The 55673-nt window shown below is 70.0% G+C and carries 53 protein-coding genes, 1 tRNA gene and 1 riboswitch (1 of these 55 running past the window's edge); of the genes, 25 read left to right on the plus strand and 29 right to left on the minus strand.

Translation table 11 applies throughout. The annotated features are described in order from the left end of the window. Positions 1-66: 66 nt before the first annotated feature. The 4 genes from glyA to ABZ297_RS19245 form a co-directional block, all read right to left on the minus strand. A complete protein-coding gene (gene glyA / locus ABZ297_RS19230; protein ID WP_355347502.1) occupies positions 67-1320 on the minus strand; it encodes a serine hydroxymethyltransferase in 1254 nt (417 codons plus the stop codon). A 25-nt stretch (positions 1321-1345) separates the two neighbouring features. Further along, a riboswitch (ZMP/ZTP riboswitch) is annotated at positions 1346-1428 on the minus strand. Between the two features lie 24 nt (positions 1429-1452). Beyond that, positions 1453-2406, minus strand: a complete 954-nt coding sequence (locus ABZ297_RS19235) for a YihY/virulence factor BrkB family protein (protein ID WP_355347505.1) — start codon at positions 2404-2406, stop codon at positions 1453-1455. Positions 2407-2466: 60 nt separating this feature from the next. Next, the gene (locus ABZ297_RS19240; RefSeq protein WP_350809328.1) at positions 2467-2841 is read right to left on the minus strand and encodes a YccF domain-containing protein; all 375 of its coding nucleotides are present in this window, start codon (positions 2839-2841) and stop codon (positions 2467-2469) included. 32 nt (positions 2842-2873) lie between these two features. Beyond that, the gene (locus ABZ297_RS19245) at positions 2874-3659 is read right to left on the minus strand and encodes a TIGR03084 family metal-binding protein (protein WP_355347655.1); all 786 of its coding nucleotides are present in this window, start codon (positions 3657-3659) and stop codon (positions 2874-2876) included. 36 nt (positions 3660-3695) lie between these two features. Here ABZ297_RS19245 and ABZ297_RS19250 point away from each other — a divergent pair, with 36 nt between their 5' ends. The 5 genes from ABZ297_RS19250 to ABZ297_RS19270 all read left to right on the plus strand — a co-directional run bounded on the left by ABZ297_RS19250 (position 3696) and on the right by ABZ297_RS19270 (position 7552). After that, complete coding sequence (locus ABZ297_RS19250) at positions 3696-3830, plus strand: hypothetical protein (RefSeq protein WP_355347508.1); 135 nt, start codon at positions 3696-3698, stop codon at positions 3828-3830. A gap of 60 nt (positions 3831-3890) precedes the next feature. Continuing rightward, positions 3891-3974 (plus strand): putative leader peptide, encoded by an 84-nt coding sequence (locus ABZ297_RS19255; protein WP_311132608.1) that lies wholly within the window; start codon positions 3891-3893, stop codon positions 3972-3974. Between the two features lie 107 nt (positions 3975-4081). Then, the gene (locus ABZ297_RS19260; protein WP_355347511.1) at positions 4082-5755 is read left to right on the plus strand and encodes a nitrite/sulfite reductase; all 1674 of its coding nucleotides are present in this window, start codon (positions 4082-4084) and stop codon (positions 5753-5755) included. 163 nt (positions 5756-5918) lie between these two features. Continuing rightward, entirely contained in the window at positions 5919-6647 is a 729-nt protein-coding gene (locus ABZ297_RS19265; RefSeq protein WP_355347514.1) for a phosphoadenylyl-sulfate reductase, read from the plus strand. Positions 6648-6781: 134 nt separating this feature from the next. Continuing rightward, positions 6782-7552 (plus strand): CbiX/SirB N-terminal domain-containing protein, encoded by a 771-nt coding sequence (locus ABZ297_RS19270; protein ID WP_355347658.1) that lies wholly within the window; start codon positions 6782-6784, stop codon positions 7550-7552. A 111-nt stretch (positions 7553-7663) separates the two neighbouring features. Here the strand turns inward: ABZ297_RS19270 and ABZ297_RS19275 are convergent, their stop codons facing one another. Beyond that, on the minus strand, positions 7664-8359 hold the full coding sequence (locus tag ABZ297_RS19275) for a hypothetical protein (protein WP_355347517.1): 696 nt from the start codon (positions 8357-8359) through the stop codon (positions 7664-7666). Between the two features lie 2 nt (positions 8360-8361). Beyond that, positions 8362-8859 carry a SigE family RNA polymerase sigma factor gene (locus ABZ297_RS19280; protein WP_355347520.1) on the minus strand — a complete coding sequence of 166 codons (498 nt, stop codon included), beginning with the start codon at positions 8857-8859 and terminating at the stop codon, positions 8362-8364. A 184-nt stretch (positions 8860-9043) separates the two neighbouring features. On the opposite strand from ABZ297_RS19280, the gene ABZ297_RS19285 reads away from it, so the two are divergent. Beyond that, positions 9044-10480, plus strand: a complete 1437-nt coding sequence (locus ABZ297_RS19285; protein ID WP_355347523.1) for an ATP-binding protein — start codon at positions 9044-9046, stop codon at positions 10478-10480. A gap of 13 nt (positions 10481-10493) precedes the next feature. On the opposite strand, the gene ABZ297_RS19290 is transcribed toward ABZ297_RS19285, so the two are convergent. Together ABZ297_RS19290 and ABZ297_RS19295 are read right to left on the minus strand one after the other, a co-directional pair. Next, positions 10494-12686, minus strand: a complete 2193-nt coding sequence (locus tag ABZ297_RS19290; protein ID WP_355347526.1) for a helicase-associated domain-containing protein — start codon at positions 12684-12686, stop codon at positions 10494-10496. Between the two features lie 42 nt (positions 12687-12728). Further along, positions 12729-13457: a DUF1707 domain-containing protein gene (locus ABZ297_RS19295; RefSeq protein ID WP_355347529.1), complete on the minus strand. Its 729-nt coding sequence runs from the start codon at positions 13455-13457 to the stop codon at positions 12729-12731. Between the two features lie 138 nt (positions 13458-13595). Here ABZ297_RS19295 and ABZ297_RS19300 point away from each other — a divergent pair, with 138 nt between their 5' ends. Beyond that, entirely contained in the window at positions 13596-14936 is a 1341-nt protein-coding gene (locus tag ABZ297_RS19300) for an ankyrin repeat domain-containing protein (protein ID WP_355347532.1), read from the plus strand. Between the two features lie 7 nt (positions 14937-14943). Here the strand turns inward: ABZ297_RS19300 and ABZ297_RS19305 are convergent, their stop codons facing one another. Then, positions 14944-15834, minus strand: a complete 891-nt coding sequence (locus tag ABZ297_RS19305; protein ID WP_355347535.1) for a maleylpyruvate isomerase family mycothiol-dependent enzyme — start codon at positions 15832-15834, stop codon at positions 14944-14946. Beyond that, the gene (locus ABZ297_RS19310; RefSeq protein ID WP_350809342.1) at positions 15834-16391 is read right to left on the minus strand and encodes a sigma-70 family RNA polymerase sigma factor; all 558 of its coding nucleotides are present in this window, start codon (positions 16389-16391) and stop codon (positions 15834-15836) included. Before ABZ297_RS19310 ends, ABZ297_RS19305 begins: the two co-directional genes overlap by 1 nt. A gap of 149 nt (positions 16392-16540) precedes the next feature. Here ABZ297_RS19310 and ABZ297_RS19315 point away from each other — a divergent pair, with 149 nt between their 5' ends. After that, the gene (locus tag ABZ297_RS19315) at positions 16541-16966 is read left to right on the plus strand and encodes an OsmC family protein (RefSeq protein ID WP_355347538.1); all 426 of its coding nucleotides are present in this window, start codon (positions 16541-16543) and stop codon (positions 16964-16966) included. A gap of 33 nt (positions 16967-16999) precedes the next feature. Next, positions 17000-19132 (plus strand): glycogen debranching protein GlgX, encoded by a 2133-nt coding sequence (gene glgX / locus ABZ297_RS19320; protein ID WP_355347541.1) that lies wholly within the window; start codon positions 17000-17002, stop codon positions 19130-19132. A gap of 8 nt (positions 19133-19140) precedes the next feature. Here the strand turns inward: glgX and ABZ297_RS19325 are convergent, their stop codons facing one another. Both ABZ297_RS19325 and ABZ297_RS19330 read right to left on the minus strand, forming a co-directional pair. Next, positions 19141-19530 (minus strand): hypothetical protein, encoded by a 390-nt coding sequence (locus ABZ297_RS19325; RefSeq protein WP_355347544.1) that lies wholly within the window; start codon positions 19528-19530, stop codon positions 19141-19143. Positions 19531-19753: 223 nt separating this feature from the next. Next, complete coding sequence (locus tag ABZ297_RS19330; RefSeq protein WP_355347547.1) at positions 19754-20587, minus strand: phosphotransferase; 834 nt, start codon at positions 20585-20587, stop codon at positions 19754-19756. A 312-nt stretch (positions 20588-20899) separates the two neighbouring features. On the opposite strand from ABZ297_RS19330, the gene ABZ297_RS19335 reads away from it, so the two are divergent. From ABZ297_RS19335 to ABZ297_RS19345, 3 genes are read left to right on the plus strand one after another with little or no spacing between them, the layout of a single operon-like run. Continuing rightward, the gene (locus ABZ297_RS19335; protein ID WP_355347550.1) at positions 20900-21625 is read left to right on the plus strand and encodes a pyrimidine reductase family protein; all 726 of its coding nucleotides are present in this window, start codon (positions 20900-20902) and stop codon (positions 21623-21625) included. Then, entirely contained in the window at positions 21618-22766 is a 1149-nt protein-coding gene (locus ABZ297_RS19340; RefSeq protein WP_355347553.1) for an ATP-dependent DNA ligase, read from the plus strand. Before ABZ297_RS19335 ends, ABZ297_RS19340 begins: the two co-directional genes overlap by 8 nt. A 27-nt stretch (positions 22767-22793) precedes the next feature. Then, positions 22794-23111: a hypothetical protein gene (locus ABZ297_RS19345; protein ID WP_355347556.1), complete on the plus strand. Its 318-nt coding sequence runs from the start codon at positions 22794-22796 to the stop codon at positions 23109-23111. Between the two features lie 117 nt (positions 23112-23228). Here ABZ297_RS19345 and ABZ297_RS19350 read toward each other — a convergent pair whose 3' ends face one another. After that, positions 23229-23936, minus strand: coding sequence for a polyphenol oxidase family protein (locus ABZ297_RS19350; RefSeq protein ID WP_355347559.1), 708 nt, complete (start codon positions 23934-23936; stop codon positions 23229-23231). A gap of 229 nt (positions 23937-24165) precedes the next feature. Between ABZ297_RS19350 and ABZ297_RS19355 the strand changes: the two genes are divergently transcribed. Genes ABZ297_RS19355 through ABZ297_RS19365 form a run of 3 tightly spaced genes read left to right on the plus strand, consistent with a single transcriptional unit; the run spans position 24166 to position 26714 of the window. Continuing rightward, positions 24166-25605, plus strand: coding sequence for an aldehyde dehydrogenase family protein (locus ABZ297_RS19355; RefSeq protein WP_355347562.1), 1440 nt, complete (start codon positions 24166-24168; stop codon positions 25603-25605). Positions 25606-25623: 18 nt separating this feature from the next. Continuing rightward, a complete protein-coding gene (locus ABZ297_RS19360; protein WP_355347565.1) occupies positions 25624-26514 on the plus strand; it encodes a tetratricopeptide repeat protein in 891 nt (296 codons plus the stop codon). A gap of 56 nt (positions 26515-26570) precedes the next feature. Next, positions 26571-26714 carry a hypothetical protein gene (locus tag ABZ297_RS19365; RefSeq protein ID WP_355347568.1) on the plus strand — a complete coding sequence of 48 codons (144 nt, stop codon included), beginning with the start codon at positions 26571-26573 and terminating at the stop codon, positions 26712-26714. Here ABZ297_RS19365 and ABZ297_RS19370 read toward each other — a convergent pair whose 3' ends face one another. Both ABZ297_RS19370 and ABZ297_RS19375 read right to left on the minus strand, forming a co-directional pair. Continuing rightward, positions 26715-27401 (minus strand): class F sortase, encoded by a 687-nt coding sequence (locus ABZ297_RS19370; RefSeq protein WP_355347571.1) that lies wholly within the window; start codon positions 27399-27401, stop codon positions 26715-26717. Continuing rightward, complete coding sequence (locus ABZ297_RS19375; RefSeq protein WP_355347574.1) at positions 27402-27851, minus strand: hypothetical protein; 450 nt, start codon at positions 27849-27851, stop codon at positions 27402-27404. Positions 27852-28149: 298 nt separating this feature from the next. Here ABZ297_RS19375 and ABZ297_RS19380 point away from each other — a divergent pair, with 298 nt between their 5' ends. Continuing rightward, entirely contained in the window at positions 28150-28521 is a 372-nt protein-coding gene (locus ABZ297_RS19380) for a hypothetical protein (protein WP_355347577.1), read from the plus strand. On the opposite strand, the gene ABZ297_RS19385 is transcribed toward ABZ297_RS19380, so the two are convergent. Beyond that, on the minus strand, positions 28518-29375 hold the full coding sequence (locus tag ABZ297_RS19385; protein ID WP_355347580.1) for a helix-turn-helix transcriptional regulator: 858 nt from the start codon (positions 29373-29375) through the stop codon (positions 28518-28520). The genes ABZ297_RS19380 and ABZ297_RS19385 overlap by 4 nt on opposite strands. A 102-nt stretch (positions 29376-29477) precedes the next feature. Here ABZ297_RS19385 and ABZ297_RS19390 point away from each other — a divergent pair, with 102 nt between their 5' ends. Further along, positions 29478-30242, plus strand: coding sequence for an SDR family oxidoreductase (locus ABZ297_RS19390; protein WP_355347583.1), 765 nt, complete (start codon positions 29478-29480; stop codon positions 30240-30242). 91 nt (positions 30243-30333) lie between these two features. After that, a complete protein-coding gene (locus ABZ297_RS19395; protein ID WP_355347585.1) occupies positions 30334-30873 on the plus strand; it encodes a sulfocyanin-like copper-binding protein in 540 nt (179 codons plus the stop codon). Between the two features lie 24 nt (positions 30874-30897). On the opposite strand, the gene ABZ297_RS19400 is transcribed toward ABZ297_RS19395, so the two are convergent. From ABZ297_RS19400 to ABZ297_RS19410, 3 genes are all read right to left on the minus strand, one after another. Further along, positions 30898-31218, minus strand: coding sequence for a DUF6300 family protein (locus ABZ297_RS19400; protein ID WP_355347588.1), 321 nt, complete (start codon positions 31216-31218; stop codon positions 30898-30900). Then, positions 31215-34757: a DNA polymerase III subunit alpha gene (dnaE, locus tag ABZ297_RS19405; protein ID WP_355347591.1), complete on the minus strand. Its 3543-nt coding sequence runs from the start codon at positions 34755-34757 to the stop codon at positions 31215-31217. Before dnaE ends, ABZ297_RS19400 begins: the two co-directional genes overlap by 4 nt. A 194-nt stretch (positions 34758-34951) precedes the next feature. Beyond that, positions 34952-35461 (minus strand): NUDIX domain-containing protein, encoded by a 510-nt coding sequence (locus tag ABZ297_RS19410; protein ID WP_355347594.1) that lies wholly within the window; start codon positions 35459-35461, stop codon positions 34952-34954. A gap of 421 nt (positions 35462-35882) precedes the next feature. On the opposite strand from ABZ297_RS19410, the gene ABZ297_RS19415 reads away from it, so the two are divergent. Together ABZ297_RS19415 and ABZ297_RS19420 are read left to right on the plus strand one after the other, a co-directional pair. Then, complete coding sequence (locus tag ABZ297_RS19415) at positions 35883-39773, plus strand: metallophosphoesterase (protein ID WP_355347596.1); 3891 nt, start codon at positions 35883-35885, stop codon at positions 39771-39773. 65 nt (positions 39774-39838) lie between these two features. Further along, positions 39839-40972, plus strand: a complete 1134-nt coding sequence (locus tag ABZ297_RS19420) for a HupE/UreJ family protein (RefSeq protein WP_355347599.1) — start codon at positions 39839-39841, stop codon at positions 40970-40972. A 25-nt stretch (positions 40973-40997) separates the two neighbouring features. On the opposite strand, the gene ABZ297_RS19425 is transcribed toward ABZ297_RS19420, so the two are convergent. Then, positions 40998-41786: a helix-turn-helix domain-containing protein gene (locus ABZ297_RS19425; RefSeq protein ID WP_355347601.1), complete on the minus strand. Its 789-nt coding sequence runs from the start codon at positions 41784-41786 to the stop codon at positions 40998-41000. Positions 41787-42152: 366 nt separating this feature from the next. Here ABZ297_RS19425 and ABZ297_RS19430 point away from each other — a divergent pair, with 366 nt between their 5' ends. Further along, positions 42153-43382 (plus strand): serine hydrolase domain-containing protein, encoded by a 1230-nt coding sequence (locus tag ABZ297_RS19430; RefSeq protein ID WP_355347661.1) that lies wholly within the window; start codon positions 42153-42155, stop codon positions 43380-43382. A gap of 59 nt (positions 43383-43441) precedes the next feature. Here ABZ297_RS19430 and ABZ297_RS19435 read toward each other — a convergent pair whose 3' ends face one another. The 4 genes from ABZ297_RS19435 to map form a co-directional block, all read right to left on the minus strand. Continuing rightward, complete coding sequence (locus ABZ297_RS19435) at positions 43442-43618, minus strand: hypothetical protein (protein ID WP_355347604.1); 177 nt, start codon at positions 43616-43618, stop codon at positions 43442-43444. Between the two features lie 68 nt (positions 43619-43686). Beyond that, positions 43687-44733 carry a CPBP family intramembrane glutamic endopeptidase gene (locus ABZ297_RS19440; RefSeq protein ID WP_355347607.1) on the minus strand — a complete coding sequence of 349 codons (1047 nt, stop codon included), beginning with the start codon at positions 44731-44733 and terminating at the stop codon, positions 43687-43689. A 172-nt stretch (positions 44734-44905) separates the two neighbouring features. Next, entirely contained in the window at positions 44906-45679 is a 774-nt protein-coding gene (locus ABZ297_RS19445; protein ID WP_355347610.1) for a TIGR03084 family metal-binding protein, read from the minus strand. A 267-nt stretch (positions 45680-45946) separates the two neighbouring features. Then, on the minus strand, positions 45947-46771 hold the full coding sequence (gene map / locus ABZ297_RS19450) for a type I methionyl aminopeptidase (RefSeq protein WP_355347613.1): 825 nt from the start codon (positions 46769-46771) through the stop codon (positions 45947-45949). 87 nt (positions 46772-46858) lie between these two features. On the opposite strand from map, the gene ABZ297_RS19455 reads away from it, so the two are divergent. Both ABZ297_RS19455 and ABZ297_RS19460 read left to right on the plus strand, forming a co-directional pair. Beyond that, complete coding sequence (locus tag ABZ297_RS19455) at positions 46859-47128, plus strand: helix-turn-helix transcriptional regulator (RefSeq protein ID WP_306872794.1); 270 nt, start codon at positions 46859-46861, stop codon at positions 47126-47128. Between the two features lie 211 nt (positions 47129-47339). Continuing rightward, positions 47340-48074 carry a glucose 1-dehydrogenase gene (locus tag ABZ297_RS19460; protein ID WP_355347617.1) on the plus strand — a complete coding sequence of 245 codons (735 nt, stop codon included), beginning with the start codon at positions 47340-47342 and terminating at the stop codon, positions 48072-48074. 464 nt (positions 48075-48538) lie between these two features. On the opposite strand, the gene ABZ297_RS19465 is transcribed toward ABZ297_RS19460, so the two are convergent. Together ABZ297_RS19465 and ligD are read right to left on the minus strand one after the other, a co-directional pair. Next, a tRNA-Met gene (locus ABZ297_RS19465) sits at positions 48539-48612 on the minus strand. Between the two features lie 1077 nt (positions 48613-49689). After that, on the minus strand, positions 49690-50709 hold the full coding sequence (ligD, locus tag ABZ297_RS19470) for a non-homologous end-joining DNA ligase (protein WP_355347620.1): 1020 nt from the start codon (positions 50707-50709) through the stop codon (positions 49690-49692). A gap of 367 nt (positions 50710-51076) precedes the next feature. Between ligD and msrB the strand changes: the two genes are divergently transcribed. Continuing rightward, complete coding sequence (msrB, locus tag ABZ297_RS19475) at positions 51077-51478, plus strand: peptide-methionine (R)-S-oxide reductase MsrB (RefSeq protein WP_355347623.1); 402 nt, start codon at positions 51077-51079, stop codon at positions 51476-51478. Positions 51479-51632: 154 nt separating this feature from the next. Here msrB and ABZ297_RS19480 read toward each other — a convergent pair whose 3' ends face one another. The 3 genes from ABZ297_RS19480 to hemG all read right to left on the minus strand — a co-directional run bounded on the left by ABZ297_RS19480 (position 51633) and on the right by hemG (position 54858). Next, positions 51633-52499: a hypothetical protein gene (locus tag ABZ297_RS19480; protein WP_355347626.1), complete on the minus strand. Its 867-nt coding sequence runs from the start codon at positions 52497-52499 to the stop codon at positions 51633-51635. Between the two features lie 249 nt (positions 52500-52748). Next, on the minus strand, positions 52749-53450 hold the full coding sequence (gene hemQ / locus ABZ297_RS19485) for a hydrogen peroxide-dependent heme synthase (RefSeq protein WP_355347629.1): 702 nt from the start codon (positions 53448-53450) through the stop codon (positions 52749-52751). A gap of 4 nt (positions 53451-53454) precedes the next feature. Next, positions 53455-54858 (minus strand): protoporphyrinogen oxidase, encoded by a 1404-nt coding sequence (hemG, locus tag ABZ297_RS19490; RefSeq protein ID WP_355347632.1) that lies wholly within the window; start codon positions 54856-54858, stop codon positions 53455-53457. 107 nt (positions 54859-54965) lie between these two features. Here hemG and ABZ297_RS19495 point away from each other — a divergent pair, with 107 nt between their 5' ends. Further along, on the plus strand, positions 54966-55673 hold the 5' portion of the coding sequence (locus ABZ297_RS19495; RefSeq protein ID WP_355347635.1) for a DUF4349 domain-containing protein. Its footprint extends 234 nt past the window's final position; 708 of the gene's 942 nt are visible here — the first part of the coding sequence; it begins with the start codon at positions 54966-54968; its stop codon lies beyond the right edge, outside the window.

Genomic DNA, 55673 nt, shown 5'->3' on the forward strand with positions numbered 1-55673 from the left:
CCCCGGACGTGCACGTCGTGCCGGTGGCGACCGTCCGCGACGGCCGCCTGCGCCCGGCAGCGGGCGCTACGACAGGCCCGGAGCCGGGAACTGCGAGGTCAGCTCGCTGACCTCATGGTGGACGCGGGAGATGACCGCCTCGGCGTCGCCCTTGGCCAGGGCGGTGACGACCTCGTCCATCCAGGCGCCGATCTGCCGCATCTCGGCCTCGCCCATGCCGCGGGAGGTGACCGACGGGGTGCCGATGCGGATGCCCGACGGGTCGAACGGCTTGCGGGTGTCGAACGGGACCGTGTTGTAGTTGGTCTCCAGGCCCGCCCGGTCGAGGGCCTGCGCGGCGGGCTTGCCGCCGATGCCCTTGGGCGTGAGGTCGAGCAGGATCAGGTGGTTGTCGGTGCCGCCCGACACCAGGTCGAAGCCGCGGCCGGCCAGCTCGTCGGCCAGCGCCTTGGCGTTGGCGACCACCTGGTGCGCGTACGCCTTGAAGTCGTCGGTGGACGCCTCGTGCAGGGCGACGGCGATGGCCGCGGTGGTGTGGTTGTGCGGGCCGCCCTGCAGGCCGGGGAAGACGGCCTTGTTCAGCGCGGCGGCGTGCTCGTCGGTGGTGGCCATGAGCATCGCGCCGCGCGGCCCGCGCAGCGTCTTGTGCGTGGTCGTGGAGATCACGTCGGCGTGGCCGACCGGCGACGGGTGCGCGCCGCCGGCGACGAGCCCGGCGATGTGCGCGATGTCGGCGGCCAGCACGGCGCCCACCTCGCGGGCGATCGACGCGAAGCCCTCGAAGTCGATCGTGCGCGGGATCGCGGTGCCGCCGCAGAAGATCAGCTTCGGCCGGTGCTCCAGAGCCACTGCGCGGACCTCGTCGAGGTCGATGCGCCCGGTGTCCTTGCGCACGCCGTAGCGGACCGGGTTGAACCACTTGCCGGTGGCCGAGACCGACCAGCCGTGCGTGAGGTGGCCGCCGAACGGCAGGCCCATGCCCATCACGGTGTCGCCGGGCTGCAGGAACGCCATGTAGATGGCGAGGTTGGCCGGCGAGCCGGAGTACGGCTGGACGTTGGCGTGGTTGACGCCGAACAGGGCCTTGGCGCGCTCGTTGGCGATGGTCTCGATCTGGTCGATGACCTGCTGACCCTCGTAGTAACGCTTGCCGGGGTAACCCTCGGAGTACTTGTTGGTCAACACGGTGCCGGTGGCCTCGAGCACGGCCTTCGACACGTAGTTCTCCGACGCGATCAACTTGACGGTGTCGGCCTGGCGGCGCTCCTCCGCCTTGATGAGCTCGGCGATCTGCGGGTCGACGCTAGCGAGAGAACTCATGACTCCCCTGTCATCGTTGACGTCCTGCGAAGACCCAGGCGCGCGGCCTTCGCCCTTTCCGCTCCCCGGTGGTCCATCCCACCCAATGCGCCAGTCGCGACCACCTAGACGATAGCGGATGAGTCAGGCGACTCACTCCCGCTTGAGCAGCGCGTTCTCCAACCGGCTCGCCCCCGGCCACAACCGGTCCACCTCCGCGTTCAGGATGGCCCCGATCAGCACCGCGAGCGCGGTGATGTAGAGCCAGAGCAGCAGCGCGATGGGCGCGGCCAGCGAGCCGTAGACCGACACGGGCGAGAACCAGGCGGCCAGCACCGCCCTGAGCACGGCGGCGCAGGCGATCCAGAGGATCAGCGCCAGGATCGCGCCGGGCAGTTCGCGGTACCACTTCGTCCGCACCGGCACGCTCACGTGGTACAGCACGGTCAGGAACAGCACCGAGCCGACGACGACGACCGGCCAGTAGAGGACGTCGATGAGGACGCCGTACTGGGCAGGCAGCGCGTCCTTGAGCAGGGTGGGGCCGATGACCAGCACGGGCATCACGATGACGCCGATCACCAGGCCCACCACGTACAGGCCGAACGACATCAGCCTGGTCCTGATGACGCCGCGCTCCTCCCCCAGCCCGTAGGCCACGGAGATGAGGTCCACGTAGACGTACAGGGCCCGCGAGCCGGACCACAGCGACAGCAGGAAGCCCAGCGAGATGATGGAGACCTTGCTCGCGTCGTCGCTGAGCACGTCGGTGATGAGCGGGCTCACCACCTTCTTGACGGCCTCCTGGGTGAACAGCACCCCCGACTGCTCGATCACCCACGCCTTGACCTCGTTGACCACGGTGGGCCCGAGCCAGGTGCCGAGTTTGGCGAGCACACCGATCAGCCCGAGCACGAACGGCGGCAGCGACAGCAGCGCGAAGAACGCCGCCTCTCCGGCCAGCCCGGTGACCCGGTACTCGACACCGGCGTTCGTGGCGCCCCGGACGATCTCCCACGCCTTGGTGTCGAGCACCCGGTTCAGCCTGGCCCGGGCGTTCGCGGCCAACCGCCGCTTCTGCCGATCGGACGCATCGGTGGACGTCATGGCACCCAACGGTATTTTCGCAGTGACTCTTCGGGACAGCTTACGTCCGTATTCCCTGCCCTAGTCGACGTCGACGATGCGCGCACCCAGCGGGAGCAGCGAGACCGGGACGAGCTTGAGGTTCGCGATCCCCATCGGGATGCCGATGATGGAGATGAACAGCGGGATGGACGTGAGCACGTGCCCGATCGCGAGCCAGATCCCGGCGACCACACACCAGATGATGTTGCCGATCAGCGAGAACACCCCGGAGTCGGGGTCTCGGACGACGGTCCTGCCGAACGGCCACAGCGCGTACGCGGCGATCCTGAAGGACGCGATGCCGAACGGAATCGTGATGATCAGGATGCAGCAGATGACACCCGCCACCGCGTAACCGAGCGCCAACCAGATCCCGGCGAAGACCAGCCAGATGACGTTCAGAATTGTCCTCATATTTACAGCATGTCACCGTTGAGGACTGAGCGTCATCCGGCATGCCCCTGAACTCTCCCTGACGCCGCCCCTGACCCGGGGGCCCGCCCGCTGCCCGGCGGCCCGGCGAAGGCCTGCGCGATCGTCAGCCAGGCCCGCGCCGTCGCGCCGACGCTCTCCAGCGCGGTGTCGTCCAGGTGCCTGCGCTGGGTGACGACCAGGCAGAAGTCGAGCATCGGCCCGCGTACCACATTGCCGGCGTCGCGGGGCCCGGCCGTCCAGAGCTCGCCGCCGGGCGTCACCAGTTCCGCCCGCACCGGCTCGGCCGGAACGGGCAGCCCGTTCACGAGGAAGCTGTAGCCCATGGCCCGGAACCCGATCATGGCCACGTGCCGCAGCCGGGCGGTCGGCTCCCGCACGACGCCGAGCCCGTCGGCGACGTCCTGCCCGTGCGCCCACGTCTCCATCAGGCGGGCGGTGACGAACGACGCGCCCGACATGTCGGGGCCGTACCAGGGCACCCGGTCGCGGGCGCCCAGCGTGGAGAACGCCTCCAGGCTGCGGACCCGCGCCGTGCCGAACCACGCGTACAGCTCGTCCGGCGGCATCCCGCGCGCCTCGGCGACGAGGTCGTCCACGGAGGTCATCCCGGGCGGCCCGCCCGGCCGGGTCACCACAGCGGTGGCGGCGTCGTCGAACCAGGCGAGATGGCTGACCTGATCGCGCACGGCCCACCCTTCGGCGGGCGTGGCCAGCTCCCACTCCTCGGGCCGCAACGGCCGCAGCAGCCCGTCGAGCGACGCCGTCTCAGCCCGCAGGTCGGCGAGCAGCTCGGCCATCAGGTCCACCGGCGCCTCCCGGCAAAACGCGAAATAATGACCAGTGTGATCTGCGAGAGCTGCAAGGACAAGCGGCACGAGGACTGCCGCGGCGGGTCCTGGTGCGACTGCCAGCACCAGGACCCGGAGCGGCCGCACGAGCCGGACGTCGACTGGCTGCGCCAGGGCTGAGAACGTCCAGACTCTGGACCTGGTCTTGGACATTCAGGACGGTCCGAGTATCTTCGATACATGCCAGCGGACCCCATGCTCGTCGGTCGACGCCACGTCGACCTTCAGCGTGTCCGCAGTGCCATCTGTTGCGACGCTCGCTAACCCCGTCTGCTTTCCACAGCTGAGCGCGTCGCACTCCTCTTTCACCCCTGCCCTCGACGATGAGGCGGGAGGACTCTTGCGCGCGCCCATGAACCGAAGGACGCGCAATGAGCACCCCTGCCAGCCGGCATCACAAGCGCCCGCGGGGCGAAGGACAGTGGGCTCTCGGTTACCGGGAGCCGCTCAACAAGAACGAGGAGAACAAGAAGAACGACGACGGGCTGAACGTCCGCCAGCGGATCATCGACATCTACGCCAAGAACGGCTTCGACTCCATCGACCCCGCCGACCTGCGCGGACGGATGCGCTGGTACGGCCTGTACACGCAGCGCAAGCCCGGCATCGACGGCGGCAAGACCGCGATCCTGGAGCCGGAGGAGCTCGACGACCGCTACTTCATGCTCCGCGTCAGGATCGACGGCGGCCAGCTCGACCTGCGGCAGCTGCGCGTGATCGCCGATCTGGCCAACGAGTACGGCCGGGGCACCGCCGACCTGACCGACCGCCAGAACGTGCAGCTGCACTGGGTGGAGATCGAGTCCGTGCCCGACATCTGGGAGCGGCTGGAGGCCGTGGGCCTGTCGACCACCGAGGCGTGCGGCGACACCCCTCGGGTGATCCTGGGCTGCCCGCTGGCCGGCATCGACGCCGAAGAGGTGCTGGACCCGTCCGAGCAGATCCGCGAGATCCACGAGCGGTTCATCGGCGACCCGGCCTACTCGAACCTGCCCCGCAAGTTCAAGTCCGCGCTCAGCGGCTGCCCGTCGCACTGCACCGTGCACGAGATCAACGACGTGGCGTTCGTCGGCGTCGTCAACGAGCAGGGCGAGAAGGGGTTCGACCTGTGGGTGGGCGGCGGGCTGTCCACCAACCCGATGCTGGGCAAGCGCATCGGCGTGTTCGTCCGTCCCGAGCAGGTCGCCGACGTCTACGGCGGCGTGATCGGGATCTTCCGTGACTACGGGTACCGGCGGCTGCGACACCGGGCGCGGATCAAGTTCCTGGTCAACGACTGGGGTGCGGAGAAGTTCCGCGACGTGCTGGAGACGGAGTATCTCAAGGAGCCGCTGCCCGACGGCCCCGCGCCCGAGCAGCCGCGCGGCAGCCGCCGCGACCACGTCGGCGTTCACCGGCAGCGGAACGGCGACTTCTACGTGGGCTTCGCGCCGAAGGTCGGCCGCCTCGACGGCGACAAGCTGCACCTGATCGCCGACATCGCCGAACGGCACGGCTCCGGCAGGGTCCGCACGACCGTCGAGCAGAAGATGGTCATCCTGGACGTCGCGCCCGACCGGGTCGACTCGCTCGTGGCCGAGCTGGAGGCCAACGACCTGCAGGTCAACCCGTCCACGTTCCGCCGGCAGACCATGGCCTGCACCGGCATCGAGTTCTGCAAGCTGGCCATCGTCGAGACCAAGGCCACCGCCTCGCACCTGATCGACGAGCTGGAGCGGCGGCTGCCCGGCTTCGACGAGCCGCTCACCATCAACGTCAACGGCTGCCCGAACTCCTGCGCGCGCATCCAGGTCGCCGACATCGGGCTCAAGGGCCAGCTCGTCGTCGACGAGAACGGCGACCAGGTCGAGGGCTTCCAGGTCCACCTGGGTGGCTCGCTCGGCGTGAACGCCGGGTTCGGGCGCAAGGTGCGCGGCCTGAAGACCACCGCCGCGGCGCTGCCCGACTACGTGGAGCGGGTCGTGACCAACTACAGCGCCCAGAAGAAGGACGGCGAGTCCTTCTCCGACTGGGTGCAGCGCGCCGACGACGCGGACCTGTCATGAGCAGCCGCGCGGTCCCTTTCCACTGCCCCTACTGCGGCGACGAGGACCTCGAGCCCTACGAGGGCGAGCTGAACGCCGCCGGATCCGCTGTGGGTGGCGGCTGGTTCTGCCGGTCCTGCTCGCGCGCCTTCAAGCTGAAGTTTCTCGGAATCGGAGTGAACATATGAGCCTCGTGGACATCGAGGTCGGACTGAGGCAGCAACGCGGCACGCTCGACCTGCAGGGCATCGTCGAGTCCGCCGCGATCTTCCTGGAGGACGCCCCGGCCCGCGAGATCATCCGGTGGGCGGCGGCGACCTTCGGCGACCGGCTCTGCCTGACCTCGTCCATGAGCGACGCGCTGCTCATCGACCTGGTCAGCAGGGTCAAGCCCGGCGTGGACGTGCTGTTCATCGACACCGGCTACCACTTCGCCGAGACCATCGGCACGCGCGACGCCGTCAGGCAGGTGTACGACGTCAACGTGATCGACGTGAAGCCGTCGCGGACGGTCGAGGAGCAGGACCGCGACCTCGGGCCGCGCCTGTTCGGCCGCAACCCCGACCTGTGCTGCTACCTGCGCAAGGTGGAGCCGCTGAACCGGGCGCTCGAGCCGTACCTGGCGTGGATCTCGGGCATCCGCCGCGACGAGTCCGCCTCCCGCGCCGGCATCAAGGTCGTCGAGTGGGACGCCAAGCGGCAGATGGTCAAGGTCAACCCGATCGCCTCCTGGACCCAGGACGACGTCGACAACTACATGGCCGACAACGGGGTGCTGATCAACCCGTTGCACTACGACAACTACCCCTCGATCGGCTGCGCGCCGTGCACGCGCCAGGTCGCCGAGGGCGAGGACCCGCGGAGCGGTCGCTGGGCGGGGCTGGGGAAGATCGAGTGCGGCATTCACCTGTGATCCCCAGCCGGCCCGTCCCGTTGGCAGACGGGACAGGCCACCTGACGGCAGGCGGGACGGACGCGACCGTCCCGCCTGCCGGCGGAGCGCGGCCGGGCGTCCCGCGCTCGTCGGCCGCGGCGGCGAGGGCCGTGATGCCGCTGGTGGCGGTGGCGCACGGGTCGCGCGATCCGCGGGCCGCCGCGACGGTGGAGGCGCTGCTGCACGAGGTGCGGCGGGCGCGCCCCGCTCTGCCGGTGCGGGTCGCCTACCTCGACCACGCCACGCCCACGCTGGCTCAGGCGCTGCACGGGCTCACGGAGGCGGTGGTGCTGCCGCTGCTGCTGACGGAGGCGTACCACAGCCGGGTGGACCTGCCGGCGGCGCTCAACGAGGCCAGGGCGCGCGACCCGCGCCTGCGCGTCCGCTACGGGACGACGCTCGGCCCGCACCCCCTGCTCCTCGCGGCGCTGGACCGGCGGCTGGCGGAGGCGGGCGTCGAGCCCGGCGACCCGGACACGGCGGTCGTGCTGGTCTCGGCCGGCTCGAGCGACGCCCGCGCGAACGCGGTGATCGCGGACCTGGCCCGGACGTGGGCCAGAGGCTCGGGGACGTCCGCCCAGCCCGAGGCGCGCGGGACCGGAGCGCGGCGTTGGTGGGCGGTGAGCGCGGCGTACGCGTCGGCCGCCGGCCCGACGCCGGAGGAGGCGGTCGCGCTGCTCCGGCAGGCGGGCGCGCCCCGCGTGGTGGTCGCGCCGTACCTGCTGGCTCCCGGCCACTTCGCCGACAAGGTCCGCCGGGACACCCTGCGAGCGGGCGCGGACGTGGTCGCCGACGTCCTCGGCCCCGCCCCCGAACTCACCCAGGTCCTGCTGCAGCGCTACACGGCGGCCGCCCGCACCACCGCGGACACCGTAGCCTCCTGACGCCGCCTCCTGACTGGGCACGGCACGGCACGGCACGGTCGCGTCGTCCGGCGCGCCGTTCACCCAGCGGGTCGTCGCGGTGATCAGGGTGAGGGACGGGCAGGTGGTCTCCTACCGCGACCACATCAACCCGCTGGTCCTCATGGAGGCGCTGGCCGGGCAGACCCAGCGGACGACCTGACCCGAGCCGGGGTCCAGCGTGACCAGCCCCCCTCGGCACCGCCGCCCCGACTCCGGTGCGACCTGGAGTGTCCACTCCGCCGGGAACGGGCTGCTCCATGCCAGCGCCTCGTCCGCCCATTCCCCGGCCCGCTCGTCGGCCCCGGCCGCCGAGGCCGGGATCACCACGGCTCTGACCTCGTTCGGCCCCGGGCGCACGGCATCGGACCCGGTCAGCAGCCCCGGAGGCACCCGCCCGGCCTCGCAGCGCCCGTGCAGCGCCAGCTCGCCGTTCAGCCAGACCAGCGCGTAGAGGTCCGAGCGGCAGCCGACCGACAGGCTCGCCTCCCGCCCGGCGGCGGTGAACGTGAACGTCTCGGCCCGGCCGCCCTGCCGGTAGACCTTCGTGACCAGCGGTTCCGCGGCTTGGGGCGGGGTGAGGGCGGCGCGCGTGACGTCCCCCTGCTGCGGGAGGACTCCGGCCGTGACCGCCAGGGCCGCGGCGGCGATCGCGCCGAGCACCGCGGTGCGGCGGCGGCGGATGCCGCGGACCCTGCGGTCCACGTCCGCCACGGTCACCCCCTTGGGGGGAGCGTCGCCGCTGTCGCGGTCGAGCATCTCGCGCAGGTCCTGCTCCGTGATGGCCATCGTCAGCTCCCCGTCTGGATCGCGGCCCTGGCCGCGGGGTCGAGCCGCAGTTTGGCCAGCGCCCGGCTGGCCTGACTGCGCACGGTCGCCACCGAGCAGCCGAGGATGTCCGCGATCGCCGCGTCGGGCAGGTCCTCGAAGTAGCGCAGCACGACCACGGCCCGCTGCCTCGCGGGCAGCGCCGCCAGGGCGGCCCTGAGCGCCTCGCGGCTGCCCAGCTCGTCCGTCCGGTCCGCCTGCGCGACGTTGGGCAGCTCGCGGGTGGGCACCTCGCCGCGCCAGCGCCGCCGCCACCAGGAGGCGTGCGTGTTGGCGAGGATCCGGTAGACGTACGGGTCGGGGTCGGCGCCGACGCGCCGCCACGCCAGCCAGGCCCTGGCCAGCGCGGTCTGCGTCAGATCCTCGGCCGTAGCCCAGTCGCGGCAGAGCAGGTACGCCGTCCTGAGCAGGCGCGACGAGCGTTGCTCGACGTAGCGCTCGAAGTCGGCTCGATCCCGCATCGGGGGTCCTCACTGTTCGGTGGTGTTCACCGACCACTACGCGCGAGGGCCGCCCGAACGTTGCATCGTCCAGAGGACGATATTCTCCCCCTTCTCGGACGTCCGCGGCTCGCCAAATCATCACGGCCGGGAAATGTAACCAGAGCATCGGTAAATGTAACCGAAGAGCGGTTACATTTACTTCGTGAGCGTTGACGTGAGCGATCTGGTCGCGAGGCTACGGGCTACCGGTGGAGACTACGCGGAGGTAGAGGTGAAGTCGGCCGCAGGTGGGTTGCCGCAGTCGCTGACCGCCACACTCAGCGCGCTGGCCAACCATCCGGGCGGCGGAACGATCATCCTGGGGCTGGACGAGGCCACAGGATTCCGGCCCGTTCCCCTACTCGATACTCAGGTGCTCAAGCAGGGGCTTGCGGTCAAGAGCCGCTCGTTCACCCCGCCCGTCCGGCTCACCATCATCGACGGCATCGTGGACGGAGCGCCCGTCGTGGTAGCCAAAGTGCACGAATGTGATCCCTCGGCCAAGCCCTGCCGGGTCACCGCGTCTGGCAAGGCCTACCTACGCGGATACGACGGCGACTTCCAGCTGTCGGCGCTGGAGGAACAGGCATTCCTGGCCGCCCGCCACCCACCTGCCTTCGACCGCGTACCGGTGATCGGCGCCTCCCATGAAGACCTCGACGAGGAACTCGTCGCCGGGTTCCTCGGCTCCGTCCGCGAACGGGATCCGCACGGACTTGGCCGCTTCACCGACGATGACGAACTGCTGCGCCGTGCGGGTGTGACTCTGGTGGATGGCACGCCCACCGTTGCGGGCCTTCTAGCCCTCGGTGTTCATCCACAGCAGTGGTTCCCGCGGTTCGTCATCCAGGCCTCGGCCGAACCCTTGCCGACTGATCCCATAGGCTCTCGCGCCCGGAACCAAGCAACGATCACCGGTTCGATACCCCGGATGCTTGACGAGGCTCTCGCTTGGGCCCGCCGCAACTTCGACGCCACCATCGTGTCCGACCCCGATGGCAGCGTCCATGACGTCCCCGCCTACCCCTACATCGCCTTCCGCGAGCTCATCGCCAACGCGCTCGTCCATCGTGACCTCGACCACTGGTCCATGGGGATGGCTGTGGAGGTGAGGCTCCGCCGAGACAGGCTGGTCGTCTCCAACCCTGGTGGGCTCTACGGAATCACGGTGGAACGACTCGGCCGCGACGCCGTCACTTCAGCACGAAATGCCAGACTCGTTGCCATCTGCCAGCATGTCCGCACGCCGGACACCCAAGCCCGGGTGATCGAAGCACTGGCCACTGGTATCCCCACCGTCACCGCCGCGTTGTCCCGCGCCGAGCTGCCCCCGGCTCACTACGTCGACGCCGGAATCCGCTTTACCGTGGTCCTGCATCGTGCCGGCATCGGCAGGCCGCGCGCCGACCTCAACGAAACCGAACTTCGGGTCTACGGCGCGCTGGCAGCGCGAGCCGCGTCCGTGGCCGAACTCGAGCACGACCTGGGCCTGTCGGCCCCTAACATCCGCAAAGCCCTGCGCGAGTTGCGCAGGCAGAGCCTCGTGGAGCAGCACGGCGGCAGAGGCCAGCCGACCAGTTACCGACGACGGCCGGAATGACTCATGGTAGTGATCAGAGGCGCCGAGCGTTCCGAGATGACGGCGCGCGCCTGACCGGGGGCTGGTCCACGACGGTGACGCCCGTCTCCGCCTCCAGGGCCGGTGCGTAGCCCGCAGCGCGCAGCGCGTCCATTGTCTCCCGCTCCGTGCTCGCGCTGATCAGCACGGTCGGAGCGATCTGCCGCAGGCCGAGCTTGCGCAGCGTCTTGGCGCGCACGAGTTCGGCCAGGAGCGTCTCGTCGTCGGAGCGGACACAACAACCGGATCTGACCACCCGCATCAGCCCGTGGGTCCGCTCGACGTCCTTGATCAGGTACTCCAGCGGCTGAGGGAGATGGCCCTGCGCCACGGCCCGCAACCGTCCGACCAGCTCTCCCGCCGTGTGACCGGCGTCGAGCGCGTGCCGCACCGAGGCGGGGCTGATCCGCCACACCACGGCGTGCCCTTCCGACTCCCGCATGCCCACGGTGTTCAGCAGGGCGGCCAGCGTCGCCTCCGGTGCGCCGCTCACCACGGCGGTCAGGTCAGCCTGGAAGCGCGCCGTGGCCTGCGGCGGCGGCAGCAGGCCGGTCAGGACGGGGCCAAGCGCCTCCGCCGGGCTACGCCACGCCTGGCCGGTGCGCAGCAGATCGAGCACGATGCCGCCGAGCGTGGTCAGCGCGCCCTGCCCGGTCACGCCGAGCAGTTCGGCCTCGCGCAGGGTGGCCTCGACCCGCTGGGCGGCGGCCTCACCCCCGGGCATCCGCATGGGACGGTGCCAGTTCGCGGCTGCCACCAGGTACTGCGGCGCGTCCGCGGCGCGATGTCCCGGGGCGGCGGCCAGCGCCTCCAGCAACGCGTAGCGCAGCCCGACGGCGTCAGGGTCGTCGGCCCCGGCCAGGGCGACCCGTGTCTGGTCCGGATCGGGCCACCACAGCGGGATGTCGCGACAGGTGGCCCAGGCCGCCAGGATCGGAACCAGCCGCTGGGCGGGGGCGTGGGACAGCCATCGGTCGTAGGTCGTGGTGGGCAGCACCACGTAGGAGGGAGCCGGAGCCTTGGTCCGGCGGCCGGCGGGCGTTTCGGCCGCTTCCGCCAGCGGACCGAGCAGGTCGGCCCGCATGCACAGGTCCAGCAGGAATCGGGTGGTCTCCTCCGGCAGTTCGACGGTCTTGGCCAGCCGTCTGGTGTCGCGGACCGCCACTCCTCCGGACTTGCGCACGGCGAGCGGCTGCCGCGCGCACTCGCTGAGCAGCCGCTCCAACTGCCAGGCCACCGCGCCCAGGGCCGCCTGGGCGGCGGGCTCGGCCCCTTCGATGGGCGGGAGGGCCGGGGGCGTGGGAGGCCGCGGATCGAATCTGGCGCGGACTTCGCCGCGGACCGCCACCGCGACCTCCATCGGTAGTTCGGCCACTCCGGGCAGGCCCGCCGGGAGCAGCAGCCCGCGGTTCGCCAGCCAGTCGGCGCCCGCATGCCCCGATCCGCCCTCGAAGAAGACGTACTTGCCGGTGCTGTTGTAACCGTTGAGGCCCGCAGGGTAGAAACAGCGGGCCTCCACCAGGGGCCCTTCATGGGCGAGCAGGTCCAGCACCTCCCGGGCCGAGGCGGGCGCCTCCTTCAGCAGCGCGCCCAACCGCGCGGGGTCGGTCAGGAAGGCCACGACGCTCCGCTCGGCGGCCTGCCTGCCCGGCGCCTTGTCCAGCCCCAGCGCGGCGGCCAGGCGGTGGACCTCCGGCGCGTTGAAGTAGCGGGCGATGAGCTGCCTGACTGGGCGGCCCAGCGCCATGCCTCCCGCCAGGTTCCGCTGGACGTAGGCGTGCGCCACCACCCGCTCGCCGTGTGGCGGCAGCAGCAGCGCTTGATCGGCCAGCCGTTCAAGAGTCGCCAGCGCGTCAGCCCGCAGGCCCGCGTCCTGGCCTGCCAGCAGGTCCACCACCTCGGCTCGGGAGACCGAGCGCTCCCACGGGTCGGGCGTCCGCCAGTGGTCGTCGGGGAAGGGACCGTGCCGCTGGGCGGCCAGCCAGGCGACCGCGCCCAGCGCCTGGATTTCCGGGAGCGTGCAGAACCCGGCCAGCCGGGCCGCCACCTGCTCCTGTCTGAGCAGGTGAGCGTAGTCCCGCAGTGACGGCTCACGGTCACGGACACGCAATGCGCCTCGATCCGCCAGTAGCGCGAGTTGCTCACCACTGCGCGTGGTGAGCCATTGCGACAGGGCGTCACTGTGCATGACCGAAAGGCTAGTGTCCCTGTCCCCCTCAGGGCTCACATGTCAGTAGCCGCGCCTCAGCTGGCGGCGCTCGTCGCGGAGCTGCTCGCGGGACTCTCGCCACCCTTCGCGGAGCTGCCTGCGCGTGTCGCGCCAGTCGTCGCCGTGGAGCTTGCGCCAGTGCTCACGCCAGGCCGCGAAGCCGCGCTGCAGCGGCTGGGCCTGCGAGTCGCCGATCACCTTGACGTCGCCCATCACGACGTACGCGCGCACCCGGATGACGGGCACGTTCATGCCGGGGGCGGCCTCCAGGACGTCCACCCGCTTGTCGCCCATGACGGCGACGCCGTCGAGGTCCACGTTGACACCGTCGGGCACGATGATCTTGACGTCGCCCATCACCGAGACGGCCGTGATGTCGACCACGTCCGTGCGGACTTCCGCCTCGCGCAGGTCGATCAGCACGTCGCCCATCACGGCGACCGCGCCGAGCTCCTGGTCGATCCGCCAGGTGCCGCGCCGCTTGGCGTCGCCCATGATGCCGACGAACCAGCGCCGCTTCCTGCCCTCGCCCGGCGCGGCGGGGAAGGCGGCGGGGGCGGGGGACGAGCCCGCCGGCAGGTCCTGGGTGAGCAGGGCCAGCTCGGCGTGGGTGGTGGCGGTGTAGGCGGCCTCGGTGCGGTCGGTCAGCTCGGCGAGCGTGAGCCTGCCCTCGACCGAGGCGACACGCAGTTGCTCGACGACGGCTTCGCGCTCTGCGTCGGAGGCCCGCAGCTCACCAGGGTCAGTCATAGTCGCAACATATCGCGTTCGGGGGTGTGACGGCTCCTCCCATGGGAGGAACAGTTGTACATCGAACATTGCACCCGGCACCGGACGCGCCCCCCAGCCTGGTCCGCGACGGGGCCGGACCAGGCTAGGGTCCGTGTCATGCATGAGGAACAGCTCTACCGGGCGGCGTTGAACGGCGAGTTGGACAAGGCAGCCGAGCTGCTCGCGGCGGGCGCCGACCCGAACCGTCCCAGCGAGGGCGAGGAAGAGGGCCTGGCGCTCTGCGCGGCCGCCGCGTGGGACCGGGTCGAGGTCGCCGAGGCGTTGCTCGCCGCCGGCGCGGACGTCAACGGCGGAGAGAGCGGCGGCTGGACCGCACTGCTCTGGGCCGCGGCCAACGGCCACGCCGACACGGCCCGGATTCTCATCGAGGCGGGCGCGGCCGTCGACGACGCCAACGACGACGGCGACACCCCGCTCTCGCTCGCGGCCAGGCGTGGCGCCCTCGGCGTCGTCCAGGAGCTGCTGCGGTCCGGGGCCGACCCCCAGAAGTACGACGGCGACGGCGACACGCCGCTCGACATCGCCAACGACTGGGTCGGCGTGCACCTGGAGAGCGCGCTGCTCGACCAGATCGCGCAGGACGACTGGGAGTACGTCGTCGGCCGCCAGTTCGCCAAGGACGGAACCGAGCTGGTCACCGTCGCCGGCCGCTCCGCCGACGGCTCGCAGAGCGAGCAGGTCCAGGCGCAGCGCGGCCACGCGGCCATCGCCACGCTCCTGGAGGACGCCGCGGGCACGCACACGCCCGTCGACCAGCTCGTGGCCCGCGCCGTGGCGCACCGCGACACCGACGAGGACGCCGAGACGTGGTGGATCGTCGCCGACACGCTGGTCAAGCGCGCCGACGACGAGACCTACGAGGCGCTGAGCGACCTGTGCCTCAGCGAGGACGCGAGGGAGCGCGAGTTCGGCGTCGACGCGATCGCCCAGTTCGGCTTCGCCGAGGACGCCAAGCCCTACCTGGAGCGCACTCTCCCGCTCTTGCAGAAGATGGCCACCACCGAGGGCAACCCGCAGGTGCTGCGCAGCGTGCTGTCGGCGCTCGGCCACCAGGGCGACCACCGCGCGCTGCCGCAGGTCCTCGACATCATCGGGCGTCCCGGCCACAAGCGGACCATGACCGACGCGATCGCGCTGGCCGACGTCCTGCCGCCGGACCACGAGGAGGGGCTGGCGCTGCTGATCGCCATGACGGAGGACGAGAGCGACGAGGTCCGCGACTGGGCGACCGCCGGGCTCGCCGGGCTCGACCTCGACACCCCCCTGGTCAGGGAGACGCTGGCGGCCCGGCTGGACGACGCCGACCTGCGCACGGTCGCCGAGGCGACGCGCGGCCTCGCGGCCAGGGGCGACGAGCGGGCTCGGCGGGGCGCCGAGCGCGTCCTGGCGGAGAGCGACGACGACTACGCCAGGGAGCTGGTGACGGCGGCCCCCTGACAGCCCGTCAGGGGCCTGACAGGGCGGGGGCGGCCGTGAGGACGTCCCTCGCCAGGTTCAGGTCGCCGTCGAGGTCGGCGGGGAAGGACGCCGGGTCGCCCCTGCCTCCCAGGAGGAAGCAGAAGTCCACCACGTCCGCGGTGATGTGGGCGGCGGCCGTGCCGGACGTGCCGTCCTCGACGCCGAGCGGGACGCGCCATTCGCCGCCGCCCGGGCCCGTCAGCGTGAGCAGGAGGGTCCGGCCGGAGGCGTCCAGGCCCGACAGGAGCATCGTCCACGGCAGCAACCGGGCGCAGAGGTCGGCCGTGAGATGGATGTGGGCGGGGATCGGCAGCGGCAGGCGGGCGCGGGCGACGGTGGCGGCGTCGTCGGTGTGGATCCACGTCTCCAGGGTCCTGGCCAGGATGTGGTCGCCGACCGGCGCGTCGAGGCCGTCCAGGTTCGCGGGTGTGCCGGCGGGCAGCTCCGCCAGGTGGCGGCAGAGCGCGTCGGCCTGGGCGCGCCAGTCGCGCCTGGTCTGCTCGGGGCTGCGGGCCCGCTCGTACGCCTGCACCTCGGCAGTGCGGCCGGGTGAGTCGGTGGACGTGAGGGCCGGGCCCAGGACGGGGGCGCCGACGGAGGCCGCGAGGAGGCCGTCCTTGGCCGCCAGGTGGGCGACCAGTTCCTGCAACGTCCAGCCTTCGACGATGACCCGCGTCCAGTCGTCGTCGACGGCCGACGCGAGCAGGGCGTCCATCGCCGCGACCCGCGCCGCGTAGGGCTCCGCCCAGGCGGCCGTCGGCGCGGCGGGTCTGCGCCTGGCCCTGGCTCCGGCCAGCAGCTGCGGGCGCAGTGACCGCTCGGGGACCGCCGGGTCCTCCATCAGCGCGTCCAGGTAGAGACGCTCGACGGGCTCCATCACACCTCTTCCTCGGCCAGCGCGTCGGCCAGGCGGCGCAGCGCCAGCCGGATCCGCGACTTGGCCGTGCCTTCCGGCACGCCCAGCTCCTCGCCGACCTGCCGGTACGTCCTGCCGCCGAAGTAGGCCAGCTCGACGGCCCGACGCAGCGCGTCCGGCAGCTCCGTCACAGCCTGGCGGACCCGGTCGGCCTCGTCGGCGGCGAGCACGACCTCCTCCAGCCTGGCGGGCTCCGGCTCGAAGAGCCGGGGGCCCAGGACGGAGACGCGCCGCCGCTCCTCCGCCCGGACGTGGTCGACCGCGCGCCGGTGCGCGATCGTGGCGAGCCAGGCCCGCAGCGTGCCCCGCTCGGGGTCGTAGGCGAGCGGCCGCTCCCAGAAGACCAGGAACACCTCCTGGGTGATGTCCTCGGCGATCACCCGGTCCCTGGTGACCCGTAAGGAGAGACCGAAGATCAGCGAGGAGAGCCGATCGTAGACCTCCCCGAGCGCGGACTCGTCGCCGCCGACCACCCGCTGGTGCAGCAGGCGGTCGTCGTACGGTGCCTCCACTGGCACCACACTCCCGTTGATCCGGACCAAGGCGGCAGGAGCGCCGCGACCCGAGCATGTCATTATTCGCCGGAAAAGTTGAGGCGGATGACCGACCCACGAGACTTTGCCGGGCGCGCGATAAGGTCGGAGGACCACTAGGTGAGGAGACTCGCATGGCCACCACTCGCACCGCCACCACGCAGTGGAAGGGCGCCCTGCTCGACGGCTCCGGCACGGTCTCGCTCGACACCTCGGGTGTCGGCACGTTCGAGGTCTCCTGGGCGTCGCGGGCCGAGCAGGCCAACGGCAAGACCTCGCCCGAGGAGCTCATCGCGGCGGCGCACTCGTCCTGCTTCTCGATGGCGCTCTCGCACGGCCTGGCCGGGGCAGGCACGCCGCCCGAGTCGCTGCAGACCAGTGCCGACGTGACCTTCCAGCCTGGCGAGGGCATCACGGGCATCGTGCTCACCGTGAAGGGCCACGTTCCCGGCATCACGGCCGAGCAGTTCCTGGAGGCCGCCGAGACCGCCAAGGCGAACTGCCCGGTCAGCAAGGCTCTGACGGGCACGACGATCACGCTCAACGCCGAACTGCTCTAGTGAGGCCGTCCTCGCGTGCGACAATCAAGTCACATGCGTGATGTCTGGCCGGGCGAGCCCTATCCACTCGGCGGCACCTGGGATGGCGTGGGCACCAGCTTCTCGGTGTTCTCCGAGGTCGCCGAGGGGGTCGAGCTGTGCCTTTTTCAGGACGACGGCTCCGAGGAGCGGGTCGATCTGCCCGAGGTCGACGGGTTCGTCTGGCATGGCTACCTGCCGGGCGTCATGCCCGGCCAGCGGTACGGCTACCGCGTCCACGGGCCGTACGACCCGCCGCGTGGGCTGCGCTGCAACCCGGCCAAGCTGCTGCTCGACCCGTACGCCAAGGCGATCGACGGGGAGCTGACCTGGAACGAGGCGCTCTTCCCGTACTACTTCACCGATCCGTCGCGGATGAACAAGGCCGACAGCGCCCGGTTCGTCCCTAAGAACGTGGTGGTCAACCCCTTCTTCGAGTGGGGGAACGACCGGCCGCCGCGCACGCCCTACCACCAGACGGTGATCTACGAGGCGCACGTGCGCGGGCTGACCATGCGCCACCCGAGCGTGCCCGAGGAGCTGCGCGGCACGTACGCGGGCGTCGGGCATCCGGCGGTCATCGACCACCTGCTGTCGCTCGGGGTGACGGCGGTCGAGCTGATGCCGGTCCACCACTACATGCCCGAGCACTTCCTGGTGGCGCGCGGCCTGACGAACTACTGGGGCTACAACACCATGGCCTACCTGGCCCCGCACGGCGCGTACTCCAGCGCCGGGTCGCGCGGCGAGCAGGTGCTGGAGTTCAAGGCGATGGTGCGGGCGCTGCACGAGGCGGGCATCGAGGTCATCCTGGACGTCGTCTACAACCACACCGCCGAGGGCGACCACATGGGCCCCACGCTGGGCTTCAGGGGCATCGACAACGCGGCCTACTACCGGCTGCACGACGGCGACCGTCGCTACTACCTCGATTACACCGGCTGCGGCAACTCGCTGAACGTCCGCTCACCGCACGCGCTCCAGCTGATCATGGACTCACTGCGGTACTGGGTGCTGGAGATGCACGTCGACGGCTTCCGCTTCGACCTGGCGTCGGCGCTGGCCAGGGAGTTGCACGACGTCGACCGGCTGAGCGCGTTCTTCGACCTGATCCAGCAGGACCCGGTGATCTCGCAGGTCAAGCTGATCGCCGAGCCGTGGGACGTCGGCCCCGGCGGCTACCAGGTCGGCAACTTCCCGCCGTTGTGGACGGAGTGGAACGGGAAGTACCGCGACATCGTGCGGGATTTCTGGCGGGGCACGCACTCCGCGCTTCCCGAGTTCGCCTCCCGCCTGACCGGGTCGGCCGACCTGTACGCCAGTTCGGGCCGCCGCCCGGTCGCCTCGATCAACTTCGTGACCTGCCACGACGGCTTCACGCTGACCGACCTGGTGTCGTACGACCGCAAGCACAACGAGGACAACGGCGAGGACAACCGCGACGGCACCGACGACAACCGGTCGTGGAACTGCGGCGCCGAGGGCCCGGTCGAGGACCCGGGCATCGTCAGGCTCCGCCACCGCCAGCGCCGCAACTTCCTGACGACGCTCTTCCTGTCGCAGGGCGTGCCGATGCTCTCGCACGGCGACGAGATGGGCCGCACGCAGCGGGGGAACAACAACGCCTACTGCCAGGACAACGAGATCGCCTGGATCGACTGGTCGATGCTCCACACGGAGCCGGACCTGCTGCAGTTCGTCCGGTCGCTGTCGCGGCTGCGCCGTGAGCACCCGGTCTTCCAGCGCCGCCGGTTCTTCCAGGGGCGACACCCGGAGGACGGCAAGCGCGACCTGGTCTGGCTCACGCCCGGGGGCAGGGAGATGACGGCGGGCGACTGGCACACCGGCTACGCCAAGTCGCTGATCGTCTACCTCAACGGCGAGGCGATCACCGAACCGGGCCCGCGCGGCGAGCGCATCGCCGACGACTCGTTCCTTCTGCTGATCAACGCCCACCACGAGGACATGACGTTCACCCTGCCGGGCGAGGAGTTCGGCGCGTCCTGGCTGCCGGTCCTCGACACCAACGACGACTCCTTCGCAGACGACCGCCTCCCCGACGAGAAGCGGCCCGCCGGTGCGCTGGTGGCGGTCACGTCACGGTCCATCCAGGTCCTGCGGCAGCCGCGCCAGGCGGTCGTCCCCTAGGAGACCCCCTAGAAGACGCTGGCGACGAGCAGCACCAGCACGAACGTGGTCACGCCCGCGACGCCGTGCAGGGCCACGGCCAGGACGGGGAAGCCGCCCGACCTGGCGTGCCGTCCGCCGCCCAGCCAGCGGGTGAACATCGCGAACCCCAGCAGCGCCGCCGCCGCCAGCACCCCGAAGGCCGTCCAGGCCAGCGCCCGCTGCCCCGTGAGCAGGTACCCCACCCAGCACGCCAGCGCAGACACCGCGAGCGCCGGGTGGGAGAAGACCAGCGTCAACGGGAAGGGCGTGACCTTGGACGCCTGCCGCCGCAGCCCTCCGCCCGACAGCCAGCGCCAGAACAGGTAGACGCCGGCCAGCGCGGTGATCATCCATGTCCCGGCAGCGACCAGCCCCACCGTTCCTCCTTGAAAGTCCTCAGGGTGCGCGCACCGCCGATGGCTCCACTGGAGTTCCCGATTCCCCGCCGCCACGTTACGCACACGCCCGGCGTACCACCGATTCCGCGAAGAAACGGAGATCGTCATCTGGCTTGATCACAGCGACGACGCCATCACGCCCGAGGCCACGATCGAGGTCCTGGAGCCGATGGTTGCCCTCCTGCGGGCAAGCCCAGCCCGGTCAGCAGCGATCGAGTGCACCTCGAACCCGGTTGAGCCCCTCCGCTCTCCAGTACTGCCTGTCGGGAAACTGGTCGTCGCGGCGCCAGCGCCAGGTCGCGAACAACGCCCACATCACGGCGCGGCACTGGTGAATCAGGTCGTGATCAGCCCCCGGATAGTACTCTCCAACCTCTTCGGGGGCATGGGCGAGGTCAAACTCGATCGGCCCACGGCAGCACGTCGCGAGGTCCACGAAGAGAGGCCCTCTCCTCGTCTTGAGCAGGTTGCCCGGATGCGGCTCGCCGTGCAACAACTGCTCGCCGGCTTCCCCGCTGCCAATCGCGGTGCTCAGGCTACTAAGCGTGTTGCTGAGGAGTTCCCGGTCGGGACCGAGCAGCGCTGGAGTCTTCTCTTGGTCGACCACCTCTCTCAGCGCGCCGGCGACTCGCTCGGTGACGTGTGGTGCCCCCAGATCGACCTGGCGCAGGGCGGCGTGGTGCCGCATAAGCGCGTCTGCATAGTGGGCCGGCGCGATCTCTGATCCCACAGGTTCGTAGTAGGTCCAGAACGAGATGGCGAAGTCATCACGCAAATAGACTCTGGGTTCGGCCCGAGGCTCAAGCTCAGCCACCGGCCCATCGACTTCGGCGAGACGGCGGGCAACCTCTACTTCGAACTCCGAGCCGGCTCGATGCGCCGAGGGTGCGACCCGAACAAGAACATCGCAAGGGACCAGGCGCAACGCGATGCGGTCCGAGTTGTTGATGACGACCGCATCGTCGACCTGAAGGCCCAGCGCAGAAGCAGTCGTCCCCGCGGTCTCGACTACGCGACGGACTTCCGATGCCTCCATACCGTCCTCCCTCAATCTTTGAGTACACGTCCGGGGACCACAACGACGTCCTCAATGTCTACGCGAAGATCATTCGTCACACATGCCAATCCACCAAAACCCAGCCAAGCCGGACCCGGACGCCCTACCGGCAGCACCACCGCGCCACACACACGCCACCCTCGATCAACGGCTCAACACCCGAGGCCAACTAGCGCTCTCAGATTGGCCACCTATCGCCCCCAGAGGCCATCTATCGTTCACAGCCTCGCTGACGCACTTCACCGGACGGGGCGGGGCAGGTTTGTCGGAGGCGTGTGCCAAGGTAGAGGAGTGCGTCGCATCCATCCCGACATCCAAGACAATCCGGACATCGAACAGGCCTACGCCTACCCTGCCGGGCGGCCCTGGCTCCGGGTCAACATGGTCTCCAGCGCCGACGGGGCCGCGTGGTTGAAAGGGCTGTCGAGAGGGCTGTCCAGCAAGGGTGACCGGCGGATCTTCGCGGTGCTGCGCGGCCTGGCCGACGTCGTGATGGCGGGCGCGGCCACCGTGCGCACCGAGGGGTACGGCCCGGTCGCGCCGCGCGAGTCGTGGAAGGTGATCCGGGCCGGGCGGCAGCCGGTGCCGCCGATCGCGGTGGTCACCCGCAGGCTCGACCTCGACCTGGGCGGCCCGCTGTTCACCGACGCCACCGCCCGCACCATCGTGGTCACCTGCGAGGGCGCCCCCGCCGACCGCCGCGCCGCCGCGGCCGAGGTCGCCGACGTCATCGTGGCCGGAGGCGACCAGGTGGATCTGAAGCTGGCCGTGCGCGAGCTGCACGAGCGGGGGCTGACCAAGGTGCTGTGCGAGGGCGGCCCGCGGATCAACGCGCAGCTCGCCGCGTCCGGCCTGATCGACGAGCTGTGCCTGACGATGAGCCCGCAACTGGTCGGCGGCGGGGCGGCGCGCATTCTGAACGGCGAGGCGGCCCAGGTGCGGCTCGGCCTCCGCCAGGTTCTTGAGGAGGAGGGGGTCCTCTTCTGCGCATACACGAGGGAGTCGAGCCATGACTGAGCCCAAACTGCCCGCCGGCGAGGCGGTTCCCGAGCCGGTGCCGAACCTGCCCGTCCGGCCGCCGGTGCCGCCGATGCTGGCCAAGGCGGTCAAGGCGATGCCCAAGCAGAACGGAACGCTGTTCTACGAGCCGAAGTGGGACGGCTTCCGCTGCATCGTCTTCCGCGACGGCGACGAGGTCTTCCTGGGCAGCCGCAACGAGCGGCCGTTCACCCGGTACTTCCCCGAGCTGGTCGAGGCCGTCAGGCGAGAGCTGCCCGAGCGCTGCGTGGTCGACGGCGAGATCGTCCTGCCGCAGGGCAGCCAGCTCGACTTCGACACGCTCCAGCAGCGGATCCATCCGGCGGCCTCGCGGGTCAAGATGCTGTCGGAGACGACCCCGGCCTCGTTCGTCGCCTTCGACCTGCTCGCGCTCGGCGACGAGTCGCTCATGGACAGGCCGTTCGCCGAGCGCCGTGCCCGGCTGGAAGGGATCTTTCCGGAGAAGGGGCAGTCCGTCCGGCTGACCCCGGTGACGACCAACGACGAGCAGGCCGCCGAGTGGTTCGAGATGTTCGAGGGCGCCGGGCTCGACGGCATCATCGTCAAACCGGGCGACCAGCCGTACATCCCCGACAAGCGGACGATGTTCAAGGTCAAGCACGAGCGCACCGCCGACGTGGTGGTCGCCGGGTACCGCGAGCACAAGACGGGCCCCATCATCGGCTCGATCCTGCTCGGCCTCTACGGCTCCGACGGCAGGCTGCACCACGTGGGGGTGGCGGCCTCGTTCCCGATGGCGCGCAGGGCCGAGTTGGTCGAGGAGCTCAAACCGTACGTCGCCGACCTCGCCGAGCACCCGTGGGGCCACTGGGCCGAGCAGGCCGCGAGCACCATCGGCCAGCCCACGGCGGGCCCGGCCACGGGCGGCCAGCGGGTGCCGGGGGCGATCTCGCGGTGGAACGCCAAGAAGGACCTGTCGTTCATCCCGCTCAGGCCCGAGCTGGTGATCGAGGTGGCGTACGACCAGATGGAGGGCGACCGCTTCCGTCACACCGCCCAGTGGCGTCGCTGGCGTCCCGACCGCACCCCCGAGTCGTGCACGTACGAGCAGTTGGAGCGGCCCATTTCGTACAACCTCGACGACATCCTTGCCCGATAGCCCTCATATGCCGCAATATCTCGGCATATGAGCACCGGTGATGAGCTGCGGGCGGCGGTGTCCGCGCGTCGCGACCTCGGCCCCGAGTTCGAAGACGCGATCGTCGACTCCTTCCTCGACAAGATGGGCAAGGAGGTCGACCGCCGGGTCGACGAGCGCCTGGTCGCCGTCAAAGGCAAGAAGCACGCCGGCAACGATGGCCAGCGCCTGGCCCTGGCCATCGTCTCGCTCGCCCTGGGCACGCTCGCAACGGTCGCGATCGTCGTCACGAACAGCCAGAGTGGAGCTCTCTTCCTGGTGTGGGCCGGGATCGCCCTGGTCAACCTGATCTTCTCGCGCCGCTAGCCAGGCACCCGGCACCGGCCGCATCGCCGGTCGGGCGGCCTGCTCGGATGCATTGCCGATCGGGCTGCCAGGTCAGACGCCTCGCCGGTCGGGTGGCCAGGTCGGATGCGTCGCCGGTCAGGCGAGCCAGATGAGGCCGGCGAAACGGCCGCCCGGCTGCTCGCGGCGGTGCGAGTACAGCTCCGGCGACTCTATCGTGCAGCGGGCGTCGTGGCGGACGTCGGTGAGGCCGGCCGCGCGAAGCTGGGCCTCGATACCTGCCCGCAGGTCGAGTGCGGGGGTGCCCCAGGAGGTTTCCGACCGGGTCTCCGGCACCTTGGACGCGACACGCTCCCGCAGGTCGGCGGGCACCTCGTAGCAGCGCCCGCACGCTCCGGGGCCGATCAGCGCCACCATCCGACCGGGTGAGGCGCCCTTGCCGGCCATGGCCTCGACCAGCGCGGTGGCGACCGCGGCCTCGGTGCCGGGCCTGCCCGAGTGGGCGGCGCCCACCAGGCGCGCGCCGGGGTCGGCGACGAGCACGGCCGGGCAGTCGGCCCCGAGCGAGGCCAGCGCCAGCCGGGGCTCGCCGGTGAAGACGCCGTCGAGCGGCGGCGCGTCGTCGCCGAACGGCTCGCTCACGTACGCGACGTCGGCGCCGTGGACCTGCCGCATGAACACCACGCCCCGCACGCCCAGCTCGGCCGCGACGCCCGCGCGGTTCGCCCGCACGGCGGCCGGGGCATCGCCGACCAGCCCGCCGAGGTTCCTGGTGCCGTAGGGCGCGACGCTGACCCCGCCGTTGCGGTCGGTGACGGCGACGTGCACTCCGGGAACCAGTTCCATGCCCTCGATCTTAGGCGCCACCGCCCCCACCGGGTCACCCACTCCACAGGGAGACGGCCGCCCCATCTCGCCCCGGGCCGCCGGCGCCCCGCTGCTTCTCAAGAGGCATCAGCCTCCCACCGCCTCCCGAGACGGAGACAAGCAGCCCACTGCCCCCGGACTTCGGGCGAGTGTCGGGCGTCAACGGCACCCCTGGCCCACTTAAGCAAGCAAGCATATGCTTGGTCACGTGCCTGACTACCGCAACCTGATCGGCGGCGAGCTCGTCCCCGCCGCCGACGGCAGGACCCTGGACTCGGTCAACCCCGCCACCGGCGAGACGTGGGCCACCATCCCGGCCGGCGGCCGGGCGGACGCCGCCGCGGCCGTCGAGGCGGCCCGCCGGGCGTTCCCCCGCTGGTCGGCCCTGCCCGCGCTGAGCCGCGCGCACTACCTGCGCAAGGTGTCGGAGCTGTTCGCCGAGCACGCCGACGAACTGGCCCGCCTGGAGACTCGCGACAACGGCCGGATCCTGCGCGACACCCTGCACAAGGACCTGCCGGGCATGACGTACCTGTGGCAGCTCGCCGCCGGTCAGTGCCTGGACGCCGTCAAGGGCGACACCGTCATCCTGGGCCCCGACGCGCTCGGCCTCACCCGGCGCGAGCCGTACGGCGTGGCCGTCTGCATCATCCCGTGGAACTCCCCCATCTCCACCTTCTCCGCCAAGGCCGCCTACGCCCTGGCGGCGGGCAACACCGTGATCGTCAAACCCGCCGAGCAGGCGAGCGCGTCGGTGCTGCGGCTCGGCGAACTGCTGGCGGACGTCTTCCCGCCCGGCGTCCTCAACATCGTCTCGGGCCTGGGCGAGGAGGTGGGGGACGCCCTCGTCCGGCACCGCGGGGTCAACAAGATCAGCCTCACCGGCTCGACGGAGACCGGCCAGGCCATCACCCGCGCCTCGGCCGACGCGCTCAAGCCGCTGACGTTCGAGCTGGGCGGCAAGTCCCCGAACATCGTCTTCCCCGACGCCGACCTGGACGCCGCCGCCCAGGGCATCACCGTGAACTCCGTCTTCACCGGCAACGCGGGGCAGGTCTGCGTGGCGGGCTCGCGCATCCTCGTCCACCGGTCCATCTGGGACGAGATGCTCGACCGCACCCAGCGGATCGCGCAGAGCCTGGTCCTCGGCGACCCGCTCGACCTGGCGACCACCATGGGGCCGATCGTGTCGGCGGCGCAGTACGACCGGGTCGCCTCGTACCTGCGGATCGCCGAGAAAGAGGGCGCCGACCTGGTGTTCGGCGGCCGGACGGGCGCCGACGTCGTGCCGGGGCTGCCCGGCGGCTACTGGGTCTCCCCCACCCTCTACACGACCACCGACAACGCGCTGCGCGTCTGCCAGGAGGAGATCTTCGGCCCCGTCGCGGTGGCGATCCCCTTCGACACGGACGAAGAGGCGCTGCGGATCGCCAACGACTCCGCGTACGGGCTCGCCGCGGGTGTCTGGACGCGCGATCTGGGACGTGCCCACCGCTTCGTCCGGGATCTGCAGAGCGGGACGGTCTGGGTGAACACCTTCCGCCAGATGCCTCCCGGGCTGCCGTTCGGCGGCGTCAAGGACAGTGGTTACGGACACGACGCGGTGCTGGAATACACCCGCGAAAAGGCAGCCATTATCCAGATTTAGTTCGATAGATTGCCCCTCATGAGCGAGGGGATCATCAACAGCACCGACGACAGGCCCGAACTGTCGGAGGCGGCGGCCCAGTCACGGGCCTCGGTGCTGCGCAGTCGGGCCGAATCGTACATCGCCCTGGCGAGGCACGACGCGGCCATCGCCGACCTTACCGAGTCGATCGCGCTGGCGCCGGACAATGCCCGAGCCTGGCGGCTGCGGGGCGAGAGCCACCGGCTGATCGACCGCCACGAGGCCGCAGTGACGGACTTCGACGAGTCGCTCAGGCTGGAGCCTGACAGCTCGTACGCGCTGGGCTCCCGCGGGCAGGCCTACGCCGCGCTCGGCCGCCTGGACGAGGCCATGGCCGACTTCGAGCACGCCCTCACGCTGTCGCCGGAGTCGCCGTGGATCCTGGAGGCCAAGGCGGACGCGCTGGCGGACCTCGGCCGCCTGGACGACGCCCTCGCGGAGCACGCCAAGATCATCGCGCTGGACGAGAGCCAGGCGTACTCGTGGCTGGCCAGGGCCGACCTGTACCAGCGCATGCAGCTGTACTCCGAGGCCATCGACGACTACACCCGGGCCATGGAGGCGGACCCGGAGTACGCCCGCGCGTTCAGCAGGCGCGGGGAGGCGCTGCGCATGATCGACCGGTACGAGGAGGCGCTGACCGACCTCAACCGCGCCCTGGAACTGGACCCGGAGAACGACCGCGCCCTGGGCAGCCGGGGGGCGGTCCTGAGCGAGCTGGGCGACAACGAGGCGGCGCTCAAGGACCTCGGCAGGGCGATCCAGCTCGACGAGGAGTACGTCTGGGCGTACCGGGTCCGCGGCGAGATCCTCCAGGAGACGGAGCGGCACGAGCAGGCCATCGCCGACTTCACCAAGGCCCTCCACCTGGAGTTCGGCGACTCCTGACCACACCAGGAACACCGGCCACCTCCGCGACAGGCGACGCCCCACCCGCGACACCGGTGCCGACACCGGCCGGACGCGAGGAACCGACTCCCCCGGCGCAGGCCGCGCCCGGGCCGGTGTCGGCATCGCCGTCGCGGGCCGGACGCGACGTGCTGAACAGCATCGCCGAGCGCGCGCTCGGGCTGCCGTGCGCCCCCTGATCAGCTCTTCGGGTAGTACGGCGCGGCCAGGTGGGCGAAGACGATCGTGTTGTCCTTGTAGCTGTGCGCCTGCCGGTCGAAGGCGCCGCCGCAGGTCACCAGGCGGAGCCCCGGGTAGGACAGGTCGCCGTACACCTTGGCGGCCGGGAAGGACCTCTTGGGGGTGTGCTCGACCCTGTCGACCACGAAGACGGCCACGGAGCGGTCCGCCCGCAGCACCTGCACCTGGTCGCCGCGCTTGACGTTCTTCAGCCCGGCGAAGACGGCGGGGCCGTTCCTGGTGTCGAGGTGGCCGGTGATCACGGCGGCACCCCGCTGTCCGGGGACGGCGCCGTAGCGGTACCAGCCGGCGAGGTTCGGCGGGTCGAACGGCGGGTTCTGGATCGCGCCCTTCGCGTCCAGGCCCAGCTCCATGAGGGGCGCCGACACGCCGATCGACGGGATGTAGACCGCGGCGGGCTTGGCGGCCCGCATCGGCGCGGCGACCTTGCTGAGCGGCACGGTGAGCGGCACGTCCAGCAAGGGGACGCCGTTGGCGGGGGCGCGTGTGACGACGGCGACCGGCTCCGCCGTGTCCTCGCCGCCGGTGAGCATGCCGCTGACGCCGAGCCCGATCAGCGCGATCCCGGCCAGCGAGACCGCGCCCGCGCCCGCCCAGATCAGCGTCTGACCTGGCGCCCGGCTCACCTACGCGCCCTTGCGACGCCGCAGCGCGACCCCGGTCAGCCCGGCTCCGGCGAGCAGCGCGGCGCCGCCCACAGTGAACGGCCACACGGCCTCGCCGGGCGCGAGCCCGCCGCCGCCGGTCTCGGGGTGCCCGTTCGGGACCCGGCGCTCGTCCTCGTCGACCGGCTTCCACGGGTGCTCGGGTTCCGCATCCCGCCGGGGCTCACCGTCGGCGGGGTCGGACGGGGGCGAGTCGTCCGGCGCGGGGGCGTTCGACCGGTGGTCGAGCGGGTTCGGGATGGGCAACGCGGGCAGCTCTGGCAGGTCGGGCAGCAGGGCCGTCGGATCCTCGCAGGGCAGGAGGGGCAGCAGGCAGGTGGCCACCGCGTTCGGTGTCCGCTCGGCGCTCTGGGCGGACGCGGTGCCGATGCCCGCCGCCATGCTCACGCCTCCCACTACGAAGGCCGCCACCGCTCCAGCCACTGCGAGACGTCGCGCTCTTGCCATAGCCAGGCTCCCGGTTCGTCTGTCACGCCCCGATCCAGGAGGAGAGCCTGGCGAATTATTGGACCATGAGTCAAGTAATGTGATCGAAGTGAAATCAGTCGCCTACGCTCCGGAGTCGCCGGGTTTGCCGGGCTCGCCGGAGCGTCCGGCGAGCCCAGCCGGGACATGGCACGTGCCAACGGCGCGGCGGCCCGGTCACTCGCCGTGCAGGGCCCTACCCAGCGGCGACCACCACACGCGCCGAGGGTGCTTTTTCTACCTAATGGTGGAACAAATCAACCCCAGGTGGGATATTTCTCTACCCGCCCGCCGCTGGAGGGCCCGCGACGGAGTTACATTCCTGGCACGCGGCCCGCACGGGCTCGCGCTGGCGAGGGACGTGTACCGCCGCACGGCCAGGCCCGTGGTGCATCCCAGGCGCGAGGGCCTGACCGTGCGGCTCGAAGCCCCGAACAAGGACGCGCCGCCCTCCCCGCGCTACGGCCCGGAGGCGGCGGTCAGACGAGGACGGAGCCGCCGTCCACGGTCATGCGCACGGGTCAGTGACTCCATGGCGCCGCAGATGCCGGCCGCCACCGCCCCCCTGATCCAGGAGTTCGCGGCCATCGCCGTCGAGCTGCAGGGGGACCTCTAGCGGGACCGGGGCTCCGGCGCGCGGACGTCGGCGGGCGGCTCGGACGCCTGCCAGCTGGCGAGCAGGCGCAGCCGCTCCTCCGACGGCGAGCCCGCCGCCACGGTGTAGGCGACGAGCAGCTGGCTCTCGCCGCCGGGCACGGCGAAGGTCTCGTAGCGGAGTTCGAGATCGCCCACGATCGGGTGCCGGATCAGCTTTCTGCCGTGGGCCTTGTCCTTGACGTCCTGGCGGGGCCACAACCGGCGGAACGGCTCGCTCTTCATCGACAGTTCGCCGACGAGCGCGGCGAGCTGCGGGTCGTCCGGGTGCCGCCCGGCGTCGAGGTGCAGGTAGGCGACGGTCTCGGCGGCGACGGCCGGCCACTCCGGATACAGCTCGCGGGCACCGGGGTGCAGGAACGTGTGCCACGCCGCGTTGTGCCTGTCCAGGGCCGAGAAACCGGTCACGGCGTCGGCGAGCGGGTTCCAGGCCAGGATGTCCATCCGGCGTCCCAGGACGAAGGCGGGCACGTCGTCCATCATCTCCAGCATCCGCAGCACCCCCGGCCGGACCTGCTGGGGCCGCTGCGCCCTGCGGGCCGTCCTGGCCGGCCGGACGAGGTTGCGCAGATGGGCGTTCTCGGTCTCGTCGAGCCGTAGCGCGCGGGCGATCGCGTCCAGGACGGCGTCGGACACGTTCGGGCTGCGGCCCTGCTCCAGACGCACGTAGTAGTCGACGCTGACCCCGGCGAGCTGGGCGAGCTCCTCGCGGCGCAGGCCGGGCACCCGCCGCCGACCGCCGGCGGGCAGGCCCACGTCTTCGGGCTGGATACGGGCGCGCCGCGAGCGGAGGAAGTCGCCAAGGTCCTGATCCATCTGTCCAGCATGCCGCATTTCTGGCTGGTCATCCTGGTACTGGCACACCTAGGGAAAGACAGTGCTCTGGGTAAGCTGCCCGGCTCGCCGCAGGGTGGAGCCATGACGTTCTACGACAACCTCAGCAACCGCACCGCCGTCGTCACCGGAGCCGCCAGCGGGATGGGCGCGGCCATCGCCACCCTGCTCGCCGGTTCCGGCGTCCGCGTCACGCTCCTGTCCCGCCGGGCGGACCGGCTCGCCGAACTCGCCGCCAAGATCACCGCAGCCGGCGGCCGGGCTCTCCCGGTGGCGGTCGACGTGACCGACGACAGCGCGGTCAAGGCCGCGGCGGACCGCGTCCACGCCGAGTACGGGCCGGTCGACCTGGTCGTAAACGGGGCCGGGGTGATGCTGCCCAACCCGGTCCTCGACGGCCGGGCCGACGAGTGGCAGCGCATGATCGACACGAACCTGACCGGCGCCCTGCGGGTCATCCGGGCGTTCGTCCCGGACCTGGTGGCGTCCGCCGAGGCGGGCCGCGCCGCCGACTTGGTCAACATCTCCTCGATCGGCGCGCACGTCGTCTTCCCGGACTACGCGGTGTACGGCGCGACGAAGGCCGCGCTGACGCAGCTGTCCGCCGTCCTGCGGGCCGAGCTCGGCCCGAGGAACGTGCGCGTGACGAACCTCGAGCCCGGCCTGACGAGCACCGAACTGGGCGATCACATCGACAACGCCGAGCTGCGCGACCAGCTGGGCCAGATGGTGTCCGGGCTCGGCTCGTTGTCAGCGGAGGAGATCGCGGACCTGGTCGGCTACGTGACGAGCCGGGCGCCGCACGTCAACCTGCGCCAGATCGTCGTGCTGCCCACGACGCAGACGTGACCCGGCCGATCGGGACTCGTACTCTGAAGAGAGAGGGACGCTCGCCGAGGGCGAGCAGGGGCACGACTTGCACGTGCGGGGGGTGAGCCTGATGCGGCTGCACAAGGTACGGCTCGCGGGAACGATGGGGGCGGCGTTGCTCACCGCGGTCGCCGTCGGTCATCCGATGGCCGCGGGAGCGACACCGGCGACGGGGGCGCAGCTCCGGCAGGAGTGCACCGCGCCACCGCTGGCGGGCCACGTGGTGGACGTGACCGCGGGCGACTCGGCGGGCCCCGGGTCGCCGCAGGGCGCGCAGATGTGGCTGAAGGTCGCGCCGGCCAAGGTTCCGGCGGGAACCGTGTCGCTGCGGGTGTCCAACAAGGGGACGCTCGCGCACGAGGTCATCGTCCTGCCGCTTCCGGCAGGGCAGGCCGTCGGGAAGCGGGCGGCGACGTCCGGCCAGCGCGTCAGCGAGGCGGGCAGCCTGGGCGAGGCGGCGCACAACTGCGCGGCAGGCGCCGGCGGGGGCATCGCGCCGGGCTCGATGAGCTGGGTGACGCTGAACCTGCCTGCTGGCCGCTTCGAACTGGTGTGCAACTTCCCCGGCCACTACACGGCGGGCATGTACGCCGAACTCGACGTCAGCTGACCGATGCGGTCGCGGCGTCCCCGGTCACAGGTCGCCGCGGTACCAGGCTTCCACCTCGGCTGCCAGCGCGTTCTCGTCGAGTTCCGGCGGTTTCGCCCGGTCGATCCAGTCGCGCAGGAGGGATGCGAGCTCGTCCAGCGTCTCGGGGCTCACCAGCTCGTGGACGGCGAAGTAGGCGACGATCGGGCCGGTGACGGGGCCGTCGGCGTCGCAGCGGGCACACAGGAGGACCTCGGCGCTGCCCTGGACCTGGTTTCCGCGGGCGGTCGTCCAGCCGTGCGGGACCCGCAGGACGGCGAGGACGTCGCCGCCGTGGCAACGCGGGCACGCCCGGTCCGAGGTCATGCCCGGCCGATCGCGGCGACGCCCAGCAGGCACTTGACGTCGCCGTAGAACGCCGGCTCCGGGTTGACCCGGAACCGTTCGAGGTTCAGCAGCAGACTCTTGCCGCCGGGGCGCCGCACCCGCAGGTGGACGGGCACCTGCCCGGGATGGGCGGCCAGGATGTGCCTGAACTCCCGGACGAGCCGCGGGTTCAGGCGGGACTCCGGCACCGAGATGACCACGGGCGGCTCGGTGGCGGTCTCGGAGGTGTCCAGAAGGGTGATCTCCTCCCCGTACACGCTCAAGCTCTCGTCGCGCACGTTGATCCGCCCCCGGACGGACAGCACCCGATCCTCGGCCAGCACCTCGCCGTGCAGGGCGTAGCTCTTGGGGAAGATCAGGCACTCCACGGCGGCGTCATGGTCTTCGAGGGTGACGATCGCCCACTGGTCGCCCTGCTTGGTGACCTTGCGTTGCAGCCCCGAGACGATCCCGCTGACCCGCACCACGCCCTCCTGCCGGCCGGAGGCGAGGAGGCCGGCGATCGTGGTGTCGCGATGGGCGTCCAGGATCCGCTCGGCGCCGTCGAGCGGGTGGCTGGAGACGTACAGGCCGAGCATCTCCCGTTCGAAGGCGAGCAGGGTGGCGCTGTCCCACTCGCCGTCCGGGATCGCGACCGAGAAGGCGCCGCGGTCGCCCGCCTCGCCGAAGAGCGAGTCCTGGCCGTGGGCCTCGTTCCGCTTGACGTCGACGACCGCGTCGATGGCCTGCTCGTGCACGGCGACCAGCGCCTTGCGGTGATGCCCCAGGCTGTCGAACGCGCCGGCCTTGGCCAGCGACTCGATGACGCGCTTGTTGCAGACGACCGACGGGACCTTGCCCAGGAAGTCGTTGAAGTCGGTGTAGGCGCCCTTCTCCTCCCGGGTGCCGGTGATCGCGTCGACGACGTTCGATCCGACGTTGCGCACCGCGCCCAGGCCGAAGCGGACGTCCGTGCCGACCGCGGCGAAGTCCAGCCGGCTCGCGTTGACGTCGGGGGGCAGCACCCTGATGCCCAGGCGGCGGCAGTCCGACAGGTAGACGGCCATCTTGTCCTTGTCGTCCCGTACCGAGGTGAGGAGCGCGGCCAGGTACTCGTGAGGGTGGTTGGCCTTGAGGTAGGCGGTCCAGTACGAGACCAGCCCGTACCCGGCGGTGTGCGACTTGTTGAAGCCGTAGCCGCTGAACGGGACCAGGACGTCCCAGACGGCCTTGATCGCCTCCTCGGAGCAGCCGCGCTCGCGCATGCCCGCCGAGAACCGGTCCCACTCGGCGTCCAGCACCTCCTTCTTCTTCTTGCCCATGGCCCTGCGCAGCATGTCGGCGGCCCCGAGGGAGTACCCGGCGAGCTGCTGGGCGATGGCCATGACCTGCTCCTGGAAGACGACCAGGTGGTAGGTGTCGCCCAGGATCGGCTCCAGCGCCTCCTCCAGTTCGGGGTGGATCGGCTCGACCGGCTGCTTGCCGGTCTTGCGCAGCGCGTAGTTGGTGTGGGCGTTCATCTCCATCGGGCCGGGCCGGTACAGCGCGTTCACCGCGGCGATGTCGGTGAACGTGGTGGGCTGCATGAGTTTCAGCAGCACCCGCATGCCGCCGCTGTCCAGCTGGAAGACCCCGAGCGTGTCACCGCGTGCCAGCAGTTCGTAGGTCGTGGTGTCGTCGAGCGGAACCTCCAGGATGTCGATGTCGACGCCCTTGTTGGCGCGGACGCCCGCGATGGCGTCGCCGATGACGGTCAGGTTGCGCAGGCCGAGGAAGTCCATCTTCAGCAGGCCCATGTCCTCGGCCTGGGTGAAGGGGAAGCCGGTGACGATCGGGCCGCCCGCCTTCGGCTTGACCAGCGGCAGCACGTCGATCAGCGGCTCGGAGGAGAGGATCACGCCCGCGGCGTGGATTCCGGTGCCCCGGGTGAGCCCTTCGACCCCGACCGCGGTGTCGATCACCTGTTTGACGTCGGGTTCCTCCTCGTACATCCGCCGCAGCTCGGCCGCCTCGCCGTACCGGGGGTGCCGCTCGTCGTGGATGGCGGCGAGCGGGATCTCCTTGCCTCCGGCCGCCGCGGGGAACGCCTTGCTGATCCGGTCGCCGAGGGCGTACGGGAAGCCCAGCACCCGGCAGGAGTCCTTGACCGCGGCCTTGGCCTTGATCGTGCCGAACGTGACGATCTGGCAGACGCGGTCGTCGCCGTACTTCCGGGTGACGTAGTCGATCATCTCGTCGCGTCGCCGGTCGTCGAAGTCGAGATCGACGTCCGGCATGGTGATGCGTTCGGGGTTGAGGAAGCGTTCGAAGATCAGCTTGTGCTCGATCGGGTCGAGTTCGGTGATGCCCGTGCAGTAGGAGACCACCGATCCGGTGGCGGATCCGCGGCCGGGGCCGAGGCCGATGCCGTTCTCCCTGGCGTACCGGCAGATGTCGGAGACCACGAGGAAGTAGCCGGGGAAGCCCATGGTGTCGATGACGGACAGCTCGTAGTCGATGCGGTCCAGGACCTCCCTGGGCGGCTCGCCCCCGTATCGGCGGCGCGCGCCCCGCAGCGCCTCCTTGCGCAGCCAGGTGGACTCGGTCTCGCCCTCGGGAACGGCGAACCGCGGCATCAGGTCCCGGTGGGAGAACACCTCGCCGTAATCACCGACCCGCTCGGCCACCAGCAGCGTGTTGTCGCACGCGCCGGGGACCTCGGCGTCCCAGAGCGCGCGCATCTCCTGCGCGGACTTGACGTAGTAGCCGCTGCCGCTGAACCGGAACCGGTCGGCGTCGGCGAGCCGCTTGCCGGTGCCGATGCACAGCAGCGCGTCGTGCGCCTGGGCCTGGGACGCTGTCACGTAGTGGGAGTCGTTGGTGGCCAGGGGCGGCAGCCCGAGCTCCTTGCCGATCTTCAGGAGTTCGTCGCGGACCCGGCTCTCGATGGCGATGCCGTGGTCCATGAGCTCGAGGAAGTAGCTCTCCTTGCCGAAGATGTCCTGATATCTGGCGGCGGCCTCGATGGCCCGGTCGTACTGGCCGAGCCGCAGCCTGGTCTGCACCTCCCCCGACGGGCAGCCGGTCGTGGCGATGATGCCCTGCCCGTGCTCGGCGAACAGCTCATCGTCCATGCGCGGATATTTCTGGACGTGCCCTTCCAGCCAGGCCCGCGACTGGAGCCGGAACAGGTTCCGCAGACCACGGGCGTCGGCCGCCCACATCGTCATGTGGGTGTAGAGCCCGCGCCCGGAGACGTCACCGCCCTCACCGGTGTCGTCGTTGGACCTGCGCAACGCGAGGTTGTCGCTCCAGAACACCGGCTGCCGGTGGTGCCGCGAGGCCGGGGCGACGTACGCCTCGACACCGATGATCGGCTTGACGCCCGCCCGGACCGCCGAGTGGTAGAACTCGTACGCCCCGTGCACGTTACCGTGGTCGCTCATCGCCACGGCCGGCATCCCCTGGCCCGACACCTCGTCCATGAGCGGGCCGACCTTAGCGGCGCCGTCGAGCATCGAATACTCGGTGTGCACATGCAGGTGGACGAACGACCTCACCGGCCTCGCGCTCCTCACGGTTGTGGACCTCTTGCGGCGCGAGCATTCGACCCCAGAGGCGGCCGCGCTGTCCAACAATCGACACACCGACCCTCACAACCACCGGTTGTGATTCGAGGCCGTGGCGGGCCGGCTCCCGGCGCACCCTTGGGGGCAGGCCGGGGTGCGGGTCGGCGTGCGGGAGATGACGTCGCCTACCCGAGCAGGGCGCGTGGCTCGCCTGATAGGTGGCCGTTCGCGGTCAGCACGTCGGCGAGCAGGCCGGGCAGCCCCGGAGGCCGCAGGGTCCGGGCGTCCTCGACCGCCGTCAGTTCGGCCAGTGACCACCACCGGTGCGCAGTGATCCCGTCCTGTTCGCCGGGTTCCAGGTGGGAGCGGCTGACCGCCCTGTCGCCGCGCGCCCGTGCCAGGAAGTACCGCTCGTGCACGTGCATGGGCTCGCCGTTCCACAGGACGTCCGCGTCGCGCGTCCACAGGCAGGGGCCCCAGTCGACGTCGGTCAGGCCGGTCTCCTCGAACAGCTCCCGGCGGGCGGCCTCGCGGAAGTCCTCGCCGTCCTCGACGCCGCCGCCTGGCGGTATCCAGAACAGCTCCTGCACGGGAGAGCCGGGGACGACGATGGCGCCGTCGTACCGGTGCTGGATCATCAGGATCCGCTCGTCGGGGTCCAGCAACACGATCCGCGCGCCCTGTCGCGTCCGCATGGAGTCAGCTCCTGCCTGTTGTCCGCCACTTCGTGATCAATGCCCCTATGAGAGCAGCCATGAAGGCAGCACGCCACCGCCTGAGACTCGCCCAACGCCGCACGCTCACCTGGTCACCCCCGCCGAGGGCCGCCGCTTCCGCCGCCAATGTTCCAGTACATGCCTATTGGTCGACGTGTGACTGCTTGTTCCTGTGTCGTGACAGATGACCAGAATGAGATCACAGTTTCTGCTCACTTCAGCCTCTGCATGGACTCCGTTCACTTGCGCGCTCCAGGGTGTCCACCCGAGAGCATGCCGCTTTATGGGCTGCTTATGCGCGTAAGAGAAGGGACTGCATCTGATGCAGCCAATGGCAGCACGAACACCACTGAGCGGCTTACGGAGCCGAGGGCGTCTCGCCGCGGCAGCCGCGGTCGCGGTGTTGCTCGCGACCGGCCTGGTAACCGCGGCGCACGCCGACCCCACCCCGGCGGCCCAGGATCGGGGACGGCCCACCGCGACGCCGACCAGTTCCCAGAGCCCTCCGTCACTCACCCCCGCCAGCGGTTCTTTCCTCGAGGGCAAGGCGAAGGTCGCGGCGGTCCCGACCGCGGCCGGTGACAGCGTCACGAAACTCGCCATCGACGACACCACGCTCAACGCCACCCGGACGGTGGGCGTCTCCAAGCTCAGGTTCGACGTCGGCTCGAACCCGACCGAGGCGCAGTACCACAGCTACATCCTGGTCAACGGGGCGTACCGGAGCGACATCGGCGACCATGTGAACGAGCGGGCGACCATGGAGATCCCGAACGAGCACCTGGTCAAGGGAGAGAACACCGTCGAGATCGTCGTCGGTACGATCCAGTCGTCATGCGGCCTCAACCACGACGACTTCGTCCTGTCCGACGTGGGCCTCGAGCTGCTCGGTGAGGTCGCGGACGGCGAGGACAATCCCTACACCTTCTCCTTCGGCGACGGCAGCTGCGGCACGAACACCACGCTGCTCAAGCGCGCCACGCTCAAGTTCTTCATCCAGGGCGACCCGCAGGGCACCACGGGCCTCACCGCTGACGTCGACACCACGACGCTCGCCAACGGCGAGCACGCCATCACCGCCACGACCGCGGCCGGGGTCACCGTCAAGAACACCGTGACGGTGAACAACAGCCCGGCCGGGGCGCCGCGGCTGCAGCCGACGGACGGCACGCTCGTGGCAGGCACCAAGCCGGTCTTCGCGACGGTCCCGGCCGTGGGCGAGGGCGGCGTCAAGTCCCTCACCGTGGACGGCGACAAACCGGCCACGAAGGCCACGCTCGGCAACGGCGCCGCGATGTTCAGCTTCGACGTGGGCGCGGACTCGATCGACGACAAGTACGACAACTTCCTGCTCGTCAACGGTAAGCGCATCGACCTGGGCGGCACCTGGGTGAGCCGGCGCGTGACCATCGCGGTTCCGGCCCGGTTCCTGGTGCCCGGCAACAACACGATCAAGGTCGTCACCGGGGACTACAAGGAGTCCTGCGGCAACAACCGCGACGACTTCACGATCGCGAACCTCGCCCTCGCCCTCGACGGCGCCACCGTGACGAGCCAGGACATCAAGCCGTCGTACGAGCTGGGCGACGGCGACTGTGGCAGCAGCCAGACCCTCCTGCGCGAGGTCGAGCTGCGCTACACGATCGACGGCCCGGCGAGGCACGTCATGGAGACGCTCGGCTCGGGCAACGCGACCCTCAGCTTCAACGTGGGCAGCAACTCGATCGAGGCGCGCTACCAGAACTTCGTGCTCGTCAACGGCCAGAAGGTCGTGCTCGACGGCGACTTCGTGAGCAAGCGCGTGGACCTCACCATCCCGAACGAGTTCCTCGTGCCCGGCTGGAACACGATCGACTTCGTGGCCGGCACCTTCCCGACGTCGTGCGGCAAGAACCACGACGACTTCACGATCTCCAACATCGCCCTGACGCCCGCGCAGGGCACGGCGGCCGGCCAGATGCTCAAGGCCTCGTACAGCATGGGCGACGGCAACTGCGGCGACAACGTGAACCCGCTGACCGAGATCGACCTCGAGTTCCTGGTCGACGGTCCCGCCCGTGGCCTGCGAGCGGACCTCGACACCACGGCCATCAAGGACGGCAAGCACACCATCGCCGCGACGTCGGCCACGGGCGAGGTCGCCACCCGCGTCCTCATCACCGACAACTCGGCGCCGAAGGTCGCCGCGAGCGTCCCGGTCGCGGACGAGAAGATCACCGCCTCGGTCGTGCTGGACGTCAAGCTCGAGGACGCCTCCGGCGTCGTGTCCGGGCCGGACGTCAAGTTGGACGGCCGGCCGATCGAACTGGGCGCCCAGGTGGGCCCGGGCCTGCACGCCGGTAAGCACACCCTGGCCGTGACCGGCGCCGACGGGCTCGGCAACACCGCGACCCGGGAGATCGTGTTCGAGTCCGCGGGCATCCCGGACGTCCCCGCCGAGCTGACCCCGGCGTTGGGGGCCGTCGACGTCTCGGACCCCGTCACGCTCTCGGCGAAGGTGGCCGAACCCGACGGCGGCCAGGTGACGGCGACGTTCTCCGCGGCCGAGATCCTCACCCCGAACCAGGTGTTCCAGGGAACGGCCCCGTCCGTGCCCACGACCCTGCGGGTCCCGGGCGAGACGCACGTCAAGGCCGAAGGGCTCGAGCCCACCGACGGCAAGACGCTCGACGCCCCCTCCGGCAAGGACGTCACCTACCAGCGGTACGACGTCCAGGTGCAGGGCCACGTGGACTCCCCCGTGCTGCGCTGGGAGGGCGTCATCGACCCCGAGCGGCTGGTGTCGCTGCGGGTGTGGAACACGAAGGCCAAGGCGTGGGACCTCCTGACGAGCGCCCGCGGCGCCGCCGAGGGCAAGACCACCCTCACGGCCGTCGTCGACCAGGGCTACGTCGACAAGCAGCAGGTCCACGTCATGGTGACCGGAGAGGACCCGTTCGCCGACGACATCGAGCCGGGTGACCCGAACGGCTTCGCCGACCCCGCCACCTACGACTTCTCGATGGTCCACTTCACCGACACCCAGTACATCTCCGAGGGCGCGGTGGAGCAGGAAACCCCGCAGGAGCGCGCGGTGTGGGAGTCCGCCTACTCCGGCATCGTCAACTGGATCAAGGAGAACAAGGACCAGCGCAAGATCTCGTACGTCGCGCACACCGGCGACATCATCGAGAACAACATCCGCAAGCCCGCCGACGAGGCCACGCAGCGGCAGGTCGTCGGCGAGTTCGAGGTGTCGTCGAAGCAGCAGCGCGTGCTGGACGAGGCGAACATCCCGAACGGCGTGATCGCCGGCAACCACGACAACCAGTCGGGCACCGAGGACGGTCCGGGCGCGATCTACAACAAGTACTACGGTCCCGACCGGTACCAGGGGGCGTCGCAGGGCTGGCAGCACGGCAAGTACGGCGGTCCGTGGAAGGAGGGCGACAACCAGAACCACTACGACCTGTTCTCCGCGGGCGGGCTGGACTTCGTCGTGGTCGGCCTGTCGTACGGCGTGACGAGGGAGGAGGCCGAATGGGCCGACTCCATCTTCAAGAAGTTCTCCGACCGCAACGGCATCCTGCTCTCGCACGACTACCTCGTGCCGAGCACCAACCCCGACGGGCGCGGCACCGGATTCTCCGCACCTGACGGGTCGATGCTGTACAAGACGGTGGTCGAGAAGAACCCGAACGTCTTCCTCATCCTCGCCGGCCACGAGCACGGCGTGGGCACCAACGTGAAGCCGAAGGTCGGCCAGGTCGGCAACGGCGTGGTCGAGCTCCTGGCCGACTACCAGTTCTACACGGTGTCGGCGGACCGGCTCGGGCTCACCCAGATCGGCGGGTACAACCCGCAGGACCAGCTCCAGTTCGGCGCGAGCTTCTTCCGGATGCTGCAGTTCAACGTCGAACGGGCGGAGCTGACCGTGGACACCTACTCCCCGCTGCTCAACGACTTCGGCGCCGGCGAGTTCGACCCGCTGCGCCGCTACGACGGGCGCGAGGACAACATGGTGCTGCCGGTCGACCTCACCTCCCGCACGACCAGCTTCCAGACCGACTCGCTGGCGCTCTACAAGCCCACCCGCACCATCGGCAAGAGCACGGTCACGTCGGGTCAGGTCGCCTCGGTCACCTGGGACCGCCTCAAGGACGACACGGCCTACGCCTGGTTCGTCACGGCACGCTCCACCGGTGGCGGCGTGACCGCCTCCGAGCCGAGCGTCTTCGTGACCAAGGACGAGCACGGCCGCCCTGGCAAGTGGGGAGCTGACTCGCCCATGTACCACTGGTTCAACCGCTAGCCGATTCCCGCCGCCCCGGACCTGGTCCGGGGCGGCGTTCACCCCTCGACCTGGAGACAAGACACATGCCCCGCAGGCGCTGGCTGTCCGCCGTCGTCCTCGCCGTCCTCCTCGGAAGCGTGCTGGCCGACCTTTTCCATCCCACTCCGGCGGCGGCGCACGACGCGACCACGACCGCGCACGCCGAGGTGACCGGCACGGGCGCGAACGTCAAGGTCGTGCTCGACCTGGAGTACGACCTGCTCATGAAGTCGGCCTGGCTCTACGCGGAGGCGTACGAGGCGAAGGAGCGGACCGAGCAGCTGCGCCAGCTCACCATCAACCGCGACGCCGTGACCGACTACGTCACGCGCCGCTTCGCCGTGGCGTACGACGACAAGCCGTGCTCACCCGCGACGGTCGGCGACGCGGACGTGCGCCCCCGCGGCAAGGCCGCCTACGCGGTGCTCACCCTCACCTACACCTGCCAGGGCGGGAGCGGGGGCGTGCACGCGATCTCGAGCGCGCTGTTCCCCGACGCCGAAAGCTTCGTCCACAGCACGAAGACGATGGTCGGGTACGACCTCGACGGCGAGAAGGGCTCGGCGCTCCTGAACGCCGAGAGCCCGACGCTGCGGGTCGGCGAGCGCCCGGCGTCGCGTCAGGTCTGGGAGTTCTTCCTGCTCGGCGCCGAGCACCTGGCCTTCGGCCTCGACCATGTCCTCTTCCTGCTCGCGCTGCTCATCGGCGCGCGCCGGCTCCGCGACGTCGTCATCACGGCCTCCGCCTTCACGGCCGCCCACAGCATCACGTTCCTGCTGGCGGCGATGGGGGTCGTGGACGTTCCGGGAGAGATCGTCGAGCCGGTCATCGCAGCGTCGATCATCGTCGTGGCGCTCGCCAACCTCCTGGGCCGCGACGAGGACAGGTTGGGCAAGTGGCGGCTGCCGATCGTCTTCGCCTTCGGCCTGATCCACGGCCTGGGCTTCGCGGGCGCGCTGGACATCGACGAGAGCGGGTCGTGGGAGCTGCTCCTGTCGCTCCTGAGCTTCAACCTCGGCATCGAGGTGACACAGCTGATGATCATCGCCGTGCTCTTCCCGCTGCTGGTGCTGGTGCGCCGGACGTCCGCGGCCCGCTGGGCGGTGGTCGCGCTGTCGGTCCCCATCGTGGGAGTCAGCCTGTACTGGTTCTTCGAGCGCATCCCCATGCCGCTCTGACGGGAGCCTTCTGACGCGTTGCCGATCAGCCGCCGGCTGCCCGCTCGTCCTCTCGGTCCGGTACGCGAGCTCGTCCCGTGGTCGGCGTGTCCGGGTGCTGGGCGCTCCGGGCGGCCATGCCCTGCCGATACTGCTCCATGACCTGTCGATGGGCCTCGCTCACGAGGCGAAGGAATTCGGCGGAGGACTCGAAGCGGGCGCCCGCCGGGGTTGCGGCCCCGAGAATCTCGGCTCCGCGCTGCGATGCGGCCGCCAGGGCCTCGTTCATCTGCAGAGATGCAAGGAGAGACCGGAGCCAGATCTGATCGTCCATGACATAGCGTTCGCGCCGCGCGCCGGGAGCCCGTTCCCGCCTGAGCATTCCCTGCTGTTCGAGGAAGGCGACGGCGTGCGAGACCGACGCCGGGCTGACGCGAAGCCGCTGGACCAGGTCAGCGGCGGTGAGAGTGCCGGAGTCAGTGATGTGCAGGCAGGCCAGCACCCTGGCCTCCATCCGGGGCAGCCCCTGCTGGACGAGGAGAGCGGTGAAGGACTCCGTGAAATCCTGCACCGCTTGGGGATCACGCCCATGGCCGCTGTCGGGGATCGGCGGCGCCGGAGGCTGAGCCTGCTTGTGCCGGCGCGCACGATGCCGGGTGGCCTCGTGCGCCTGGTCCGCCCCGTAATCGTCGGGTCCGCCGTTCCGGGTGACCTCCCGCATGATGGTCGAGGCGGGCCGCCCTAGACGCCGGCCGATCTCTGCGTATCCGAGCCCCTCGGCCAGCCACGCGGCGATGTGCTGACGGTCCTCATTGGTGAGCCTGCCTCCGGGCATCGGTCCGTGGCTCCTATCTGTCGACGTGCGCGAAGCTCGGCGCCCCGGCACACTCCGCTGGACAGTATGCATTCACCCGCAGCCCATTGCAATTCTCATCTCGATCACCCATTGCGTTCAGCATCATATTCATTGCAATGCCAGTTCAGTAAGCGGAATCTAGCAGGCTAGATGCACCATCGTTGCCTGTTGACCGATTTGTGAATGCAATGTACCGTCGCAGACGTTCAGAGATTTCCGAACGTTTGTTGGTGCCGGTGGCGCCGCAGAGGGAGTCCCGTGACCGAGCTCCAGCTCGCCGAGATCATGAGCGTCACGCCGGGACGGGTCTCGCAAGATCGAACACTGTGCGCAAGGAGATTCATGATGGGAACAAGCAACAGCGGCTTCTCCGAAGCGGGGCTGCGCAGACTGCGTGAGGTGCTGGCAGGGCATGTCGAGTCCGGGAAGATTCCCGGGCTGGTCGCTCTGGTCGGCCGGGGCGGTGAGACGCACGTCGAGGCGATCGGGACGATGCGCCATGACGGTGGCGCGCCGATGCGCCGGGACACGATCTTCCGGATGGCCTCGACGTCCAAGCCGGTTGCGATGGCGGCGGCGATGGTCCTGCTTGATGAGTGCAGGTTGCGGCTGGATGACCTGGTGGAGCCGTGGCTGCCGGAACTCGCCGACCGGCGGGTGCTGAAGCGGATCGACGGCCCGCTGGACGACACCGTGCCGGCGCGGCGGCCGATCACCGTACGGGACCTGCTGACCTCCACGTTCGGGCTCGGCATGGATATGACGTCGCTGGGCACCCCGATCATGGGCGCGATCTTCGAGCAGGAGCTCACGCCCGATCTGCCGGAGCCGATGCCCGAGCCGGATGAGTGGATGCGCCGCCTGGGCGCGCTTCCGCTGATGCACCAGCCCGGAGAGCGCTGGCAGTACCACATCAGCCACGACCTGCTCGGCGTGCTGGTGGCCAGGGTCACCGGCCAGTCGTTCGAGACGTTCCTGCGTGAGCGCATCTTCGATCCGCTGGGGATGAAGGACACCGGTTTCCACGTGCCCGCCGACAAGATCGACCGGCTGCCGACCCTCTACGCCCCCGACCCGCAGAGCGGAGAGTTCCTCGTGTGGGACGAGGCCGAGGGGGGACGGTGGAGCCGGCCTCCGGCGTTCCAGGGCGGCGGTGGCGGGCTGGTCTCCACCGTCGATGACTACCACGCCTACTTCCGGATGCTGCTGAATGGCGGGGTGCACGGGAGCGAACGGATCCTGTCCCGGCCCGCCGTCGAGCTGATGACCACCAACCGCCTGACGCCCGAGCAGAACGCCGTCCGCAACGCCATGGCCACCGACAACGTCCATGTGTCATTCGGCCAGGGGCAGCACGGCGGCTGGGGCTTCGGGATGGCGGTGCGCACCTACCGCGGCGACTACGCCTCCATCGGCCAGTTCGGCTGGGACGGCGGAAGCGGCACCTCGACCTACGCCGACCCGGACAAGCAGCTCACCGGAGTCCTGCTCACCCAGGTCGGGATGTCCGTCCCGAACTCGGCGCGGCTGATCCACGACTTCTGGACCGCGCTCTACCAGGCGATCGACGACTGACACCGAGCCCGCGCCCCGGTAGACCCGCCCTCAGCCCCCTGGCGGCCGAACAAGGCGGCTCAGTGGGGCCGCATGAACGTCGCGCCGGGCAAGACCCGCATCGCAGCGCTCACTTCCGCAGGTGTGTGCGTGATGAACGCGACGACATGCCCACCGGCGAGCAGATCGGAGCCGGTGAAGCCGCCGACCAGCGTGACGATCGGAGTCACGATCACCGCATACGTCGACAAGCGCATGAAGGCTTCGAACCTTCGTGCGCTGACCACGGGCCAATCGCCTACAACCCTCATTCTGCTTGTGCCTCCTAGGACGCGAACCCGGACTGCTCTAGCGCGGGGGTGCGCGCCGGGCCGGTCTTGCGGGTGCGGATCCAGATCACCGCGCTGAAGATCGCCATCAGCACGATCGGCAGCAGGAAGATGGCCGAGCCGACGCCTGCCGAGCGGTCGCCGCCGGAGACCGGGTCGGTGTGCATCGTCAGGGACAGGAGGAATGCGAGCGTGTTGTTCGCGGCATGCATCACGATCGCGGTTTCCAGGCCCCCGGTGCGCCAGGTGATGAGGGCCCAGCCGACGGCGAGCGCAAGATAGTAGGCGTTCAGCCACGGGTCGGTGGAGACGTGGATCACGGCGAACACGATCGCCGAAACGGTGATGCCCAGCACGAGCGAGGTGCGCGGTCCGCGGCCCCAGCTCGCAGCGACGCGGAACACCAGGCCACGGAGGCCGTACTCCTCGCCGGCCGCCTGGTACGGCGTAACGAGGACGGTGATCACGAATAGCAGAATCAGGTCGGAGATAGCCCAGTCGGCCAGCTGGTAGGGCGAGACGGCCGTGAAGATCGCCATGTACACCGCCCAGACGGGGAACACGATCATCACGGCGCGGCCGATGATCGCGGGGCGCAGCGTCGAGGCGACGGAGCTCAGCGAGGCGCCTTTCACGCCGTACAGCCAACGCTGGACGAGCATGCTCCACGGGATGAGGATCGCGATCGAGAGGGCGTTGCCGAGCTGCATGATCGGCGTGAACTCAGTACCGCCGGCGATGACGTTGTGCCGGCCCAACACGTGCAGGTCGATCTGGCCACCGACGTAGCCGATGATGCCGCCGAAGCCGAACAGGCCGACGAGCATCAGCACGATCGCCAGGATGCCGCGGCCGATGCGCCGCTTGTCGCTCTGCAGCACGCGGTGGTATTCGACGCCCGGCGGGACGGGACGAGGGCCACGGCGACGCAGCTGCGCTGCGGAGCCGGCGCTATGCGAGACCGACGCGGCGGGCGTGGTGAAAGAGTGGTTCTGACTCATGACTTCAGCCTCTTTGAACGCGGCTGCGCGGGGCAGTGCCACGGATCACCAGTTCCGGTGCGGTTCGCACGACGCGGGCATGACATTTGTCATATACACCCGGCGGGGGCGCAGCTGTCTCCGCAGGCCATGACCTTCAGGGTCTGATCAGTGGCTCAGGGAGACGTAGAAGGTGTTGTTGAAGAGCTCGTTCGGCTGATCGCTACTTGCCTCTTCAGAGGAAAACGCGAGCGATGTCAAGCCACTTCTGCGCGTCCTCGCCGACTGCCGTGAGGTCAGTCTGGGCTCGGGACCTGCGTTGGGTGACTCGAAGGCAGAAGTCGAGGGCACTGCCCTGAACCCGTTGCCTGGCATCTTCTGGGCCCCATACCCAGGCTTGGCCGTCGGGACCAGTCAGCTCGACACGGAACGGCTCTGCCGGAGCAGGCAATTGGGCCGCATAGAACGACAGCTCTCGTCCTACCACTCCCAACGAGGCCACATGCTGGAGCCGACCCGTCGGACGGCGTGAGACACCCAGCGTGTCGAGAACGTCCTGCCCGTGAGCCCACGTTTCCATCAGTCGAAGCGGCACCATGAGCGCTGCGGTCAGCTGCGAGCCGTACCACGGAAACCCATGGTCCAGTGGAAGGTCACGCAGCTCCGCCGCCACCGCGGTTCGACCAGCGCGCCATTGTTCCAGCAGTACCGATCGCGGTTTGGCTGCTCCCGCGGCAGCGTCGAGGTCAGCGTATCGGCTGCCTGCGGCCTCCGCCTGCTTCAGCACAGCGTCGAACGCATCCGGGGTCCGTACAGCGATGAGGACGTTCGCGTCAGCTGAAGCAAGATGAGCGATCTGGTGGGCGATCGTCCACCCCGCTGCCGGCGTAGGCTTCGACCAGTCGGCCTGCGCTGATACCAGGGCGTCAAGCTCATCCCCTTCAGCCACCAAGTCCGACAGAGCAAGGTCGCGCTCTACACCGGACATGTCAAGGCCGTAGTCCAGCATCGGTGTCACCTTCACACATTGACGGCAACGGGCTTGCCCCGTCTGGAGGGGTAAAGTTGATCTAGTGGTGAGGCTACCTGAGGTTGATCTCGGCAAGCCGAACCGGTTCTGGTTCACGCGTCGCCGACACCGCCCCTGACAGGTTGGGAACCGCAGGCAGCCGCCCCTTTTCGTCTCACGCACCGGGCGAACTACAGGTCAGCGGCGCGAGCGGATGTTGCTGCCAGCACCGTTCGATACGGGCCGGCATCGGTTGGACAGGGCGACTTAGGCGCCCTTTATGGAGAGCCGACCGGCGGAATCAGCCCGCGTTACGGGGCCTTCCGCCTCACGCCGGGTGAGCACCAAGGGGGCGTCCTCGGTGATGGCGACCGTGTGCTCGGAGTGGGCCGTGCGCGAGCCGTCGGCCGACCGGATGGTCCAGCCGTCGGCGTCGTAAACGATCCGATCGGTCGTACGCGCGAACCAGGGTTCGAGCGCGAGGGTCAGCCCCGGCCGGAGCTTCAGGCCGCGCCCTGCCCGGCCCATGTTCGAAACGTGGGGCCCCTCGTGCATGGTGCGGCCAATGCCGTGGCCACCGAACTCGGTGTTGACCGGATAGCCGTAGTCGTGGGCCACCGCCCAGATGGCCGCCGAGATGTCACCCAGGCGGTTACCCGGACGTGCCACCTCGATCGCCGCCTCCAACGCTTCCTCGGTGGCCCGGATGATCCGCAGGTCCTCCTCGGCAGCGGTGCCGACGACGACCGTGCGCGCCGAGTCGGCCACCCAGCCGTCGATACTGACTGCGAGGTCCGCGCTGAGCACGTCCCCGTCGCGCAGTGTGTAGTCGTGGGGTAGGCCGTGCAGGACGGCGTCGTTGACCGACAGGCAGATGACGTTGCGGAACGGGCCGCGTCCGAAGGACGGCGCGTAGTCCCAGTAGCACGACTCCGCCCCGCGCCGTTTGATCATGCCGCGCACGTGGCGCTCCAGGTCCAGGAGGTTGACACCTACGTCGGCGAGTCGGCCGACCTCGGAGAGCACCTCGGCGACGAAACGCCCGGCCACGTGCATGCGCTGGATCTCCGCAGGCGTCTTCAGTTCAATCACGAGTACCTCGCATCACAGGGTGTTGGTATAGTTATACCGGAACCCTAACACTTGCCGGTATAGAAATACCAGCCCTATCCTGGGATCATGGTCCGCCAACCACTCACACCTGAGCAGATCGAAGCCGGCAGACGTCTCGGCGCCCTGCTGCGCCACGCGCGAGCAGGACGCGACCTAGCGGAGGTCGCACACGCGGCCGGCATCTCGCCGGAAACCCTGCGCAAGATCGAGACCGGACGACTGCCGTCCCCCGGATTCGGCACGATCGTCTGCCTCGGCGAGGCACTCAACGTGCCGGTTCAGGAGTTGGCGGCTACCTGGCGCGGCAACGACCTACCGCTGGAAGCCGTCTCCTAGCCGCTGCGGCTGGGGACACCCTTCGAGAGAAGAGTCTTCCTGTCGCGACCGATGCCCCAGTCGCCCTCGGTTGCGGCAGGGCCCGACGCCGCCGCCCCCTTTCCTGGATTTTCTTCGGCGCGGATGTCGAGACCGACACTGTTGTCACGACTCTGCTGTGAGGCGCTCCCATCAGGGGAGCGCCCGATGGCAAGGAGTTGGCATGGGAACGTTGGAGAAGAAGACGGCATTGGTGACCGGCGGGTCACGGGGGATCGGGCGCGCGATCGTGGTGCGGCTGGCTCGTGAGGGCGCGGCAGTGATGTTCAGCTTCAAGCGCGACCAGGCGGCCGCTGAGGACGTGGTGGCTGAGGTGGCGGCCTTCGGCGGGCAGGCGATCGCGGTACGAGCGGACCAGGGGCGCCTGGAGGACCTGGAGTACCTCTTCGCTGAGGTCGACCGGAGCCTGGCCGGTTTGGACGTAGTGGTCAACAACGCGGCGATCAATCCGATGGGGAACATCTGCGACGCCTCTGAGAGCGACTTCGACGAGGTGATGACCGTCAACACCAAGGGGCCGTTCTTCGTTATCCAAGCCGCTGCCGAAAGGCTCGGCGAGGGTGGGCGGATCGTCAACATCTCCTCTGCCGGTGCGGTGCCGGGTCTGGCCTTGTACTTCGCCAGCAAGGCGGCGCTGGAGTCGATCACCGCGGTCGCCGCCCGCGAGTTCGGTCCCAGGGGCATCACGGTCAACAGCGTGTCCCCTGGTGCCACCGACACAGACATGATGCGCGCCGCAGCCGGGGAGAATCTGGAGCAGGCCATCGAGCACGTTGTCGCCATGACGCCACTGCAACGGCTGGGACGCCCGGAGGACATTGCCAACGTCGTTGCCTTCCTGGCCGGGCCCGACTCGCAATGGATCACGGGTCAGAACCTGCGTGTCTCCGGTGGCCTGATGATCTGACCGGCGGTCGGCGGCGAGCCAGGGGGCGCGGTACCGCACGGCCAGCCGCACCACATGGCCTGATCCGAGCAGCGGACCCCCACCAAGCCTTCTGGCTGATGGCCGTCGATCTCGCATCGAGTGCGAGCATCGCGCCGATCAAGCCTGCCGAACGGGCGCGGTGGTGAATGGTCAGAATGGACGCGGTCCGATGCTCGGCACGGCAGCCGCGCTCCACGCCGAACGTCATCGGTTCTGCGGCGCGGCCCGGAACGGACCTCGACGACGAGTCCGCCTCTGTCACGGGCCTGGACGATGAGGCGGGCATGGTGCGCCTCGGCCACGCTCCGTGCGAGGGTCAGGCCTGACGAAAGCCTCCTCATCAGCCGGCTCGCGACCGTCGAAAAGACGAGGTCCCGCCTGACCATCAAGATCAGACGGGACCCCGTCAACTTCAGCCCAGCCGTTTCAAGAACGGCGCTTCGTGGCGGGAGGGGGATTTGAACCCCCGACCTTCGGGTTATGAGCCCGACGAGCTACCGAACTGCTCCATCCCGCGTCGCATCAGTAAGTCTACCCTCCAATCGGACCAGCTTGCGCCATTCTCCCTGGGCTCACTTCTCGCCTCTGAGGGCTGGGCCCGCACGGGCTCGCCAGGCGTCTTCGTGGAACCTTCCCGGAGTTCTGCGCCGCCTCCTCAGCGATCCACGCAGTGGACGGACGCCTCGCCCTCATCGGCAGCACCGCATGACACGGCGTGTACACGTACAGCTCTCGCCGGACTGAAACCGCAGGAAGGCGGGCTCTCACCCGAAGGGAATGTCGGGCCCGCTACCTGCTCACGCCGTCACGGGTGGCCGGTGTTCGAGCCTGACCCGCGGTTGTCCAGGCCGTCCAGCAGGACGGCGCCGGCCGGTCTCCATGGTCAGAGAACGAGAGCCGACGGGTGACCCATCGGCTCTCGTTCGACCTTTCTACCACCAGAAGAACCGGCGGCGGCGGAATCCACAACCGCCCCATCGGCGGAATCCGCAGCGGCGGCGGCCGCAACCCCACGTCGAGAAACCGGCTGAGGCGTGCGGAGTGACCATGGCCCCCTCCTCATCCGCGACTTTCGTACAAAACGGACGCTAGCACCGCTTCTTCCATAAATCGGCGAATATCGCCGGGGTTGGATGAGACTTGACACGGCGTGCCAGGCCGTCGACGGTGCCGTCATTACGGGTAAATGCAGCGCAAACCCGCGTCGATGCCGCCGTTGCGCTATTCGCCATCAATTAACGGGACGAAAAGCCGGACCTAACGCGACTCCCACCCACCCCTCGAATGGCTACTCTCCGCACACGAAAGAATGCCTCCCGTTGCATGACACGCTGACAGCGGGCACCAGGCTGGTATGCGGTCGGTCCGCTCAAGCCAGCACGTCGGCACAGCCGACAAGCGCCTGGCGCTCGACGCCGCGGACCTGGTCACGGGTGTTTCAGTCGGTGCGCTCATCACGTACGCGCGCGACGTACGCGATCGTCCGGTCCGCCTAATCCGCCGCCCGGAGATCGCGAGAGAAACGACTTCGCGAGATCGTCAAGGCGCTCCGCATGCAGTGGGGCCAGGTTATCCGGATACCCGGATCGCCAGCCTAACTTGGCCTGTTCTCCTCTTTCGCAACCCTGGCCTTACTGGGTTGAACCCTCATCGGCTCGCCCGGCATCTTCGGGTAGTTGGGCGGGTACGGGAGGTCGCCGCGGTCGTCCTTGTCGTACCAGTCGAGCAGGGTCTCGATCGAGAACGCCCGATCGTCGATGGCGGCGTGCACGTCGCCGAGTTTCGCGAACCTGGCGGGCACGGTGCGGATGTCGAAGTCGGACGGGTCGACGTCGGCGAGTTCGCCCCAGGTGATCGGGGTGGAGACGGGGGCGTGCGGCTGGGCCCTGACCGAGTAGGCGCTGACCACGGTCCGGTCGCGGGCGTTCTGGTTGTAGTCGATGAAGACCCGCTCCCCCCGCTCCTCCTTCCACCAGGCGGTGGTCACGAGGTCGGGCGCGCGGCTCTCCACCTCTCTGGCGAGCGCGATGCCCGCGTGCCGCACCTGGATGAAATCCCAGCGCGGCTCGATGCGCACGGCGATGTGCACGCCCCTGTTGCCCGACGTCTTGACGAAGCCGGTGATGCCGAGCTCGCCGAGGACCTCGCGGGTCAGGAACGCCGCCCGCCGCGCCGCGTCGAACCCGATGCCAGGCTGCGGGTCGATGTCGATGCGCAGCTCGTCGGGGTGTTCGACGCCGGACGCGCGCACCTGCCAGGGGTGGAAGTCGATCGTGCCCAGGTTGGCGCAGTACGCGATGGCCGCCACCTCGGTGACCCGCAGCGAGTCGGCCTTGCGCCCGCTGGGAAAGGTGACGGTCACGGTCTTCAGCCAGTCGGGGTGCTTGGGCGGCATCCGCTTCTGGTAGATCGCCTCGGTCTGCACCCCGTCGGGGTGGCGTTTGAGGTTGGTCGGACGGTCTTTGAGCGCGCGCAGCGCGCCGTCGCCGACGCTCACGTAGTACTCGACCAGTTCGCGCTTGGTGGCGCCGATCGCTGGAAAGTAGACCTTGTCAGGGTTGGTGACCTTGACGGTCCTCTCGCCCACCTGGAGCTCAATGTACGGCGAAGCCATGCCCCCGAACTTACCCGTCGCCTGTGACAGAACCCGCACAAGAATCGCAACGAGTATCCGCAGGGCCGAGGCGGACCCGCCCCGGAGCTGCCACGGTGGCGGGACCGGGCGCTCAACAGGGCGGGTCTCAAAGACCACCCGCACACCGTCGCCGCTCCGGGCGCTGGCGCGCCACCCGGCCGGCCTGGCGATCACCGACGGCGCCAGCACGGGCGTGGGCTGTGCCGTTCCGGCGATCAGGCGAGTGATCTCACCCCTTTGGCAGGAGGCGATGACACCCCCTTGCCTACAAAGACGCAGAATCACCCCAAGATGGATGCTTCACCCTGCGGAGATCTCTTTTTGCCGCATCTCGTACTCTGGACGCATGGACAAGGTGGTCAAGACCGACGCCGAATGGCGGGTGCAGCTCTCTCCGGAGGAGTTCCACGTGCTGCGGGAGGCGGGCACGGAGCGCCCGTTCACCGGGGAGTACGTCGACACCAAGACGGAGGGCGTGTACTCGTGCCGGGCGTGCGGGGCCGAGCTGTTCAGATCTGACGCCAAGTTCGAGTCACACTGCGGGTGGCCGAGCTTCTTCGAGCCGTCCGAGTCCGACGCCGTGCGGCTGATCGAAGACCGCAGCCACGGGATGGTGCGGACGGAGGTGCGGTGCGCACGGTGCGACTCGCACCTGGGGCACATCTTCCACGGCGAGGGCTATGCGACCCCCACTGACGACCGTTACTGCATCAACTCGGTCTCCTTGAGACTCGAAGCCAAGCAGTGAGCGAGTAGCGACAGCGCGTACTGGTGATGCGGCGCGGGTAGGGGCTTGTTGTGAGCCTTGTCCATCTTCGTCATCGGTGGGTGACGATCGAGGCAATCGGGCGCGTCGTGACCCAGCGATGCGATGTGTGCAACAAGACCAGGGTCAGGGTGCTCTAGTCCGGTTCCGGGTGGGTGACCCGGCAGCTGGTGTCGGAGGGGCCGAGGATGTTGGCGAGGACCGGGTTGCCGTTCTCGCCGTACTTGGCCTGGACGAACACCACCGGGCTGGCCACTCCGGCCTCTTTCAGGTACTCCAGGCCGCGCTTGCACAGGGTGATGGCCTGGGACGAGTTGTGCGCGGACTCCGGCAAGTCTGTGTAGATGCGCAAATATCCGCCTACGGTGCGGATGTCCTTTAGGCGCTTGGCCGCCCTGTCGTCGCCCCAGTGGGTCTTGAAGTACTCGGCCGCCTTCTGGTCGGTGTGCACCGACGGCCCTCCGGCCTCCTTGCCGGAGTCTGCGTCACCGCCCACCTGCGCGACCTCGCTGGTCTCGGCCTGCGCGACCCCGGACGTCGCCTCAGCCGGGGAGCTCCCCTGAGCCTGCGCGGCCGGACCACCCGCCGGGGCCCGCGTCGCTCCTGAACTCGCCAGAGCCTGGTGCGCCCGCGCCGCCGCCGAACCCCCGGAGGCGGCCGGCGTTCCGGCGAGGTCGCCGGGCGCTGTGCCGGCCTGCGCGTCGAAGGCGGCACCGGTCCGGACGCTCTGGCCCGCACGTCCGGCGGACACCGCACCCTGGTCGGACGCGCGCAGCACGGCGACGCCGCCCACGACGGCCAGCACACCGGCCACGGTCGCCGTCACGGTCAGCGCCGGGCGCCGCCCGACCGGTTTCCTGCGCCGCCCGCGATGCCGTGGAGCCCGCTTCCCGCCGGAGGCACGGTCTCGGTCACGGTCTCGGTCTCGGTCACGGTGCCTGTCGCCGTGCCCGTCGCGCTGTCGCGGCACCCGCCGCCCTCGGGCCCTCGCGAACGGCTTCATCCGCACCTCCTTGGAACGTGCCACACCAGCCAGAGCACAGGGTTCTCCGCTGATTGTCACAAACGGGTTTGCCGAAGTCAGCCAGATCCCCAACTCGGGCCCCGTTCCGCGAACGCCCTGCCCCACAGGGCGCAGGAGTCGCACCCCGCGCCGCAGCCCGTCAAGCGAGCGGGCGAGCGGGCGGGTGAGTGGGCGAGCGGGCGATCGCCGCGAACGCGGCGCGCCGCCACCAAGAAGGTCGCGCAGCCCTTAGGGCAGCGCGGCCAGCAGTTCCTGTACCGGCTTGCGGACGCCGGTGTAGAAGGGGATCTCGACCCGGGTGTGCTCGCGCGCCTTCGCCCCGCGCAGGTGGCGCATCAGGTCGACGATCCGGTGCAGCTCGTCAGCCTCGAAGGCCAGCATCCACTCGTAGTCGTTGAGCGCGAAGCAGGCCACGGTGTTGGCGCGTACGTCGGGGTAGTCGCGGGCCATCTTGCCGTGCTCGGCCAGCATCGCCCGCCGCTCGGCGTCGTCGAGGAGGTACCACTCGAGCGAGCGGACGAACGGGTAGACGCTCACGTACGCCCGCGGCTCCTCCTCGGCGAGGAACGCCGGGATGTGCGACTTGTTGAACTCGGCGGGACGGTGCAGCGCCATGGCCGACCAGACGGGCTCGCTGTGGCGGCCGAGGGCGGTGCGGCGGAAGCGGGAGTAGACGTCCTGGAGGTCGTCGGAGGTGGGCGCGTGCCACCAGAACATGTAGTCGGCGTCGGCGCGGAACCCGGCCACGTCGTAGAGGCCGCGGGTGACGACGTCCTTGCCCGCCGCCTGCTCCAGCAGTTCCTCCAGCTCCTGGCCGATGTTCTCGCGGTCGCCGGGCAGCGGCGTGGTCGCCTTGAAGACCGACCACATCGTGTAGCGGATCACCTGGTTCAGATCGCGGGCCTTGAGCCGCGCAGCGCCCTCTGTCATGCCTCTATTCTCCTCGCAGCGACAGGTGGTCCAGTATCCGGGCGGCGGCCGTGCGCGCGGTGGAGACGCAGGCGGGGATGCCGAGCCCGTCGTAGGCGGCCCCGCACACGGCCAGGCCCGGTTCGACGGCGACCGCGGCGCGCACCCTGGCGATCCGGTCGAGGTGGCCCACGTTGTACTGGGGCAGCGCTCCGCCCCACCGCGAGACGCGGGTGTCGACGGGCAGCCCGTGGGCTCCCTGCACGTCGGCCATCTCGGCGGTGGCCAGCGAGACCAGCTCGGTGTCGTCGCGCTGGAGCAGGTGCTCCTCGCCGACGCGGCCGATGGAGCAGCGCACCAGCAGCATGTCGCCCGACAGGTGCGGCCACTTGACCGAGCTGAACGTGACCCCCTTGATGGGCCGCCCTTCGACGGGCGGCACCAGGTACCCGCTGATGGCGGGCGGCTCGGGGAAGGCGCTGAGCGGGTAGGCGAGCGTGACGATGGCCATGCTGGCGTACTCGATCCTGGCCAGCTCGCTCGCGGCCTTGGGCACCTCGGCCTTGAGCAGCCTGGCGGAGGCGGGCCCCGGAGTGGCGACGATCACCGCGTCGGCGTCGATCACCTCGGGCCTGGGCACGGGGCCGGTGACGAGCCGCCAGCCGCCCTCGGTGCGGCTCAGCTCGCGGACGGTGACGCCGGTCCGCACGTCGGCCCCTGACGCCTTGGCGACGGCCTCGGGCAGGCTGCCGAGCCCGCCGCGCAGCGAGGTGAAGACCGGACCCGCCGCCTTGGGCGCCTCCGAGACGATCTCCCTGGCCGCGGTCAGCAGGGAGCGCTCCGAGCGGGCGGCGGCGGCCACCCTGGGCATGGTCGCCTCCAGCGACAGCATGTCGGAGCGGCCCGCGTAGACGCCGCCGAGCAGCGGCTCGACCAGCCGGTCGAGCACCTCGCCGCCCATCCTGGCCCTGATGTAGGCGGCCACGGACACGTCGGTGCGAACGAGCGTGGCCGGCAGGATCTGGTCGAGCGGCACCCGCACCAGCCCGCCGGGCGACATGATGCCGGACTTCGCCAGCTCGGTCAGGTCGGACGGCACGCCCATGACCTGCCCTTTCGGCATCGGCCGCAGCGCGCCCCTGGTGTAGACCGCCGCCTGCGTGGTGCCGGGGTCGACCAGGTCGCCGGCGAGGCCGACCGCCTTGGCGAGGTCCTTGCCCTCGGGCCGCCTGGCCAGCATGGCCTCGGCGCCCGCGTCGACGGCGACCCCGGCGACCTCCGACGCCAGCAGCTTGCCCCCGATGCGGGGGGCACCTTCGAGCACGGTCACCTTGACCCGCTCGCCGCCGCCCTGCCGGAGGAACCACGCGGCGGCCAGGCCCGAGATGCCGCCCCCGATGATGACCACATGCGCCCGATTGCCTTCCACGCCTCCTGACGGTACCGCCTGGGGCTCGTGGTGACCTGCTCGGGGCATGTGACCGTACCGTGATCTCTGCCATCAAACCCGGGCGATCCGGGGTCCGTCATAGGGGCATGAGCAGATTGACGTACGGCGTCGCCGTCTCGGCGGCGTGCGCGCTCCTGTTCGCGTCCGGCTGCGGAGGAGGCGCCAGCGTCCAGTCCTCCTCGGCGGGCGCGCCCGCGATGGCGTCCGACTCCGCGGTGGCCCGCGACCAGTCGGTGGAGAGGCAGGCGAAGGCGCCGGTGCCCGAGTCCGGCAAGAACATCACCTCGGACGTCAAGGTGACGCAGCAGGACCGGCAGGTCATCTACGTGGCGAGCATGACGGTGCGGGCCAAGGAGGTCGTGTCGGCCACGGAGCGGGCCAAGCAGATCGTGACCGCGGCCGGCGGCTACCTGTCGAGCGAGAAGTCCAGCTCGGCCGAGGACAGCGAGGCGTCCTCGGCCGAGCTGGAGTTCAAGATCCCGCCCGCCCGCTACCTGGACGTGCTCGCCAGCCTCGGCAAGGAGCTGGGCAAGCGGCTGTCGGTCAGCCAGGGCACCCAGGACGTCACCATGCAGGTGGCCGACGTCGAGAGCCGGCTCAAGTCGGCCCAGCAGGCGCTCGACTCGCTGCGCACGCTGATGAAGAAGGCCGACACGATCGGCCAGGTGCTGCAGGTCGAGCGGGAGATCGCCGGCCGCGAGGCCGACCTGGAGTCGCTGCAGGCCCAGCAGAAGGAGCTCAGGACGCAGGTCGGCATGGCCACGCTGACGTTGACGGTGGTCGGCCCCGTCGCG

Source organism: Nonomuraea sp. NPDC005983 (assembly GCF_040614375.1).
In the GTDB taxonomy this organism is placed as follows: Bacteria; Actinomycetota; Actinomycetes; order Streptosporangiales; family Streptosporangiaceae; genus Nonomuraea.

Excerpts from the sequence above, each read along its gene's own strand:
- ABZ297_RS19240 (WP_350809328.1), bottom strand. The coding sequence starts at position 2,841 with ATGAGGACAATTCTGAACGTCATCTGGCTGGTCTTCGCCGGGATCTGG.
- ABZ297_RS19360 (WP_355347565.1), top strand. The coding sequence starts at position 25,624 with ATGAGCGAGGGGATCATCAACAGCACCGACGACAGGCCCGAACTGTCG.
- ABZ297_RS19245 (WP_355347655.1), bottom strand. The coding sequence starts at position 3,659 with ATGGCCGAGCTGCTCGCCGACCTGCGGGCTGAGACGGCGTCGCTCGAC.
- ABZ297_RS19480 (WP_355347626.1), bottom strand. The coding sequence starts at position 52,499 with ATGAAGCCGTTCGCGAGGGCCCGAGGGCGGCGGGTGCCGCGACAGCGC.
- ABZ297_RS19350 (WP_355347559.1), bottom strand. The coding sequence starts at position 23,936 with ATGGAACTGGTTCCCGGAGTGCACGTCGCCGTCACCGACCGCAACGGC.
- ligD (WP_355347620.1), bottom strand. The coding sequence starts at position 50,709 with ATGGCTTCGCCGTACATTGAGCTCCAGGTGGGCGAGAGGACCGTCAAG.
- ABZ297_RS19275 (WP_355347517.1), bottom strand. The coding sequence starts at position 8,359 with ATGGCCATCACGGAGCAGGACCTGCGCGAGATGCTCGACCGCGACAGC.
- ABZ297_RS19260 (WP_355347511.1), top strand. The coding sequence starts at position 4,082 with ATGAGCACCCCTGCCAGCCGGCATCACAAGCGCCCGCGGGGCGAAGGA.
- ABZ297_RS19455 (WP_306872794.1), top strand. The coding sequence starts at position 46,859 with ATGGTCCGCCAACCACTCACACCTGAGCAGATCGAAGCCGGCAGACGT.
- hemQ (WP_355347629.1), bottom strand. The coding sequence starts at position 53,450 with ATGACAGAGGGCGCTGCGCGGCTCAAGGCCCGCGATCTGAACCAGGTG.
- ABZ297_RS19420 (WP_355347599.1), top strand. The coding sequence starts at position 39,839 with ATGCCCCGCAGGCGCTGGCTGTCCGCCGTCGTCCTCGCCGTCCTCCTC.
- ABZ297_RS19265 (WP_355347514.1), top strand. The coding sequence starts at position 5,919 with ATGAGCCTCGTGGACATCGAGGTCGGACTGAGGCAGCAACGCGGCACG.
- ABZ297_RS19280 (WP_355347520.1), bottom strand. The coding sequence starts at position 8,859 with ATGCGGGATCGAGCCGACTTCGAGCGCTACGTCGAGCAACGCTCGTCG.
- ABZ297_RS19345 (WP_355347556.1), top strand. The coding sequence starts at position 22,794 with ATGAGCACCGGTGATGAGCTGCGGGCGGCGGTGTCCGCGCGTCGCGAC.
- ABZ297_RS19400 (WP_355347588.1), bottom strand. The coding sequence starts at position 31,218 with ATGACCTCGGACCGGGCGTGCCCGCGTTGCCACGGCGGCGACGTCCTC.
- ABZ297_RS19250 (WP_355347508.1), top strand. The coding sequence starts at position 3,696 with ATGACCAGTGTGATCTGCGAGAGCTGCAAGGACAAGCGGCACGAGGAC.
- ABZ297_RS19445 (WP_355347610.1), bottom strand. The coding sequence starts at position 45,679 with ATGCTGGACTACGGCCTTGACATGTCCGGTGTAGAGCGCGACCTTGCT.
- ABZ297_RS19255 (WP_311132608.1), top strand. The coding sequence starts at position 3,891 with ATGCCAGCGGACCCCATGCTCGTCGGTCGACGCCACGTCGACCTTCAG.
- ABZ297_RS19270 (WP_355347658.1), top strand. The coding sequence starts at position 6,782 with ATGCCGCTGGTGGCGGTGGCGCACGGGTCGCGCGATCCGCGGGCCGCC.
- ABZ297_RS19300 (WP_355347532.1), top strand. The coding sequence starts at position 13,596 with ATGCATGAGGAACAGCTCTACCGGGCGGCGTTGAACGGCGAGTTGGAC.
- ABZ297_RS19380 (WP_355347577.1), top strand. The coding sequence starts at position 28,150 with ATGGTGGAACAAATCAACCCCAGGTGGGATATTTCTCTACCCGCCCGC.
- ABZ297_RS19410 (WP_355347594.1), bottom strand. The coding sequence starts at position 35,461 with ATGCGGACGCGACAGGGCGCGCGGATCGTGTTGCTGGACCCCGACGAG.
- ABZ297_RS19435 (WP_355347604.1), bottom strand. The coding sequence starts at position 43,618 with ATGCGCTTGTCGACGTATGCGGTGATCGTGACTCCGATCGTCACGCTG.
- ABZ297_RS19305 (WP_355347535.1), bottom strand. The coding sequence starts at position 15,834 with ATGGAGCCCGTCGAGCGTCTCTACCTGGACGCGCTGATGGAGGACCCG.
- ABZ297_RS19340 (WP_355347553.1), top strand. The coding sequence starts at position 21,618 with ATGACTGAGCCCAAACTGCCCGCCGGCGAGGCGGTTCCCGAGCCGGTG.
- ABZ297_RS19430 (WP_355347661.1), top strand. The coding sequence starts at position 42,153 with ATGGGAACAAGCAACAGCGGCTTCTCCGAAGCGGGGCTGCGCAGACTG.
- ABZ297_RS19395 (WP_355347585.1), top strand. The coding sequence starts at position 30,334 with ATGCGGCTGCACAAGGTACGGCTCGCGGGAACGATGGGGGCGGCGTTG.
- ABZ297_RS19390 (WP_355347583.1), top strand. The coding sequence starts at position 29,478 with ATGACGTTCTACGACAACCTCAGCAACCGCACCGCCGTCGTCACCGGA.
- msrB (WP_355347623.1), top strand. The coding sequence starts at position 51,077 with ATGGACAAGGTGGTCAAGACCGACGCCGAATGGCGGGTGCAGCTCTCT.
- ABZ297_RS19315 (WP_355347538.1), top strand. The coding sequence starts at position 16,541 with ATGGCCACCACTCGCACCGCCACCACGCAGTGGAAGGGCGCCCTGCTC.
- ABZ297_RS19235 (WP_355347505.1), bottom strand. The coding sequence starts at position 2,406 with ATGACGTCCACCGATGCGTCCGATCGGCAGAAGCGGCGGTTGGCCGCG.
- ABZ297_RS19295 (WP_355347529.1), bottom strand. The coding sequence starts at position 13,457 with ATGACTGACCCTGGTGAGCTGCGGGCCTCCGACGCAGAGCGCGAAGCC.
- ABZ297_RS19290 (WP_355347526.1), bottom strand. The coding sequence starts at position 12,686 with ATGCACAGTGACGCCCTGTCGCAATGGCTCACCACGCGCAGTGGTGAG.
- ABZ297_RS19330 (WP_355347547.1), bottom strand. The coding sequence starts at position 20,587 with ATGGAGGCATCGGAAGTCCGTCGCGTAGTCGAGACCGCGGGGACGACT.
- glgX (WP_355347541.1), top strand. The coding sequence starts at position 17,000 with ATGCGTGATGTCTGGCCGGGCGAGCCCTATCCACTCGGCGGCACCTGG.
- ABZ297_RS19385 (WP_355347580.1), bottom strand. The coding sequence starts at position 29,375 with ATGGATCAGGACCTTGGCGACTTCCTCCGCTCGCGGCGCGCCCGTATC.
- glyA (WP_355347502.1), bottom strand. The coding sequence starts at position 1,320 with ATGAGTTCTCTCGCTAGCGTCGACCCGCAGATCGCCGAGCTCATCAAG.
- ABZ297_RS19425 (WP_355347601.1), bottom strand. The coding sequence starts at position 41,786 with ATGCCCGGAGGCAGGCTCACCAATGAGGACCGTCAGCACATCGCCGCG.